Raw genomic sequence first — 57,671 nt, forward strand, 5'->3', positions numbered from 1 at the left:
AATCCTCCTCTATCCGTTAAGCCGAATTTGTCTCATTGGCGCTGAACCCGGACACCCGAACAAACGAGCCGTCCTTCAACGAAACCGTCTGGCCATCGGCCAGCAGCTGATCGAATTCCAGTTCATTCGCGAGCCAGTCCTGTTCCACGTCGCCGAGCAGGTATTTTCGGGATTTCGGACTGACGAGACTTGCAGCGCCCACCGCGGCAACGCCTGTCAAAAAGGTGCCAAGCAGCATTATTGTGCGACCTTCTTTTTTGTGATTTTGAGCGGGTAGCCAGCGACCAGTCGGCGAAACTTCTTTGCCTGAAAGAACGTTGCCGGATGCAGCAGTAGAGATTCACAGTGCGGCTCACGCCTGCGCAGAAGAATGATCCAGCCAATGGCGGGTGGCGTTGTCAGAACGGCAAGCGCAAAGCCCACAGCATTCCCGGCCAGGATCCCACCAGTGGTCGCAAGCAGGAGTTCGCCGATCATCACCAGGGCAGCGTGGAGCGGTGGCATGCCAAGGATTTTTAACGGCTCTTGAATGTGGAGAGCGATGGGACTTTGCGCTTTCATGGCTTGCCGCCTCCTCAAGCTGTCGAAAGGAGGGCGCGAAGCGCGGTCGGCCCGAAGATCACCAGAGCCCCGGCGCCAACCAGCTGAGCCAGCCGCATGATGTCGATGCGACCCGTGACCATGGCCCAGATGCCATAGATGATGACGCCGACGCCGATCACCGGCGCGGCAACGCTGACCAGACCACTTTCCAGGGATTCCAACATGCTTGTCGCTGGTGCGGACCAGTCCTGCGCCATCGCGCGCGCTGGAAACAGCATCGACGCGGCGAGAAACGTTTTGATAGCAGTCTTGCTAAAATCAACTTTAGCGGGAGGCGTCAGGCGGAGTCCGAGTCTCTTGGTCGTAGGCATTTTCAAAAAACCTTTTATTTCAGGATGAGATAGAAGGCCGCGACGGCCATCCAGTTGGTGAAGGCAAGGGCGCTGAAACCGTAGAAGGCTTTGCGGATCGTCCGGGTGATTTTGTCGGACTCAACGGCATGCTGTGCGACCGCCGAGACGACTGTCTGGATATTGTCGTTGCCGAGGTTCTGCGCGAATTTCTGAATGGTGTTCGCGACATCGTCGACCTTGTGGTCGATCGCCTCGTTGACCCCAGAAACGTCATTCTGGAACTGATCGGAAACCCGTTTCCGCTCGACTTCAAGAAGGCCCTGGAGACGATCTCCGAAGGCATTCAGGATTGAGACGACGGCCAGAACCGGATCATCCTTCTGATAGGAAATCCCGGTTTCCCGGTGGGCAATCTCGATAGCCTCTTCAAGCGACATCTGTGTCCATTGTTCGGAAGCGGTGGGCTCGATGTGTTGGACAGCGGCGGCACTCATTCAGCTGCTTCCGCAGAATGTCCGTCAAGGAATGCGGCACCGTCCAGGCGTTCAATCGCCTTGGACCAATAGATTTTCAGGCGCTGGCGGGCCATGACGTTGAAGTCGTTCGACCGGATGGCTTCATCGAAGGTCAGTTTGGCTCCCATCATCGCCCGGATGTCTTCGCCGAACGTGCCGGCCTGGACCTTCGGATGGCACATGACCGCCGCAATACGGTCCTTGTTGTCCTGGTAGATCTTACTGTCTTCAAAGCCCCGCCCTTCGCTTGCAACAGGGCCGAAGAATTCGTTCAACCAGACAACCACCGGTACGGCCGGGAAATGACTGAGAATTGCAAGCAGGCTGTTGAATGTGTCGTCGAGTGCAGCTCCGCCACAGACCGGACAATGAATGAAAACCCGGACATCGAAGCTCTGCAGGAGATCGAAGGCGTTGTTTTCAGCGAGATACGAACAGGTCGCAATGAACGAGGAAGTACCGGTGTCGATAACAGTGTGGGTCTTTTCCTGGCTCTCGAAAATCCGCGTCATGACATGGTCGAAAAGACGTGGATTGATATCGTCACCGCCCATGATTTGGATCGGTAGCGCATTCAAAGCCCTGATTGCAGAAAGCGTTGGTGTGGTTGGGTCCAGATCGATTGCCTGCACAGTGTGATCAGTGTAGCGGAGATATTGGACGAGCATGGAGGATGTTAGGCTTTTGCCGGCACCGCCTTTGCCCTGCATGACAATGTGGACAGTTTTCACCATTGATCCCTCACTCCGTCGGAGCCGGTTGGAACTGTGAATTTGTTGATCTCAGGAAGGGGCTTTCGGCCTTTGGGTTGTGTGTCCGAAGTTTCCTGATTTCCTACGGGCTTCTCCACGACCGTGTTCGTTGAAGCCTTTTTGGCCTTGTTCGCCTGCACCTTCTTCCAGGACTTGGCGAATGCGTCATATTTAACGGTGATCAGTCCCTCCGCCTTCAACCGGCTGAAAGCGGATCGGAGCGATGGGGATTGTTCGACGACGGTCTTGATCTGGGCATAGTTGGTGACAAGCTCCATCGGAGCCTGCCCCCATGGTGCCCGTCCCACACCAGAAGATGTAGACGTCATGGGTCGTTAACGTTCTCAAAGAAGAACGCCCTCAATGTTGTTGATGATTGTTGAAAGTTGGTCGTGTTGGCCGCATTTTCGGCGCGATTCAGCTAAAAACGCATCAGCCTGCCGAAAGCTGATACGGCCAATACAGACACAAATTGGAGTTTGTAGGGGTCTCCTTATGCGGACATCAAAGGACGAGTTTGGTGTTCGCTAGGCTCGGACGGTCCTGACTTCCACATAAGGGCCGTCCGAGCTGCTAACAGGACCTGTTTTACGATCCGAAGACTTGGTTGTACATCTTTTATTCTGTCTATCTAGGCGGGTTTTCCACAAGCATAAATTGATGCTTAAAGCCGGGTTAAACCTCCCGCGACGGAGGTTTTTGCGTTGAGCCAGAGGCGAATAAGTCTGCAAAATGAATGTGTTCTACGAGTTTTCCATCCAGAAAGTGCCTCACTTTCTCTATCTTGCCGTCTTACCTATTTCCCAAAAAGTACGTGAAATTCCTCAGTTATTCTCAAGTATATCCAAAGTTATCGCCGAATATCAAATCTCATCCGCTTTTGTACAAGGTTGTGACCATACATCCAAACAAGCCATTGAATTGTATTTGTTTTGATAAGAAGTTTTGGCAGATCCCCGAATTTTTCCAGAATTCAGTGCGATCAACGAGGATGGCTTAAGACAGCGCCAAAAAGTAGAAGATAATCATACTATTCAAAATTGGTCCGAATTTATCAAAATTCATCTGCGTAGTCTGTTTTTTGAGCGACGGTGAAAAAGAGGGTTTTAGGAGTGTTCGCGAGCTATTTTACTGGCGCTGACCTGCCCCTTTGGTCCAAGCTTTGGAATGGCTGAAAAGGGGCCGCTAACGGACAGTCGGCTTACGGCAGTTGGATCAGCGTTGCGGACGATCAAATCGACTGACTTCATCGTCCTTCTCACAGATTAGTTTTACCGATTTCCGAAACCTCAAGACACTAAAATCGCCCTGAAATCATTTACATTTGTAAGGGTCGGTCCGGTTCGGACGAGGGTGTCGAGCCTGTCGAAAAAACTGTAGCTGTCGTTCGAATCCAGAAAACTGCGTGCGTCATGTCCCAAGGCATCTGCTCGTGCAAGTGTATCAGGCCCGATGATTGCTCCCGCTGCTTCTTCGGTGCCGTCGATGCCGTCGGTATCGGCTGCAAGGGCATGAATGCTCTTGTCACCCTTCAACGCCAAGGCAAGTGACAGCAGATATTCGGTGTTTCGCCCACCTCTGCCAGGAGTGCTCTTTCCGATGGTCACGGTCGTTTCCCCTCCGGACAGGAGCACAGCGGGTTTTTTGACCGGCGTTCCATGCCTGGCGCAGGACAGAGCGATGCCGCCCATGACGGTTCCGGCATGCCTTGCCTCTCCCTCGATCGCATCTCCGAGCAGCAATGGTGTCACTCCGGCCGCGAGGGCCACTTCCGCGGCAGCACTCAGCGACATTCTCGGGGTCGCTATCAGGCGAAAGTCCGGTTCGGTCCCGGTTTGAGGCTCCGATGGCTCCAGAAGAATTTGACGTGCCGCCTGTGGCAATTCTGGTCCAAGCCACTCGACAAGATGTGACAGATCCTCGTGGGCGGTCGGATCAGGCAGGGTTGGCCCGGAGGCAATCGCTGCAGGATCATCTCCCGGAATATCCGAAATTGCCAATGTCACCACACGGGCTGGCTTGGCCGCTCTTGCCAGTCCGCCGCCTTTCAGTAGCGAGAGCCGCCTGCGGATCCGGTTCATGTCTTCAATTGCCAGTCCGGATTGCAGGAGCAGGCGGTGGACCAGGATCTTGTTTTCAAGCGTCAGCGGTGGTTTGGGAAGCGGCATCAGCGCCGATCCACCTCCGGACAATAACGCCAGAACGAGATCATCGGGCCCAGCCTCGCATGCGGTCTTGAGGATCTCGCGCGCGGCGGCCGCACCGGCGTCGTCAGGCACGGGATGCGATGCCTCCAGGACCTTCACGCGTTCGGTCGGTACGGAGTGGCCGTAGCGCGTCACGACGACACCGGAAATGTCGACGTCCGGCCAGGCAAGTTCCACGGCTCGCGCCATCGACGCTGCAGACTTTCCGGCCCCGACGACAACACACTTTCCTTCCGGTTTCTCTGGCAGTTTCTTTGCCAGAACTCTTGCCGGGTCTGCCGCTGTGATAGCCGCCTCAAGCAATTGGCGCAAAAATGCGTGCGCTTCCGGACTGTTCATGGTGATCAGGCGTTCTCGATGCGGATGGCTTCACACACCGCGTCCGTCACGTCCTGGGTTGAGGCCTTTCCGCCGACATCCGGCGTCAAGACCCCGTCGGCACACACTTTCTCGACGGCGCGCATCAGGCGGCTCGCCGCGTCCGGTTCGCCAAGGTGGTCCAGCATCTGGGAGGCCGTCCAAAACGTTGCAACCGGATTGGCGATCCCCTTGCCGGTTATGTCGAAAGCGGATCCGTGGATCGGCTCAAACATGGAGGGGAAACGGCGTTCCGGATCGATATTGCCGGTTGGGGCAACGCCGAGGCTGCCCGCCAGGGCGCCAGCGAGGTCCGAAAGAATGTCGGCATGGAGGTTGGTCGCAACGATCGTGTCGAGGCTTCTGGGTTTTTTCACCATGCGTACGGTCATCGCATCGACGAGCATCTTGTCCCAAGTCACATCAGGAAACTCCCTTGAGACTTCGGCTGCTATCTCGTCCCACATGACCATGCCGTGGCGCTGCGCATTGGATTTGGTCACGACTGTTAGGTGCTTACGCGGACGAGACTGGGCAAGCCGGAAGGCGTACCGCATGATCCGGGTCACTCCGACCCGGGTGAATATGGCGACTTCCGTTCCGACTTCCTCGGGGAGCCCCTTGTGAGCCCGGCCACCGTGGCCGGAATATTCCCCTTCCGAATTCTCGCGAACGATCACCCAGTCCAGATCGCCGGGACCAACGCCTTCCAATGGAGAGGAAATGCCTGGAAGGATCTTTGTCGGCCTCACGTTCGCGTATTGATCGAACCCCTGGCAGATCGGCAATCTCAGGCCCCACAAGGTAACATGATCCGGCACGTCCGGTGCGCCGACCGCACCGAAAAAGATCGCATCGAAACCCTTCAGCTGCTGTGTGCCGTCGTCCGGCATCAGCGCCCCGGTTTTCTTGTAGCGATCCGAGCCCCAGTCAAAATGGGTCACATCCAGCGCGAAACCGCCATCGCGACGTGCCAGCACATCCAAAGCCTGCAACCCCGCATCAATGACCTCCGGCCCAATACCGTCCGCTGGGATGGCTGCGATCTTGTAGTGTTTCATGGTTTCTTTCTGATCCTCGGAGGATGTTCGGAACCGGTTGGGTTGCCGGATTTGCTGGAGCGCCGCCCGGATAACCTACTGGACGGACGCATTTAAAATTCGACCCGACGTTAGGAGGTATTTGCTGGACGGCTCAACGCGCACAAGATTATATACAAAGTCGCAATAATTGGGGTTCATGAGTCCGCAGTGAATATCTATCAGCTCAGATGTTTTCTCAGCGTCGCGGATACATTGCATTTTGGCCGGGCCGCCCAGTCGATGGACATGCTGCCTGCGTCCCTGGGACGGCAGATCAAGATCCTTGAGAACCAGCTCGATACCAAACTCTTTTTCAGAACAACCCGCAATGTCTCGCTGACGGCGGCAGGGAGCGCTATCCTGGAAGATGCCAGGTCACTGGTCGCGCAGGCGGATCAGCTGGAAGAAAAGATCAGAGCCATCCGGAAAAATGAAAAGCCCCTACTCCGGGTCGGGGCGATCGACTCCGCGTCTGCGGGACTGATGCCTCAGCTCTTACAGTTTTTCCGCGCCGAGCACCCGCACATTGAAGTGCAACTCTTTGAGCAGAAGACCATCCATCTGTTGCCAAAATTGTTGAGCGGAAGTCTTGATATCGCCTTCTGTCGTCCGCCGGACATTCGCGATCCCCGAATTAATTTCCGGACACTTTTCTACGAAACGGCCGTGGTTGCTTTGCCAGCAGACCATCCCTTGTCGAAGCAGAGTGAAATCGTCATCGAGGATCTGGCCGATATTCCCCTTATCGTTCCGGACCGCAGGTCCAGGCCGCATTCGCATGACCTCACGATCAAATTGTTCATGGACGCCGGATTGACGGCCCGCATCGCCCAGATTGCGGAAGAAAAGCACACGATTGTCAATCTTGTTGCCACGGGCACCGGTCTGGCGATTGTTCCTCGCTGGACAGCACGCATCGCCATACCTGGCGTTCGTTTTCTGCCTCTTTCGATCCCACCCGGGGCAACGCGGTCAAAGCTCATTCTGGCCGCCGCCTGGACCCGGGGAACACGGGATCCGCAGAGAGACGCCTTGCTGGACGTTCTGGACAGGAACCTGCAAGCCATTGAAGACAGTGCCTGATAATAACGAAAAATAATATAATCTTCAGAGCGTTCTCTGCCGCCCCGTTCTTCTTCATGCTGCATCCAGTGGCATCGCGCAGATCGACAGCAATGCCGGAGGAAAACATGGGAGGAAACATGTCTATCAGGATTTCATCAGTGGCGGCCCTGCTTGCAGGCGCACTTTGCGTTTTGCCTGCCAATGCACAGGACAAGGAAGACTGGCCAAGCAGTGTCACGATCGGAACCGGCAGCCAGGGTGGCACCTATTTCGGATACGGAAGCGGGTTCGGAGCCATGATCAGCGAGGCATTGGGTATCAATGCCGGCGCGGAAATCACAGGCGGCCCGGTTCAGAACGTGACGCTTGTCGAAACCGGTGAACATCAGCTGGGCTTTGTTACGCTCGGCCCAGCCGATGAAGCCCGCAAGGGTGAGAGCCCGCTTATGCCGGGCGTGCCGCATGAAAATGTTCGTGCGCTGTTCCCGATGTATCAGACCCCCCTTCAGGCCGCGGTTCTTGCAAGTTCGGACATTGAAGGCTTTGCAGACCTGAAGGATGGTGTGCGTGTTGGCGTCGGTCCGGCTGGCGGCACGTCGGCGACTTATTGGACACGCTTCTTCGAAAATACAGACAGCGGCGTCGTCATCAGCAATGCCGGCGGTGCTGACACGGCGGGACAGCTCAAGGACGGCCTGATCGATGCGTTCGTCTATGCCGCGGGATTACCGACCGGAGCCTACGCCCAGTTGGCAGTCGAAAATGACGTGCGGTTCCTGTCGATGGATGACGAAACGCTGGCCAAGATGATGGAAATCGTGCCCGCGATGCAGCCGTTCCTCATTCCGGCGGACACCTACGAAGATCAGCCGGAAGGCCTGCAGACGGTGTCACTTTGGAACTTCGCGATCGCGCACAAGGACATGCCGGAAAGCCTGGCCTATGAGATTACCAAGCTGGCAATGGAAAACCATGAGCGCATGGTCCAGAACCACGCGGCCGCCAAGGAAACGCTCCCGGAAAACGTGGTCAAGAACACGGTCATTCCGTTCCACCCGGGTGCGATCCGCTGGTTCCAGGAAAACGGCTACGACTTTCCCGGTTTCAATCAGTAGATCTTTCCTTATTCGCTAGAGTGCACGGGCGGTCGAACCTGCTTCTCCGCCCGTGTTGCGTTTCCAATCCCTCTCCAGAGCAGCCCGAACATGACCGCATCGCCAAATACACCGACGCAGAATGAAGAAAAAAATCACGCGGCGTCTTTGATCGAAGAGCAGACCGCACGCGCACTGGTGGATGAAGGTCCCAGGTCGGGCAACCAGCGTGATTTTACCGGCCCGCGCAACGCAATCATCGCCTGTATGTGTGTCGCCTATACGGTCTTCCATCTTCTGGTGATGAATGTCTATCCGCTGGAAACCTGGACCTATCGCCTAACCCATGTTGGCGGAGGGCTTTTCCTGGGCTTTCTGCTCTTCGGTGCAACCTCGATGGACGCGAAGGGACGCACTTCCGGCTCACTCCTTGCCAACGCAATTCTTGCGATTGCCGGTGCTGCGGTCCTTTATGGCGCTGTCGGCGTCGCAGCTATCTGGATAAATGGCGAGGTGCTGGGAAAGGCACTTCCGCCAGCCTGGGCCATGACCAGCTTCGGGCTGCCTCTCGCCGCCGGGACAGCGCTCGCAATCGTTCACAGCTGGGTTTTTCCGCACACGAACCGGTCAAAATTTGCACCGTCGGATGTTCTCCTCGCGGTCGCCGCGGTTGCCTGCACTGCCTACCTGATCTTTTTTGCGCGTCAACTCCAGCTGCGCGCCGGCATGCCCATGGCTCTCCCGGGGGACATGTGGGCCGCCGTCACGGGTGTGCTCTTGATCATCGAGCTGACGCGCCGGTTGGCGGGATTGGCTCTTGTCTTTATCGCCGGTGTCTTCGTCGCCTATGCGTTCCTTGGTCCGTGGCTGCCAGGCATTTTTGAACACCGCGGCTATGATGCGAAGCGCTTCTTCTCCTACATCTTCACTGACAACGGCATCCTTGGCGCCCCGATCGCCATTTCCTCGACCTATATCGTCCTGTTTGTTGTTTTTGCCGCATTCCTTCAAACGACGCGCGTCGGCGAGTATTTCGTGAACCTCGCTTTTGCAGCTGCCGGGCATCGTCGGGGGGGGCCGGCAAAGGTGGCCATCTTCGCCTCGGGCCTGATGGGTATGATCAACGGTACGTCCGCAGGTAATGTCGTCGCCACTGGGTCATTGACGATCCCGATGATGAAGCGGGTAGGCTACAGGCCCCAGACAGCGGCTTCGGTCGAAGCCGCTGCTTCAACCGGTGGCCAGATCATGCCGCCGATCATGGGCGCAGGCGCGTTCATCATGGCCGAAATCACGGGCATCTCCTACATGGAGATTGTCTGGGCGGCGATCATTCCGGCAATTCTCTACTTCATTTCCATCTACTTCATGGTCGACCTTGCTGCGCAGAAGGCGAACATGAAAGGATTGCCCCGCGATCAGCTGCCTAAGCTTGGCATGCTCATCCGCCAGATTTACCTCTTCACGCCGATCGTGGTTCTCATCTACGCGCTGTTTGCGGGCTATTCCGTGATCCGCTGCGGGACGCTTGCGATGATCACCGCGGCCGTGGTCTCATGGCTGACGCCACACAGGATGGGGCCGCGCCAGCTGTTCCACGCACTCGACATCGGCGCCCGGATGGTCCTTCAGCTCGTGGCTGTCTGTGCCACCGCGGGCATAATCGTCGGTGTCATTGCACTGACCGGTATCGGCTCCCGCTTTTCAACCGTGTTGCTTGCTCTGGCCGATCAGAGCCAGATCCTGGCGCTTTTCTTCGCCATGATCGTGTCGATCGTACTGGGCATGGGCATGCCGACGACGGCGGCCTATGCAGTGGCGGCAAGTGTCATCGCGCCCGGAGTGGTGAACCTGGGCGTGGAGCCGCTCGTCGCGCATCTCTTCATCTTCTATTTCGCGGTCATGTCCGCGATCACACCACCAGTGGCCCTCGCCGCTTATGCAGGCTCCGCCCTGGCCGGGTCTGACCCGGTGAAGACAAGTGTCGAGAGTTTCCGAATTGGACTGGCTGCATTTGTGGTGCCCTACATGTTCTTCTTTTCACCCGCCATGCTTCTCGATGGAAACTGGTTCGAAATTGCGCATGTGGCCATCACTGCAATCGCGGGCGTCTACCTGTTGTCGTGCGCGGTCCAGGGCTGGTTCCTAGGACATGCCGGAAGGGCCGTTCGAGCAGGGCTTCTGGTCGGCGGACTGACAATGATCGCGGGAGGATGGGTCACCGATGCAATCGGCCTCGGAATCGCGATAATCCTTGCGGTCACCCAGAAGAAGATTGTTGAAGCCAGAGATCTTGCGCACGGGGCGGACTAGTACAAATGAGGGCGGCATCGGCCGCCCCCATTTGCTCTCAATGCGGGTATCAAGAACAACTGCGCATGATGGCAAATTCAAACGTGATGCCGGTAAAGGTCCTGAGACCTGTTCAAATGTGAGCGCATTGCACTTTCGGCCTCTTCAGCGACACCGCCTTCGATGCACTCGATGATCTTCGAATGCTCGGCAAGTGTGACCTTTTCTCGTCCCGACCAGATCAGCAGGTCCGTATGATAATTGAACAGCCAGTTGAGCATGGCGTCACTCACCGCTGCAAAAATCGGATTGCCCGAGATGGACGCGATCTTGCTGTGAAACGCGATATCGGCCTTGATGAAATCGGACGGATTGCCGAGCAGATCGTTTTGATCGATGACAAGCTGCTTGAGCTCGGAAAGGTCTTCTGGCGAGGCCTTTTCGGTCGCGATCCGGACCATGCCGACCTCGAACAGTCTGCGCGCCTCCTTGAGGTGTTCAAGATTGTCCGAAGAAGCGGACAACAGCATGCGCGCCACCATGTCCATCTGCCGGAACGCGAGATCCGCTGAGAGCTCGCTGACCCGGGAGCGCTCTCCTTGCGAAATCGAAATGAGCCCCTGGGTATGCATCGTTTGCATGGCCTCGCGTACGGCAGGCCTGCCGACGCCGAAACGTTGCATCAATTCACGCTCGGACGGCATGGGATCGCCGGGAGCAAGCTCTCCCCGCACAATCATTTCACGCAATCGATCGAAAACCTGATCGGAGAGTTTTCGCCGGACAATCTTGTCGTCACCGGCTCCCGTGCCGTTCCAGTTTTCCATGACCCGCCAATCTGATCCTTTCATCGTTGGGTTTTCTGCATATTGCGGCAACTCAACGTCACAAATGATTGCAGATTCATCACCCTTCGGAGGACTTATAGCCGGAGAACTTCGAATGGACCAAGCGTCGTCGGATCGTCACAGGCAATTTCCAACTCCTGGTCTGTCAGGTTAGAGGCAATCTTCAGAACCTCACCATCTTTCTCCACACAAAGAGAAGCTATTTTATCCGCTCCTACACAGTCGCATTTTATAACCTTTGCATCGCTCAGTGCAGCAAGGGTCGAGACCACCTCACCGACAGGCCAAAGAGATCCGTTTGCTTCGTCAACGATTCCTCTTGGGCCGGTGAAACTGGCCGGAACCCATTGGTAAATGTCAGCCTGTGCAATCGCGGAAGCATAGCCCATGGTCCAGGCTGCGGCGAAAAGGCCACGTTGGCGCGGATCGTCATGGGTCATGCAAAGTCGATTTTTGCCGGGATTGGCAAAAGTCCGGGAACCGTAAGGATTTTGGCGCATGCCGATGCTCGACGGTCCAAGCCTGTATTCCTTGTCCTTGCCGATGAGTGCCCGGGCAGAGCGCGTGATGTGCGGCAAGGTTTCAAGTGTTTCGATGACACTGTCGTCATCGGCCGCGTGAACGATCGGATTGGTTGAATGGTTGACAAAATCCAGCAATGACACTGGAGGCCGTTTGCGGTTCAACTCAGTGAAATAGCTGAACATTCCGCCGCCGAGCTTTGTCGTGGGAAAAGCTTGTCTTGCAGCTGCATAGATTATCGACAATGGAGGGCACTCGGGCCATTCACTTCCCGGTGGTGTCGACCGACGATCTACAGAAGGACAAACCGCGATTGAACTCAACTCAAGCCCGCTTCGTTTTACCATGCTGGCCAGGTTCTGAAATTCTGCCTCAAGGTCTCCATCACAGGCGACTACATATTCTAGATCGTAGGACGCCTGGAAAAGGTCTTGCAAGGACCGGAAATTCTCAAGTTCCTTCAATCCGTGCGATAGTGTTGGATCCAAATGACACAAGAGTGCGGCAGGGTTTACCTCTTCCAGAAGCCCGACGTGTTCGATGGCGGATCTGGTGTCTTCAGGGCTGATCAACAGTCCTATTTGCGGCAGATGGCTCTTTGTTGCTTCGCCTGCAACAATCTCAACAGCTCCGGTTGCATTGCCATGCCGTGCCGGGAAGACCGATTCACCTTCGATTTCACTCATCTCAATTTCGAGTGTTACCGACTGATTGACCTCTTGTCCCGCGTCCATGACATACGGCCAGGGTAGCGCCAACGGTCTCACATAGGTCTTGTAGGAGGCGTCGGACCAGTTGCGCTGGTCCTCCATTTCGAACTCGTCGCCGTCCATCCGGCATCGGGCCTTCAAGTGCGGCGCAGGTGCGTGGGTCAGCGACCGGATTGACTTGAAGGGTTGCCAGGGGTCTATGAGGTCGGGAAACCTGGTTCGATCGACCGCGCCGTTGCAATGCTCGACCTCGAGGGGTTCGCCGGCCACTCCATTGATCGGATGCAAAACGGTGAAACCGCAGCGGTTGGTTTCGAAGACGCCGTCGGCGACAGCCGAGGAGGCAAAACTCAAAGACCCGGTTTCCGTTCCGGTGATTTGTGCCTTGACGCTGAGATCCGCCCCCTGGTTCCGGTAACTGGAAACGTAGGATATCTCAAACTTCCCGGGCTCTTCCAGGATAACGAGATCGGAAATGGTCGCGGCAAGCGTGCCCCAGTCCCTGTCGCGTACAACGTAGGATATGGCCCGCAAAACTTCATGGCCTTCGAAACGGATGTACCGCAGATTTCCGTTTTCCAGCCGCACTTCCAGCGGCCCTGCGCGCAATATCCGGAATGGCTCCGGGGCCGTTTCCGTTCCGTACAGGCGAATGCGTCTCTCTTCGCTCATGTCAGGCGGTGTCCAGCTTGATTGTCCGGCTGTTCTCGGCAGCGGAAAGATACGCAGCCTCGACCAGTTCCAACGTATTGAGGTTGTCCAGTCCCGATGTCTCGGGCGCGCTGGAAGCATTCAGGCAATCGATGAAATGGCGCTGGATGTTGTAGACGCTTTCCTGAATGTTGTGCCAGGGGCGCGCCGCCCAAGAAAGCAGCGGGGGCGATACGTCCAGTTCCCGGGTGCCGGACGCGTTGTGCAGCACCAGCCTGTAACCGGGCATCAGCCTCAGCGTTCCCTCGCTGCCATCCACCTCGAGAAGGCTTTCGGGAAAGCTCTCCCGGGGGAGCCGTGATGCATAGCTGCAGTCGACAACACTGGTGACGCCGCTTTCGTGTACTAGCATCATGGTCGCGACATCTTCCGCCCGAATGGCCGGATTGACGCGTTTCGTGCTTGCGGAGATCGTGTGCGCGTCGCCGAACAGGAAGCGTGCAATGTCCAGGATGTGGATTCCCAGATCCTGAATGATGAAACGGTCATCCGTCGCAAGATAGGGCTGGCCGGAATAGACATCATAGGCCGAACGGAAACTGACCCGTCCCCAGAACGGCATTCCGATGCTTCCCTTGTCGAGTTCGGCCTTTGCAGCCCGGATTGCCGACTGCCAGCGAAAGTTCTCGTGCACCATCAAGGTCACGCCGGCGGAGGCCGCCGCATCGATCATTGCCTTGCCATCTTCCATCGCGTCAGCAAAGGGCTTCTGGCAGATGATGTGCACTCTCGATCCGGCCGCGAGTTCGACCAATGGCCGGTGGGTCTGAACCGTCGTGGCAATATCGACAAAGTCGAGCTCTTCCGATTTCAATAGATCGGCCGCATCGGTATAGGTCCGCTCGACGCCAAAGCGGTCCGCCGTCTCCTTCAGGCGGTTCTCGTCGCGGTCGCACAACGCGGTGATGGCTGCTCCCTCGACATCGGCCCATGCGTGCATGTGGTTCCGGGCAAAAAAACCGCAGCCGATCAGTGCGCCTTTCTTCATGAAATCCTCCTCATGCTGCGGCGGCCTGCTGCTGCAGTGCTACGCGGGCCTGCAACCTTTGCTGCGCCTGGTCGACAACAACCGCGGCGATGATCACCAGGCCCTTGATGACGGTCTGCCAGAAGGAACTGACACCCATCATCACGAGTCCGTCGGACAGCACGCCTATCACGAATGCGCCGATGATCGTTCCGCCAATCCGTCCGCGGCCGCCCGACATGGACGTGCCGCCGAGGACAGCCGCGGCAATCGCGTTGAGTTCGAAGGTCTCGCCCGTCGCCGGATGCGAGGCCACCAGCTGTGACGAGATGACAAGGCCGACGATGGCGGCGCAGAAACCCGAGAACATGTAAACGAACATCTTGACGCGGTTGACCTTCACGCCGGAGAGGGCGGCCGCCTTCTCGTTGCCGCCGACCGCATAGATATGCCGTCCCAGCGGTGTGCGCCCGGCGATATAGGCAGCGGCCAGCCCGACGGCAATCAGCAGCCAGATGGAAACCGGAATGCCGAGAAAGCTTCCCGTCCCGAGCAGGTGAAAACCCGTCGATCCGTAGGCCTCGTTGCCGACGAGGTTGGGGAAAGTCGCCCCGTCAGAGGAAAGCAGCGCCAGGCCGCGTGCCACGTAAAGCGTCCCCAGCGTCGCGATGAAGGGTGCCACATTGAGGCGCGTTATCAGCACGCCGTTTATCGCTCCGACAAGAACACCGACCGCAAGCGTGATGAGAATGATCTCAAAGATGTTGAAATAGAGCGAATACCCGATCCCCAGATCGATACCGTTGAGGATGAGAAAGCCCGCCACCATTCCGCACAGGCCGACAATCGACCCAACCGAGAGATCGATCCCCCCCGTGATAATGACGAAGGTCATGCCGATCGCCAGAAACGCGTTTAGTGCCACATGCTTGGACATGATGACGAAATTCGCGGTGCTGAGGAAATTCGGAGCCGCAAACGAAAAGAAGGCAAACACCGCGATCAAGGCGATGAAGGTCCTGAGCTTCAGCAGCAGCAGGATCATCGGTTGTCCGCCGGAGGTGCCCGAAGGCTGCAAGGTGGTGACTGATGTCATCCGTTACTACTCCCAATGACATGACCTGCCTCGGAGGCAGGAGCGTGACCGATCGCGGAAGCCGCGATTATCTGTTCTTCCCTGACGCTGGCACCATCGAACTCGCCCGTGATGCTGCCGTTCGACATCACGATGATCCGGTCGGACAGGGACATGACTTCTTCGAGATCCGAAGTGACGAACAGGATCCCCAACCCCTCCGCCGCCAGCCGTCGCATGGTGCGGAAGACTTCGGCCTTGGCACCGATGTCGATGCCGCGGCTCGGCTCGTCCATCAAAAGGACCTTGGGCGAGGTCATCAACGCCTTGCCGATCACGACCTTCTGCTGGTTGCCACCCGAAAGCGAACTGACCGGGTTCTCCATGCTGGCGATCTTGATGGCGAGGTCCTTGACGAACCGCTTCACCGTCTCCCGTTCCGCGCCAAGGCTGAGGTGTATGCCCTTTACGAAACTACCCAGGCTCGACAGGGACATGTTCTCCCGGATCGGCAGGATCTGGATCAGGCCCTCCGACTTCCGGTCTTCGGGGATAAGCGCCAGTCCCCGCCCGATACGGCCTGCTACATCGGGTTCGTTCAGGTGCCGGCCCTCTACGTAGAAATCGCCCGTGGAATGGGGGTGCTGAGCCATGATGCATTCGAACAGCTCGGAACGCCCCGCGCCCATGAGGCCGTAGATCCCGACAATTTCGCCCGCCCGCAAGGACAGCGACACATCATCGACAACGCGCTTTCCCGTCCGGCCCATCAGGCTGATGTTCTCGCAGCGGAACACCTCGTCGCCGAAGTCGTGTTCGACCGTCTTGGCGAAGTCCTTCGAGGCCGCACCAATCATGTTCTGCACGATCCAGGGCACGTCGACGCCGTCCATGCTTCTGGCACCGGTCCGCGCACCGTCCCTCAGCACCGTGATGTAGTCGCCGATCCGGATCAGCTCCTCCAGACGGTGCGAAATGTAAACGATGCCGACACCACGCTTCTTCAGGTCCGCGATGACCCGGAAGAGGATTTCGACTTCCGCCGCGCTCAGGGCGGAGGTCGGCTCGTCCATGATCAGGATCCGCGCATCCTGGGCAAGCGCCTTGGCGATCTCGACGATCTGCTGCTCGCCGATGCGCAGGTCGGACACCATCGCATCCGGTGATATGTCGTGCTCGAGGCGCTGCATGAGCGCCGCGGCTTCCGCCCTCTGGTCTCTTGCGGCGATATCGATTCCGGCGCGGGTCTTTTCCCGTGCGATGAAGATATTGTCGGCAACCGTCATGTTTGGAAACAGGTTGAGTTCCTGGAAGACGATGCCGATCCCGTGTGCCGCTGCCGTGCGCGTGTCGGGGAAGGTGACCTTTTCCCCCTGCATCAGGATTTCTCCCGAGGTCAGCTGCTCAACGCCGGCAATCACTTTCATCAAGGTGGATTTGCCGGCGCCGTTTTCACCGACGAGCACATTCACCGCGCCAAGCCGGACATCGAAGTCCACGTCCTTCAGCGCGTGCGTCCCTGGATAGACCTTGTTTGCGGCACGCACAGACAAGCCGATTTGGTGCTTTGCTTCTGTCATGATCCACCAAACTTCGTCGTCACCGGCGTGATCAGGTATGGCGGACCATCACCGCGCACCGTGAAGGCACCGAGCACATCAACAGTCTTGCCCACGAGATCGTCGCGGGGCAGATCTTTCAGAGCGCTTTCGTAGGCCTGTGTATTCAGGGAGCGGGAGAGCTGAGCGAACTCTATCTGATCCGTGAATGAAGAAAAATCGACAAAGGGAAGGATATCCCGAAGCGCCGTTCCACGGATCACCGGACCAAGTTGCAGGATGACATCCGCCTTGCCATCTGCGGTAACGTCCACATCCGCGGTTGCGGCACGTGTATCGGTTTTGGCCGCCAGGATTGTACCCTGTACCCGCGCGGCGAAGTTCCAGGGACTTCCCTCGCTGGACGGACGATAGCCGTACGCTTCACCGGCCGAACCTAAATCCGCTGCAATCGCGTCGCCGAGAACGGCCATGTCGGTCGCCGTTTGCTGAAGGTGTGGCAGAACCTGTTTGGTCCAGATGTCCGTAACCAGGGCATCCATGTCGCCGCCCGGACCGCTCGAAACGACTTGCTGGGCCTGACCGCCACTGTCATTCGTGGCAACATGCTTTTCGAGTTTGCAACCGCCCAGGCTGGCGACAGCCGCAAGGACTAACAACAGGGAAGGAACTGCGCCGCGATCCACTGTGCAACCTCCATGAACAGAATCCTTCCGGCAAAGTCCGGCAGGATTTTCAGGTTTTTCGTGGGAAAGATCACACCGCGGCGGAACAACCACTGCGGTGTGATATCGGGCCTAGTTCAGCGCGAACGTTTCGAGGTCACCGGCATTCGAGCTGTTGATCAGGACACAATCCATCAATTGCTTTTCGTCCTGACCGGTCGAACCCGTCCTCAGGTACTGGTCGGCCTGCTCCACCGCGATCTGAGCCTGGCGGTAGGCGGGTTGCAGCACGGTGGCCTTGATGCCTCCTTCCAGGATGGAGTCGCGCACATCGTTGCTGCCATCAAAACCGACAACGATCACGTCCGTCCGACCGGCAGCCTTGAGTGCCGCCCAGGCCCCCATGGCCATGGTGTCATTGCCTGAAATGACACCCTTTATCTCGGGGTTGGCCTGGAGGATGGTCTCCATCTTCTCGTAGGCTTCCGTCTGGCTCCAGTTCGCCGACTGCTGGGCGACCATCTCCAGATCCGGGTACTGGTCAATTACATCGTGATAGCCCGCCGAGCGAATACCGGCGTTGGTGTCTGCTTCGCGGCCAAGAAGCTCGGCATATTTGCCTTCCTCGCCCATCAGCCTGACAAACTCTTCCGCACCCAGCTGCGCTCCCTGGTAGTTGTTGGAGACGATCTGGGAAACGGCAATGCCTGTTTCCTTGATCTCGCGGTCAATGAGGAAGGACGGGATGCCGGCTTCCTTGGCCCGGCGTACGGGAGCGACGGTCGCGTCCGCACCCGCATTGTCGAGGATGATCGCCTTCGCACCACGGGCAATTGCCGTATCGAAGAGCTGGTTCTGCTTGTTCGGGTCGTCATCGTGGACGAGAACGAGTGTCTCATAGCCGAGTTCTTCGGCACGTTTCTGTGCGCCTTCAGCTTCCGCCTTGAAAAATGGGTTGTCATGCGACGGCGTGATGATCGCGATAAGGTCGGCTGCGGACGCGTAAGCGGGCGCAAGCAGGGTGGCTGCAACAGCAGCGCTGGCAAGCAGGATTCTTCTCGTGAAATTCATGTTGTCCTCCCAACAATAGGTTCAATTTCGTGGCTGATCCCGCGGAACTCCTCCAAGCCCCCCGGCACCAGTCTGAACGCCCGCCACACATCGTGGCGGCCGCTCAATCAGGTGATCTGCCGGATGCTTTCCCTGATTTCGTCCGGCTTGAACACGCCGATCCAGTCGTCCCGCATGAGACGTTTTTTGCCGTTGGTGATGGCCTTGTTGCAGGCGTCGGAGAAGACGCCGTCGACTTCTTCCATGACGACCGCGCCAAGAATGTTCATGTGCCCCAGAAGAAAGTCCCGGGCCGCCACGGGGTCGACACCTTGTCGAACAACTTCGTCCATGGCTTCCTTCATCACCACGAGAAGGGTCGCGCAGACGGTTTCGGAAAGGCCCGGTTCCAGAAGCGCCATCTGTTCGACCGAGACCCGGTGCGAGCGCAGGATTGGCTGGAAAATGGTTTTTGCAATCTCCTCGCCGATTGCATAGTCCTCTTCCGGCCCCTGCATGAGGGCGTTCACGATTGCCTGTTTGGCGGCGATACCACCGAAATAGTCGCGTTTCGCAGGCAATTGCGTTTCATCATTGAAAATCGGCGGATGGCAGGGATGGGTGACGAAATAGGTCACGTCCTTGCGTTCCGGAAAGTGCCCTGCGAAAGGGGCTGCCGCATCCAGCGCGATTAGCATCGTTCCCGGTGCAAGCTTGTCGATGATACCTTGCGCAACCTTCCTGATCGCGGTGTCCGGCACGGCGAGAATGACCGCACGTGCGTCTTCAAGCGCGGCGTCGGTGTCAACACATTCGACGCCGACCTCTGCCTTCAGCCGGTCTCTGCCTGCATCGCTGACTTCCACATGAGCAACGTTGAACCGGGAGCCTTTCAGGTTCTGGGAGAGTCGCACTCCCATTTTTCCTCCCGCACCGATGAGCGCGATTTTCATGTTTCCTCCAAATTTGTTGCCTGAATAAATTCACATACAAATCATATTGTCAACTGGTATGATAAGTTGATAATTATACGCTCAGTCAGTAACACGAAACAGGACAGAGGACAGGAATGGGGAGGCTCTTTGCAACATATGATCTTGAAACGCCGACTACCCTGGAGCAGGCCGCCAAGGTCATCGCAGGCGAACAATCCTCGGGAACGTTCCTGAAACTGCCGGGCGAAACAGACCGGCTGAGAGAGCGCTCAGGGGCAAGGGTCGAGCAAATCACGGCAACATCGACCAGCAGAACCCCCTCGCTGCCGTGCCGTATCAGCGCGGAGAGCTATACGCGTGGCGAGATCACTCTTTCCTGGCCGCTCGACAACATGGGCACATCCCTTCCCAACGTCTTGGCGACGGTAGCGGGCAACCTTTTCGAGCTGGCGGATGTATCCGCGCTTCGCCTGACGGACATTTCCTTTCCCAAAGAATTCGCCATGTCGTATCCGGGACCGACCTATGGCCGGCTGGGCACTCTTGCGCTCGCCGGTGTCAAGGACCGGCCGATGATCGGCACGATTGTCAAACCAAGCGTCGGTCTCTCACCCGTGGAAACCGCGTCGCTTGTCGAAAAACTCGTCGAAGGAGGTATCGATTTCATCAAGGATGATGAACTTCAGGCAAACGGCCCTCACTGCCCGTTCGAGGAACGCCTGCACGAAGTCATGAAGGTCATCAACTCGCATGCGGACCGTACCGGCAAGAAGGTCATGTATGCCTTCAACATCACTGACGAACTGGACACGATGCGCCGAAATGCAGACCTGTTGCAGCGGGCCGGCGGGACCTGTGCGATGGTAAGCCTGTTTCCACTCGGTCTCACGGGCCTGACCGCAATCAGGCGGCATGTCGACCTGCCGTTACATTGCCATAGGAACGGCTGGGGCATTTATTCAAGATCTCCGGATATTGGTATCTCGTTCCGGGTCTGGCAGAAGTTCTGGCGGCTCGCCGGGGCAGATCATCTGCATGTCAACGGGATCGCGAACAAGTTTACTGAAGCGGACGAAACGGTCATCGAAAACGCCCGCTCTCTAGGCAATCCATTGTCGGGCGAGCACGGATATCAGGCGATGCCTGTGTTCTCATCAGGGCAGACCGCCGTCCAGATGGAGGAAACCTGCCAGGCCGTCGGGCACACCGACTTCATTTATTGCGCCGGGGGTGGGATCATGGGACATCCCGGCGGTGTCGCCGGCGGTGTCGCGAGCCTGATACAGGCCGCGGAGGCGGCCGTAGGCGGAATTCCGGCACATGTTTTCGCGAAAGACCACAAAGAGCTCTCCCAGGCCCTTGAGCTCTTCGGGCGAAAAAACGGCGCCGGAGATGGAAAATGACCGGGGACCTCTTCATTTCCTACTACGGTGACGATTTCACCGGATCGACGGATGTGATGGAAGCCCTGACAACGGGCGGCGTCGAAACCGTCCTGTTCACGTCCATCCCCAGCGAAAAACAGCTCGAAAAGTTCAAGCGTTGCCAAGCAGTCGGCTTGGCAGGCATCAGCCGTAGCCAGACACCCGAATGGATGTCGGAGCACCTCCCGGCGATATTCTCCTGGCTGTGGACGCTCGATGCGCGTTTCTGCCACTACAAGACCTGTTCGACCTTCGACAGTTCGCCGGAAAAGGGCTCCATCGGCCGCGCCCTGGAAATCGGGCTGGCAACATTCAGCCAGAAACGGACCGCAATTGTCGTCGGAGCCCCGCAGCTTCGGCGCTACACCTATTTCGGCAACCTGTTCGCAGCCTACCGGGGCGAGGTCCACAGGATCGACAGACATCCCGTGATGAGCAAGCACCCGGCAACACCAATGCACGAGGCAGACCTTGTCAAACACCTGTCAGGACAGACGGATCTGCCCTTTGATTGCCTGACACCGCTGGACGGCTCCATCGCCGCCCAAAACGGCACAGCCCCGGATTCCGGTGAGGTGCACAATGCCAATCTGCTGATTGATGTCTACGACACGCTGTCCCAGGTGGCCGCGGGAGGCTATCTCGAGAGAAACAGGCAGGACCTCGGGCCTTTCATCGCCGGCTCGTCCGGCGTCGAATATGCGCTTTTGCACAACTGGCGTGAAGTTGGCTTGCTGCAGCCACCGGCAACTACTCTACCCCTGGCTGCCAAATCTCATATCGCAGTTGTCTCGGGAAGCTGTTCGCCGACAACCGCGCGCCAGATCGAAACCGCGGAAGACTTGGGCTTCAGGGGCATCAAAGTCGATTTCACCACACTGGCAACAGGTGACGGCCTGAAACAGGAAATCGAGCGCGTGTTGCAACGGGCATCCTCTGCATTCGAAACCGGACTAAGCCCGATCCTTTACACCGCCAAAGGTGAAACCGTCCAACCGGCTGCACGGTCTCTGAACCTCGACCGGGTCGGTAAAACCCTCGGGCGCCTACTGGCAACGCTCAAGGACCGGCATCACCTGGACCGCGTTGCCGTGGCCGGGGGCGACACGTCGAGCCACGCGTTGGCGGAACTTGATGTATTCGCTCTGACACTCCGCCAAGCCATCCCGACTACCCCCGGTTCACCGGTGTGCACCGCGCATACCCGCGGCGGTTCCGAATTCGAAATTGCGCTGAAAGGCGGTCAGATTGGAACCGATACGTATTTCGCAGATCTTCGTGACGGTGCTTTCTAAAGCTGATTAACGAAACCATTTAAGCAACCAAAGAGTGGCTTTTAGCGACTTGCCGAACACGCGCCATAAACTCCATCGATAGACCAATCCAGTAGTTGCCAAGTCCGCTTTTGACAGCGCAGAGCTTCCATTAGCCGACCGAATTGGGGCCGCGAAGCGGCAAGGCAGATCACGGCCCTGAGCGGACATTCGCCATCCAACCTAATTGCAGCAATTGCAGCTCGCATAGCGGAGGTTGGTGCGCAGCCGCAGACTCCTAGGCAATGCAAATTCCGAAAGAGCGAAATGGCAACGTCGGCAACGGCACAGTGGCCCCAGGCCGGGTACGATGCTTGTGGGATCGTGCGGAAGCCTGTTTGTGTTGCGGTCTAGGCACTCTTGCGAACGATCAGTTGCCCCTGGAATGCGTTCAAAGTGCTCTTGCGCTTCCGGCCCTCAAGGACATCCACCAACGCTTCTGCCATTTCCGTCAGAGGCTGGCGATACGTGGTTAATTCATAGTGCGGACTGGAGGCTTGAGGCGCATTGTCGAAACCAGTAACGGCGATGTCCTCTGACACGCGCAGACCAAGCTCAAACCGGATCGCATCAATCGCTCCCATAGCCAGCGCATCGTTTTCGCAGACCAAAACGTCCGGTAGTTCTGACTTTGGTGTATCCCGGAACCACTCAGCCACAAGATCGTATGCCAATTTGGGATCATACCGTTCGACCGACGCGAATTTGGGACGTGAGCCTGTGGTCTTTTCCCATTGCGAAAGGAAAGTTTCCTTCCGTTGAAGATGTGCCGATTGAGATTGTGGGCCTGCAATAAATACCGGATTGCGATAGCCTGCCGAGAATACATGCTGCGTGATTGCGGTCATCGCGGCCCGGTCATCGCAACAAATCGATATAGTGTTGTCATTGCTGGACATCCGGGCAAAAACGATCAGTTTCTTTACCCTTTTGGCCCCGAGCGCAGTTTCAAGGCTTTGGTCATTGAAACTGACCCCAATGAGAACGGCCGCATCCACCCGCCTTTGGCTTGCATTGAGCAGCGCGGCTGATGCGTCTTCTTCGTCGCTCGTGTTGACGAGCAGGGTGTCGTAGCCGTTTCTTCGCAATATGCGCGTAAGGCGTTCCATCATAATAAGCTTGTGAGGATTGGCAAAGTCATCGACCAGAAGCGCCACCAGATTGGTCCGGTCAGTGGCCAAGCTAGTTGCCAGAAGATCCGGTACATAGCCAAGTTCCTGGGCTGCCTTCATGACTTTTTCGCGTGATTTGGCGGAGATTGACGCGTCCTTCTTGAAGGCACGATTCACTGTCCAGCGGGACACGCCAGCAAGCGCTGCCACGTCATCTGCCGTTATGGAGCCGCCCTGATCGTTCATCTTTTTCGCCGACCTCCCTGTCTTCGAAACTCATGGAATCACAAACGATCCATGTCCGGTGGACAACGCAAGGCTAGCAGAAATTTGCACGCGGGTGCAAAAAAATATTGCACGCGGGTGCAGAGTGTGTATTTTAACTTTCTGTTGATGATTGGGAGGCCTCAAGATGCGGGTTGGTTTGCTTGGCGCAGGGCGCATTGGGAATGTTCATGCACAGGCGATTTCGTCGCATCCGGAGAGCGAACTGGCCGCTGTTTCCGATGCGTTTGAGACGAACGCTCAGGCTCTGGCAAAGAGTTATGGATGCGAGGTGCGTTCCTCGGATGAGATCATCGTGGACAGTTCCATCGATGCTGTTCTTATCGCAACATCCACGGACACGCACTCCGATCTGATCGAGGCCGCCGCGGCAGCTGGCAAGGCGGTCCTGTGCGAGAAGCCTGTGGACCTGAGCCTCGAGCGTGCGTCGGCCTGTCTTGGCAATGTTGGCGACAAGGCGTCCGGCATCATGATCGGTTTCAACCGCCGGTTCGATCCGAGCTTCGGCGCGCTCAAGGCCGCCATCGACGCGGGTGAGATTGGCAAGGCAGAGCTGCTGTCGATCACGTCCTTCGACCCCGCTCCGCCGCCGGTTGAGTACATCAAGGTTTCCGGCGGACTCTTCCGCGACATGATGATCCACGACTTCGATATGGCGAATTTCATCATGGGCGAAGCGCCGGTTTCGGTGTCCGCCGTCGGGACATCGGTGGTCGATCCCGCCATCGGAGCGGCCGGTGACGTTGACACCGCGGCGGTGACACTGATCTACGCGGACGGTCGCCTCGCGGTAATCAAGAACTCGCGACGCGCGGTCTATGGCTACGACCAGCGGGTCGAGGTGTTGGGTTCCGAAGGCTTGCTCCAGGCACAGAACGTGCTGGAAAACACGTTGGTAAAATCCACGACGGCCGGCGTGAATAGCGCCAAGCCCACCTACTTTTTCCTCGAACGCTACATGCCGGCCTACAAGGCCGAATGGGCCGCTTTTGTTAATGCGGTCCAGGGCAAGACGGACATGCCGGTCAACTTGCACGATGGCGTGGCAGCCTTGGCCATGGCCGAGGCTGCAACGCGGTCGGCTCAGTCCGGTCAGCCCATTGCGATGGCGGACATTCTGAAGACATCGGGTCGCGGGGAGGCGGCCTGACAAGAGGCACTCGCCCTAACCGGGCGATGCGGAACGCGCGACGATGTCGCGTGAAAGAGTCGCCGGGTGACCGGCGTGCAAGGCAAACCAAGGGAGGATCCCCAAATGAAAGCCATTTTGAAAGGCGCAGTTGCTGCCGCTGCAATCGCTATCGCGGCACCCGCCGTCGCACAGGACATTTCGGTCGTTGTTCACGGCCAGGCCAACGATGCGTTCTGGTCGGTGGTGAAGGCAGGCGTCGACCAGGCCGCTGCCGATACCGGTGCTAATGTGTCCTACAACTCGCCCGAAACCTTCGACATGGTTCTGATGTCGCAGCTGATCGACGCCGCAGTGAACGAAGAGCCCGATGGCCTCATCATTTCGTTCCCCGACCCCGATGCACTCGGGCCGTCAGTCGAACGTGCGATTGCTGCCGGTATTCCGGTCATCACCATCAACGCTGGTGGCGCTCAGGGCAAGGAACTGGGTGCAGCAATGCACGTGGGCCAGGACGAGTACGACGCCGGTGTTGCTGCGGGTAAGGCGCTCGCCGAAATGGGTGGCACCAACGGTTTGTGTGTAAACCAAGAAGTTGGCAACATCTCTCTCGACCAGCGTTGCGCCGGTTTCGAAGAAGGCTTCGGTGGCACCGTGACGGTTCTTCCGACCACCAACGACCCAGCTGAAATCGAGTCGAAAGTTGCCGCTGCTCTGGCATCCGATGAAAGTGTCGATACGGTGATGGCGCTGGGTGCATCCACCGCAGGCGAACCTTCTGTTGCGGCTGCAAAAGCTTCGGGCCGCGATGTGAATGTCGCAACTTTCGACCTGTCGGCAGGTTTCCTGCAGTCGATCGTCGATGGCGATGCCGCTTTCGCTCTGGACCAGCAGCAATATCTGCAAGGCTACCTGTCCGTATCCGTCATGGCGCTTCAGGCCAAGTACGGTCTGATGCCGGGTGGTGACGTGGCGTCTGGCCCGAACCTGATCACCTCCGACAAGGCCGCTCAAGTGATCGAGCTGTCCGCACAGGGCATTCGCTAAGTCTGATGACCCAAAAAGCGGGAGCGGCACAGTTTGGTGCCGCTCCTGGCCAAAACGTGAGAGGGCGCTATGAGTGATACCACACCAAATCCAACTACAGACGAGCGGATCAAGGCCGAGCCTCTGATTTCGCGAATGATGAAAAGGCCCGAGCTGGGTGCCATCGCGGGCGTCGTACTTGTCGCGATCTTCTTTCTGATCTCCGCAGATTCTGCGATGTTCACAACCTCGGGCATTATCAACTTCCTGACTCCGGCGGCTCAACTTGGCATCCTCGCCATCGGCGCTGCAATGCTGATGATCGGCGGCGAGTTCGATCTCTCCATCGGATCGATGGTCGCCTTCGCCGGTCTCTTCTTTGGTATTTGTGTGATGGTTTGGGGCTTGCCTCTGATCGTCGCGATCCCTCTGACGTTTTTGTTCTCCGCTTTCGTCGGCGCCATCAATGGCGTGATCGTGATCCGCTCCGGCCTGCCGTCCTTCATCGTGACCTTGGCATTTCTCTTTATCCTTCGTGGATTGTCACTCGTCGGCCTCAAATGGGCCTCCGGCGGGTCAACCCAGTTGCGCGGTGTACGCGATGCGACCGAAAATGATTGGCTTGCCCCAATCTTTTCTGGTGACGCTTTCCCGGGATTGTTCGCGTGGCTGGCAGAGCGCGGACTGGTCGAGACTTTCAAAAACGGTACACCCAAGGTTACCGGCATCCCGGTCGAAATCCTCTGGTTCATCGTGCTGGCTTTGGTCGCGACTTACATCCTGCTTCGCACGCCTGTGGGAAACTGGATCTTCGCTGCTGGCGGTGACAGCACCGCCGCATCGAACTCTGGCGTGCCGGTTCGGAAGGTGAAGGTATCGCTCTTTATGGTCACCGCGTGCTGTGCCGCTCTCGTAGCCATTATCACGGTGATCGATGCAGGCTCCACCGATGCCCGGCGCGGTTTCCAAAAGGAATTCGAAGCCATCATCGCGGCTGTGATCGGCGGATGCCTGCTGACCGGCGGCTATGGATCGGCCATCGGGGCTTTCTTCGGCTCCATCATCTTCGGGATGGTGGTCATCGGCCTTACATATACCGATTTCGATCAGGATTGGTTCCAGGTCTTCCTGGGTGGAATGCTGCTGATCGCGGTTCTTTTCAACAATGCCATTCGCAAGCGCGTTACGGGGGAGCGTTGATATGACCGATGACAGCAAATTCCACCACGGCGACGTGAAACAAAACGCGGCGCCTATTGTCCAGATGAAGGACATCGAAAAGCACTTTGGCAATATCATCGCTCTGGCCGGTGTCAGCTTCGACATCTGTCCCGGTGAGTGTCACTGCCTTTTGGGCGACAACGGGGCCGGCAAGTCGACCTTCATCAAGACCATGTCAGGGGTGCACCAGCCCACGCATGGAGAAATCCTGTTCGAAGGCAAGCCCTTGAGTTTCGCCACGCCGCGGGATTCCATGGAGGCCGGTATCGCGACCGTGTTTCAGGATCTTGCGATGATCCCGCTGATGTCCGTGTCGCGCAACTTCTTCATGGGGCGCGAACCGACGAAAGGCCGCGGTCTGACGAAGCGTTTTGACGTGGCCAAGGCCAATGACATCACCATGACCGAGATGCGCAAGATGGGGATCAACCTGCGTGGTCCTGATCAGGCGGTTGGCACGTTGTCGGGGGGCGAACGACAGACGGTCGCCATTGCCCGTGCGGTCTACTTTGGGGCCAAGGTCCTCATTCTTGATGAACCTACCTCAGCCCTTGGTGTGCGGCAGACGTCGAATGTTCTGGCCACCATCGACAAGGTGCGCAGCCAAGGCGTCGGTGTGGTCTTCATCAGCCACAACGTCCGCCATGCGCTGGCTGTCGGTGATCGCTTCACCGTGCTCAATCGCGGCAAGACGCTGGGAACCGCCAAGCGCGGAGAGATCAGCCCCGAGGAATTGCAAGACCTCATGGCAGGTGGTCAGGAATTGGCGCAGCTGGAAGGGTCTCTTGAGGGTACGGTCTGATCCTTAAATATCAACGCCATTCGTCCTCCTCCCTGTAGGAGCGAATGGTGGTGGGGTTGGTGGACGGAATTCGGTCAGCCCCAAGTCACGAACATTGAACTTATGGACGCAACTCATGTCTGACCTCGATCTCATCACCATTGGCCGTTCGTCCGTTGACCTCTACGGAGCGCAGATTGGCGGTCGCCTCGAAGACATGGGTTCGTTCGACAAGTATATCGGCGGCTCGCCCACCAACATCGCCTGTGGGACGGCACGGCTGGGGTTGAAATCGGCCGTCATCACGGGTGTTGGCGACGAGCATATGGGCCGCTTCATCCGCGAGCAGTTGGAGCGCGAGGGAGTGAACACCGAGGGCGTCAAGATCGACCCCGACCGGCTGACCGCGCTGGTGCTTCTTGGCATCCGCGACCAGGAGCAATTTCCTCTGATCTTCTACCGCGAGAACTGCGCGGACATGGGGCTGACAGTGGAGGATATCGATGAGGACTTCATTAAGCGCGCCCGCGCCGTGGTGGCGACGGGCACGCATCTGAGCCATCCCCAGGTGGAGGCGGCCACGCTAAAGGCGCTCGAGATCGCGCGGGCGGCGGGCATGCAAACCGCGCTCGACATCGACTACCGCCCGAACCTCTGGGGTGTGGCCGGGCACGGCGACGGCGAGAGCCGGTTCGTCGAAAGCGCCAAGGTCACGGCCAAGCTACAGTCGACGCTCAATCTTTTCGACCTAATCGTCGGCACCGAGGAGGAGTTCCATATCGCGGGCGGCTCCACCGATACCATCGCAGCCCTGCGCGCGGTGCGCGCGGTCACGAAGGCCACGCTGGTCTGCAAGCGCGGCGCAGCAGGGGCGGTGGCCTTCGAGGGCAACGTGCCCGACAGTCTGGATGACGGCCAGACCGGCCCGGGCTTTCCCATTGAGGTCTTCAACGTGCTGGGTGCCGGCGACGGCTTCATGTCCGGCCTCTTGAGAGGTTGGCTCGATGGCGAGGACTGGCCGACAGCGCTGAAATACGCCAATGCCTGCGGGGCCTTCGCGGTCAGCCGCCACGGCTGCGCCCCGGCCTATCCAAGCTGGGAGGAGCTTCAGTTCTTCTTCCAGCGCGGGATCAAACGCCCTGACCTAAGGAACGACGCGGACCTGGAACAGGTGCACTGGGCGACCAATCGTCCGGGCGATTGGCCGTCGCTCAAGACCTTTGCCTTCGACCACCGGCTGCAACTGGAAGAGATGGACGGCTACACCAAAGAGAAGGGCGCGGCCTTCAAGGAACTTTGTCTAGATGCGGCGTTGAAAGTACAGAACGGCCAGCCGGGGTTCGGCATCCTATGTGACAACCGGATCGGGCGCTCTGCGCTGCATCGCGCCACCGGCTCTGGCCTATGGATCGGTCGCCCGACCGAGCTACCGGGTTCTCGGCCCATCGAGTTCGAGCCTGAGTTGGGCAAAGACCTTGGCCGTTTGCGCGAATGGGCGCGGGAGAACGTAGTCAAGCTGCTGGTCTTCTGCCATCCCGATGACGACGAAAAGACCGCGAAGATGCAGGTGGCGCGAGTCAAGCGGCTGTTCACGGCGGCACGGCGCAACGGGCTGGAATTCCTGCTGGAGATCATCCCGTCGAAGGTCGGTCCAATTGATGATCAGACATCGGCAACGCTGATCCAGGCCTTCTACGACACGGGCGTCTTCCCCGACTGGTGGAAACTGGAGCCCTTCAAATCCGAGGCCGCGTGGGCAAATGCCGTTTCCGCGATCGAGCGCAACGACCCCCGGACGCGCGGGATCGTTGTTTTGGGTCTCGACGCGCCTGAGAAAGAGTTGGCGGAAAGCTTTGCGCTGGCCGCCAAACAGCCATTGGTCAAAGGCTTTGCCGTAGGCCGGACAATCTTCGGCAACGCCGCTCGCAACTGGCTGGCTGGGCATATCTCTGACGGCGAAGCTGTGATCGAGATGGCCCAAAACTATCAGCGCCTTTGTGAGATTTGGGACAAGGCCCGCGACCGGGCCACGGAGGATGCCGCATGAGCAAGACAATCCGACTGACCGCTGCGCAGGCCATGGTGCGCTATGTAGCGGCCCAATTGACCGAAGACGGCGAGCCGTTCATCGCGGGTTGCTGGGCCATCTTCGGCCACGGCAATGTCGCAGGTATTGGCGAGGCGCTTTATGCCAGCCGCGACGCTTTGCCGACCTATCGCGGGCAAAATGAACAGACGATGGCGCATGCCGCCATTGCCTGTTCAAAGCAATTGCGTCGTAAGCGGGCGATGATGGTGACGTCCTCCATCGGGCCGGGGGCGTTGAATATGGTGACGGCGGCAGGTCTGGCACACGTCAACCGCCTGCCGGTGCTGCTGGTGCCAGGCGATGTCTTTGCAAACCGAGGCCCGGATCCGGTGCTGCAACAGATCGAGGATTTTGGGGACGGCACGGTGTCGGTGAACGATGCGTTCAAGCCGGTCAGCCGGTATTTCGACCGGATCACCCGCCCCGAGCAGCTCTTGACTGCCTTGCCGCGCGCCTTTCGCACGATGACCGATCCAGCGGATTGCGGCCCTGTGACGCTGTCCTTTTGTCAGGACGTACAGGCTGAGGCCTATGACTACCCTGTCGCTTTCTTTGAGCCAAAGGTCTGGTATCAGCGGCGCATCCGCCCCGACAGGGGCGAAGTCAGTCGCGTGGCTGAGGTGCTGAAAGGTGCCAAGTGGCCAGTTATCGTCGCCGGGGGCGGCGTACATTATTCTGGCGCGACCGAGGCGCTTATGGCGTTTGCCGAAGCTCACAACATTCCCGTGGCCGAAACCCAGGCCGGAAAATCGGCGCTGCCGTGGGATAATCCGCTGAACCTTGGCCCTATCGGAGTGACGGGGGGCGAGCCCGCCAATGATGTCTGCGCAAAGGCCGATGTGGTCTTTGGTGTCGGCACGCGGTTTCAGGATTTTACGACAGGGTCGTGGGGGCTTTTCGCCCACGCGGATCGCAAAATCATCAGTCTCAATGTCGCCGCCTATGATGCCGTCAAACACGGCGCCATGCCGCTGATGGCAGACGCGCGCGTGGGGCTGGAAGAGCTGGGCGAGGCCCTTGGGCAGTTGTGTTTTGACGGAGAAGCGGCCCCTTCAAAATCCGACTGGTTCAGCAAGGTCGATCCGCTCACAGATGCGCCGGGCGAAGGCAATGCCTTGCCGACCGATATGCAGGTGATCGGCGCGGTGCAGCGTGCGGCGAACGACAACACCGTTGCGATGTGTGCCGCGGGCACCATGCCGGGCGAGCTGCACAAGCTCTGGAAGGCCGGGCGGCCGGGCTCTTATCACATGGAATACGGCTTCTCTTGCATGGGCTACGAGATCGCGGGGGCGATGGGCATCAAGATGGCCGAGCCCGAGCGTGACGTGATCTGCTTTACCGGTGACGGCACTTACATGATGGCCAACTCCGAGATGGCGACGGCGGCGATGATGGGCATATCATTTACCGTCGTCGTGACCGACAACCGCGGCTATGGCTGTATCAACCGGTTGCAAATGGCCGCCGGCGGGGCGGAGTTCAACAACCTGCTCGATCACGCGATCGGCGGCGAGAACTCAAATATCGACTTCGCCAAACACGCTGAAGCCATGGGAGCGACCTCCGTCAAGGTCGGATCCATTGCCGAATTGGAAGAGGCGCTGGCCAAGCGAGACAGCATCAAGGGCCCCTACGTGGTCGTCATCGACACAGACCCCAATCCGTCCACCGAACCCGGCGGGACGTGGTGGGATGTCGGTGTGCCGGAAGTCTCTGAGCGTACGCAGGTGAATGCAGCCCATAAGAAATACATCGAGAATAAGCAAACCCAGCGAGCAGATTGATGAGTGTTAAGATCGGCATATCCCTGATTGCCTGGCAGAACGACGATCTGCCGGAACTGACAAAAGATTACACCACCGAAGGTGCGATGGAGGATGCGGCGAAAATCGGCTACTCTGGCGTTGAACGCGGCCGCCGTATGCCTGCTGACACAGAGGGTCTGCGCGCTTATCTGGATCGTTACGGAGTGGCACTCTGCGGGGGGTGGTGTTCGGGTAACCTGATGGTGAACGAAATGGAGGCGGAACAGGCTGCGATCCGAGCCCAAGTTGAGCAGTTCGCCGCGCTCAATGCGCCCTGCATCGTCTATGCGGAATGTTCCAACACTATCCAGGGCAACATCGATCAGCCGGTCAGCCAGCGCCCCAAGCTGACCCGTGAAGAGGTCATCGCCTATGGCGCGAAACTCTCCGAGCTGGCGAAATGGTCGAAAGATCAGGGTGTTGTGCTGAGCTATCACCATCATATGGGCGCGATGGTGCAGGACGCCGAAGACATCGACTGGCTGATGGAAGGCTCCACCGAGGACCTGACGCTGCTTTATGATGCCGGGCATTTGCACTTTGCGGGGGCAGACCCTGTTGCAGTGCTCGACAAATGGGGGCATCGCGTCCACCACGTCCACTTCAAGGATGTGCGCCAGCCGGTGCTGGATTGGGTGCGCGCGGAAGACAAGAGCTTCCTAAATGGGGTCGCGGCTGGCGTCTACTCGGTGCCTGGCGACCCGGAAGGCTGCATCGACTTTCAGGCCATAACCGACCGGCTGAATGCGATGGACTATTCGGGTTGGATCGTCGTCGAGGCCGAACAGGACCCGGCGAAGGCACCGCCGTTCGAGTACTCTAAGCTTGGTTACGACTACATGACCCAAATCTGCGGCCGCTCCGGCTTGCAAATCGAGAGGTAATCGCTATGCCCGACCTCCTCAGAAGACCCTTTGGCACCCGCGGCAAGGTACATCAAATCACACCTGAAAGCGCAGGCTGGCGTTATGTCGGCTTCTCTCTGTATCGCATGAAGGCTGGCGATGCCGCCGCTGAAGCAACCGGCGACAGCGAGGCGATCCTGGTTATGGTCGAGGGCAAGGCGGCCATCACCGGAGCGGATCAGGATTGGGGTGTGCTGGGCGATAGAATGAATGTCTTTGAAAAGATCCCGCCGCATTGCCTTTACCTTCCGAACGGTGCTGATTGGAACGCAACGGCCGAAACCGACTGCATCATCGCGGTTTGCTCGGCACCCGGTATCGGAGGGCATGAGGCGCGACGGATCGGTCCGGACGGCATCTCTCTGACTGAACGAGGTACGGGAACTAACACGCGGTACATCAATAACATCGCGATGGAGAACCAAGACTACGCCGACAGTCTTTTGGTGACAGAGGTCTTCACACCCGCGGGTCACTGGTCTTCATATCCCAGCCACCGGCACGACGAAGACGACTTCCCGCGCATTACCTATCTGGAAGAAACCTACTACCACCGGCTGAACCCGGCATCGGGATTTGGCATCCAACGCGTCTACACGGACAACGGACAGCTTGATGAGACTGTGGCTGTATCGGACGGCGACGTCGTCCTTGTCCCGCGCGGCCACCACCCCTGCGGCGCGCCTTATGGGTTCGAGATGTACTACCTCAACGTTATGGCTGGCCCGATGCGCAAATGGCGCTTCGTGCCTGCACCAGAGGTCGAATGGATAATGGAACGAGACGCCTGAGATGACCGCAAGATTTCAACTCGCTGCCTGTGCAGAGATGCTTTGGCAAGACAAACCGATCGAATGGCGTGCGGCCAAGTTGCACGAGATGGGCTTTGGTGTCGGTCTATGGAACTGGCCAGCCTGGGACATCGAAAAACTCGAGAAAACCGGTGCGAAGTTTACCATCATGAATGGGTATCTGGAGGGGCGCCTAGCGGACGACGAGGGCGCGGACATGCTGCTGAAATCGGCGCGGGAGACGGCGCAGATCGGCAAGAGGTTGGGCGTTGACCGCCTGAACCTACACGGCACCGGGCTTGGTGATGGTGGCATCCCGATCCCGCACCATGGCACGTTTGCGCCTGGGATGGAGTTTCGCGCCCGTGATACGCTCAACCGTATCTGTGACATGGCCGAGGAAGAGGGCGTGACGTTTACGCTGGAGAACCTAAACCCGCTGGACCATCCAGGATGCCCGTTCGGATCGACCGAGGCCGTGCTCTGTCTAGTGTCCGCTGTGAACCGCCCTCAGCTGCGTATCAACCTGGACCTCTACCATACCCAAATTGGTGAAGGTGATTTGATCCGTTGGTGTGAAGCATGCCTGCCATGGGTTGGGGAGATACAAGTGGCGGACAATCCAGGTCGCTGCGAGCCAGGAACGGGCGAAATCAACTATGCTGCGGTTGCACGCGCCCTTTCGGATCTAGGGTATTCCGGTCCTGTCGGCATGGAAGCCTTTGCAAAAGGCGACGAGGAAGCCGCGCTGGAAGCCTTTCGCGACGCCTTTACCGCTATCTGAATGTCAGGTTGTCCAATATGAACTTACCGGCTCGCATCCGCGGCAAATGACCGCTTTCCACCCCTCTCTGCCGTTGCTGCTAGTAGTATCGAACGGCAGCTTCGGGGCGCTGCACCGAAGGGTTTAAACGACCGAAGTGGGGACGCGAAGCAGCCATTCATCAGCAGCGGCTTGACCGTTAGGACACTAATCCTTTCAAAGAACGTGTTTCGAGACGGCCTCATGTCGCAATTCTGCCGGCGGATGAGAACGCTGTATCCACGCGCTGAAAGTATCGCTCTGTTGTTCTTCCATCTTCGTGAAGTCGTCCAGAATTTCAGAAAGCCCGTTTCCCTCAATGAGGCGTGCGGCAAAACGGTCAGCCTCGTACTCCGTGAACCTCGATGTCGAATTAGTGAGCAACTCAGCGACCTTGGCCGGGATGCACAGGACAAGTGTTGTGGCGGTGAACAGCAAACCGACGAAGGGAATCCGGTTGAGCGTCCTGTTGGCAAGACCAGCGCCGAAATTGATGGGAAGATTGAGATAGTGATGCAACATTTGGATTCGAGTATCCCAATTGCGTAAGTGTCCGATTTCATGGGCGATGACACCGCTTAGACGCTCAATACCGGAAGGCGTGTCCTCATACTTGAGCAATAGCCCCTTGGTGAACACAACCCGATTGTGGGCATAGGCAAAAGCATTGAGCTCCCCGCTGTCCTGTATCCGCCAAACCAGCCTGGGAATCCTGACCCCCGTCGCGACAGACCGCTCTTGCAGAAACGCCTCGACTTCGCCAATCAACGTCATTTCCCGTTCAGAAGGACGCCTCGTGGCGAAGTCCAAATCAAAATTGCCTGCGGCGACGGATGGAACCTTGGCGACGAAAACAGCCGGCAGAACCGCCAATCCAAATGCGATTGAAAGGACCTGCCAGTCTTCAAGCGGAATTCGGCCAAAATAGAGGGACAAAGGAAGCGCCAAGATATAGTACGTGAGCATCACCATGCAAAAGGCTGACACTGAAGCCGCAACCAATGAGACGGCGCGAACGAGCTCGATTGCTGCAATTCTCGCGACAATTTTCATCATGAGCATTCCCAATTTCTTCGTCTGCATATTCGCGCAATGAGTGTTCTGTTCGGAGTTTCAATCAGGTTCCGGCTGATGTTTCAACAAGGATTCCAACTCGAGTTTGGGCCAGGTCGATGAAGCTCTTGGTATCTGCAACAATGGCTATTCCGCTGCGGTTATGCTGCCTCCAAATAGGCTGCTTGAGCGGTTTCCTGGTGTGCACTCGCTGGTAGTCTGCTCAGGAAATACGACAGGCAATCCTGCTCTTTGTCGGAGCCACATTCCGGAGGCCATCGCCCTGGAAGCTGGTACCCGGATGAGCCGTTGACGCTGGTTGCGAGATTGAACCTTGCCAGGTCGGGCAGGGTCTTTTCGGCCAGCCAGGCATTCCATTCATCGACCTGCCTGGCCTGAGCCGTTGGAAGGACGACGACGGGAATGGAACGGCGAGAGACGGCCTTGGCGCGCACCTCACGCGCGTTAGGTTTTTTATTTTTTTCTTTCTCTAAGTTTGGTGGACAGATTTGACCGCCTTTGCCGGACACATCTGGCCGCCTTTCGGGACAGACCTGTCCGCCTTCTGATGAGGCAAGGGGGACAGATTTGTCCGTCTTTTCTCGAAGCTCGGAGGCCTTTAGGATCGAGGCGTCGGTAGGGCAATACTCCGTATTGTGCCCGATGCCATTCCCGCGTTGAACGCTGAGCCATCCACCGATTTCCAGATCCCGGATGGCGCGTTGGATGGACTTGACGCTCTTGCCGTTTGCTTCGGCAATGGTCTTGTAGGACGGCCACGCCTTCTCGGTGTGGCCGTTCACATGTGCGGTCACGATATAGAGCGCAACGCACTTGGCATTGTCATTAATATTGGCATCACAGCTCAGCAGGCGCAGCCACTGAAGCTTCACTTCCCGGAATGGACGGCGCTCGCTCATGCGTGCCTCCCTGCCGAAATGCAGGCAAGGCGCGTGCTCATGCCGCCCCAAACTTCAGAAAAGCCCTGTACGGGATTTGTACGAGCACAACTCGAAAATCGACAGAAAATACTCGCAAAAATTTGCAGTGTCAGAGCGTCACTTTTTGAGTTCGTTTTGTAACTTGCTGAAATTATTGATTTTTTTGGCGCACCCGACAGGATTCGAACCTGTGACCTCTGCCTTCGGAGGGCAGCGCTCTATCCAGCTGAGCTACGGGTGCCAGGCCGGCGCGGAAAGACTGCGCGGCGGATAGAGAGGTCTGATACTAGATCCGGCGGCGTCGGGCAATGGGTTTTTGGCGATACTGGACAAGATATCTCGGCGAGCGACCAGCGCCTGGCTGCAGGTCAAGGTCACAAAGGCAGGAAGAAACGGAGCGCAAACGGAAAGAAATATCGCAGCAGGTGATAGGGCTGCCCGTTTCGTGCGTAGACGTCAGTAACAGACAACAGATCCCTGGCACACATGACGCATGAAACCGGTTGCCGAAATCTCGTTCTGATCCTTGGAGATCAGTTGACACCTTCGCTGTCGAGCTTGCGAGCCGCCGACAGGGCAATGGATCGCGTGCTTTTCGTCGAAGCCCATGAGGAAACGACCTATGTCCGCCATCACAAGAAGAAAATTGCCTTTGTTCTGTCCGCCATGCGCCACTTCGCTGAAGAGTTGCGCCGGATCGGCTGGTCTGTCGACTATGTGAAGCTTGAGGACGAGGGCAATACCGGATCTTTTCGCGGTGAGGTCGAGCGTGCCTGCCGTCGCCTGTCGCCGCAGAAAATTGTCGTTACGGAGCCGGGAGAGTGGCGTGTTCTGGAGGACATGAAAACCTGGCAGGCGGCGTCCGGGTTGCCGGTCGACATTCTGGACGACACGCGATTCCTCTGTTCGCGTGCCGAATTCCGGGCCTGGGCGTCAGGTCGCAAGCAGCTGCGCATGGAGCATTTTTATCGGGACATGCGCCAAAAAACCGGGTTGCTGATGGACGACGGCAAGCCTGCCGGTGGCAGGTGGAACTATGACGCGGACAATCGCAAGCCTGCACGCGCAGATCTGTTCATGCCGGAGCCACCTCGATTTTCACCGGATCCGGTCACCGTCGAAGTTCTGACGCTGGTCGAGCGTCGTTTCACCGATCACATCGGCACCCTGCGGCCCTTCTGGTTCGCGGTCACCCGGGCGGAAGCCGAAAAGGCGTTCGACGCGTTTCTGGATCACGCCCTTGCGGATTTCGGCACATATCAGGACGCGATGCTGAAGGGAGAGAAATTTCTCTATCATGCGGTCGTCTCCGCTTACCTGAATGCCGGTCTGCTCGACCCGCTCGATCTTTGCCGCAAAGCCGTGGCCGCGTATCAAAAGGGCGCGGCACCGCTGAATGCGGTGGAAGGCTTCATCCGGCAGATCATCGGTTGGCGGGAATATGTGCGCGGCATCTATTGGCTGAAGATGCCGGATTATGCAGCAAGCAACGGCCTTGGAGCTTCCCGCCCGTTGCCGGATTTCTACTGGACCGGCGACACGGACATGCTCTGCATGGCCGAAGCGATCGGTCAAACCATCGGGGACGCCTATGCGCACCACATCCAGCGTCTGATGGTTACGGGAAATTTTGCCCTTCTCGCCGGCATCGATCCACAAGAGGTCCACGAATGGTACCTGGCGGTCTATGCGGATGCATACGAATGGGTCGAACTCCCCAATACCCTCGGCATGAGCCAGTTTGCCGATGGCGGTCTTCTGGCGTCCAAGCCATACATGTCGAGCGGCAACTACATCAACAAGATGTCCGATTACTGCGGGAGCTGTCCTTACGAGGTAAAGGCCAGGAATGGAGCCGACGCGTGTCCCTTCAACGCTCTTTACTGGGACTTTCTCGCCCGGCACAAGCAATCAATGAAAAACAACCCACGGTTAGGTCAGGCCTATGCGGTCTGGAACAAAATGGACGGAGAGAAACGAGAGGCGCTTCGCGAGAGCGCGGCAATCTTCCTGAAACGGCTCGATGAAAAGCAGAAGGTTTGACGGATAAGTACCAGTTCGCCGGCAACGTTCAGATGCGTGTTCTGACCACAACTCCGGGACAGTGAAGACGGACATAAACGGTCAACAAAAAAAACGCGCAGCCCGAAGACTGCGCGAATAAAGTTACTGTGCACGTGGCCCCATCGACCACGGCGGCAACTCTAGCGGCATCTCCTGTGAATGTCATTACCGTAAAATATTTTATTTTTTGATTCACTGTAATGCGACTGATCGTTATTCATACTGAGTCAATCGTGAAACTAACGTGCGCGAAAATTACATATGTAAAATCAGTGAATTGACTGTCACAGGATTTGATTGACTGTTTCTGTGCGCTGACAGCTTCCCGGTAGTCTTGTAAAAAACTATCGGCATTTCTGCGTATGTTTGGCGATTTTCTTTGCATCGGCACTGGTGACACGCACCTTGGTGATGCCCTTGTTGACAAATCCGAGCTGTTTCGCGGCGGCCAAGGTTACATCGATGACACGTCCTTTGGCAAAGGGTCCCCGGTCATTGATGCGAACAGTCACGGTCTTGCCGTTTGCCAGGTTCGTCACGTCGACGAGAGTGCCAAAGGGCAGGGAGCGGTGTGCTGCGGTCAAGCCTTGCGGGTTGGCGCGTTCGCCGTTCGCCGTTGTGCCACCCAGCTTGTACCAGGACGCTTTCCCGCACTGTTGAAAAGCCTCTTTCGAGGTGGCTGTGCCTACACCTAAAAAGAGCACCGGGACAGCACAAAGTGCCAGTGTGCGGAAGGCTGGAATAACAAGACTGGTATACATGACGGAACTCATAACAAACGTCAGCGAGGAGATTTCTCACATGAAGGAACTGTGGCACTTCAGGGGAAGTACGAGCTGCCTCTACGTCAGTGAAATGATCAAATTAAGGCAAGTCCTTGAATTTAAGAGAATAATAGTAGAGAAAGGCACTAATTAGAATTAAATTTGAAAATGATTAGTAAATTTAATATTAACCATAATATTTTTAAGAGTTGTGAGTTGTTTTGCTTCGGCGATTTTAGTGGTTAAACTATGGTAATAATTTTCAAGGGGCGGCGCACATGTATTTGAGTTGGCGCCAATCATACAGACTATTTTGAAAGGGCTGTCTGGTGCAAATCAGCCATCGGTTGATGCGCGACCGGCGGGAAGATCTCGCTCGCGCGCAGAGCAATACATTGTCGGCATTTCATGCGTCTCTTTTGGACGCACTACCCTTTGCCGCTGCCTATGTGGCAAGGGATGGAAGCCTTCTGGTTCGCAACAAGCAGTTCGCTGCGACTTGTGACCGCCTCGCGGTGCAGTCTGCTCCCGAGGGGCTCCAATCATTACTTTCCGCTGAGAGCTGGAAGCGCTGCGAATTGATTTTGTCGGCGGCTTTCAGCGGATTACCGGCGGAGGTCAGCGGGGAAGTGCGTTTGGGCTCCGGCGCAATTTTCTGCCACCACCTTACCTGTACATCGCATGTCTTCTTGAAACACGACATCGAGGCCGTGCTTGTCCAGTTTGAAGCTGAGCCGGCTGACTGGGACCAGCTGACCTGCGAAGCCGGTAAGGTTGAGGACGGTTCGGTTTCAGAAGAATCCCTGCCGGATACCGCGCGGCAGTTGAACAGCAGGTTCCTTGACTGTTTTCCGGATGAGCTCCTGTTTTTTGATGGTTCGGAAAGCGCCGTTGCAATGGCGCACACCCTCCTGCAGGCAACCGGGGCCAGTTATGATCCGGGCCTGCTGGCCGAAACGCTGGAGTGCGCTGGCGGGAAACTGACCCAATCGGTTTATCTCCCGGAATCCGACCAACCCGATACCGATGACGGGTCGAGCGGGCCGAAAATGTGTGAAGTCCGGTTGGTTCCGATACCGGCCGACCCACGGGCAAACAAGGAGCAGCCAACCTTGATGGCTGTAATCCGGCACAACGTGGACAATCCTGGGGAGATTGCCGAAAACAAGAGGCTGGCCTATCAGGACCCGCTCACCGGGCTGGAAAACCGCAGGGCGTTCACGCGGTCACTGCGGCGCGAATTGGACCGGATGTGCTGCGATCGGGAAACAGGGCTTGCCGTTTACTACATCGATCTGGACGAATTCAAGAAGGTCAACGATCTGGGCGGCCACGATGCCGGGGACGACATGTTGCTGCACGTCGCCAACAGCTTGAAGCTGACCCTGGGAGAATTCGGGACTGTGGCGCGGATTGGAGGCGATGAATTTGCCGCGATGTTGCCGGTGACCAGTGAAGAAACGGCACTTGAATTTGCTGAAAGGATCCTGGAAGGGTTCAGTCGGATCAGGCTTGAGCTCAAGGATCGGGTCTTCACGATCAGCGGCTCGGTCGGAGTGGCGTTCCTGGACCGCTCGATCGAACTGAAAGACGAAGACGCAACGGCTCTTCTGGGACTGGCCGACAGCGCCTGTCTGCGCGGCAAGCGGATTGGCGGCAAGTCCGTCCAGGTTCACCAGGTTACATCCGGAGACTGTCCTTCGGGGAATGGCGAGCAGACCAACGTGCCCGCGCCGGAAAGTTTTTGCGGCAATGAGCTGGTGCTCTATTCCATGCCGATCGTCTCAATGGCGACCAGTCAAGTCTGCGGGATGGAGGTGTTGCTGCGGCTTCAGGGTGACCGTGCAAAGGGCCTTTCGTCGCGCGCCTGGATATCGGCGGCAGAGCGCTCCGGGTTCATTGCACAGGTTGACGCATGGACGCTTAACCGCGTTCTTGATGCGGCCGAACGGACCGCGACGAGAACATTGCTGACAATGAATGTCTCCGCGGAATCGGCGCGCGATCCGAATTTCCGGGACGCGCTTCATCACCGGCTCTCCGTCAATCCCTTGTTGGCGTCCCGGTTGTGTCTGGAGATCGCCGAACGGGACTTTCTGCGCGAACCTGCAACAGTCGAGTCGTTTTTCAGGTTTGTCTCCGAGTTCGGGTGCCAGACTGCAATTGACGATTTCGCCGGTCATTGGCCGGTCCTGTCGCGTCTGACCGGAATGCGGGTTGAGTGGCTCAAGCTTGAAGCGGGCCTAACGCGGCAGGTGATGCGCGATCCCTCAAAAGCGACGATCCTGAACGGCTTGATCGGTGCTGCCCGTGACCTCGGCATGAAGGTGATTGCCAAGCACATCGAAACACCAGCAGAGGCTGCGCTGTTGACCACGCTCGATATCGAGGCGGCGCAGGGCTTCCATTTCGGACGGCCTGCACCGTGGACGGAAACAGTGGCCTGACAAGGGGATCCGGAGCGGGAGAAGTGCGAAAGGAAAGAGGCGCGCCAGCCACTTTCTTGTAGGTGTTGTCTGAGTGGGCATAGTGAAGAGCCCACGCTTTCACGCACTTTATGGGAAAAAAAGGGAATCAAGTAAATTAATGTTCCAATTTACATTTGAGAATATTGTGAAAATAATTTGTCTACATATTAAAAAGAGAAAATACGGCGATTTGTTTCTTGATTTGCTCGTTTGACCAATAAAGTATCGCAGATTAAGCTTCAAATGCATTGCGCAAAAGGGGTGAAATGCACAATGCGCCCTTGCATCTTCATTGATTTTTCCTGAGTAGATTGATGGTCTTGCTTGGTATCTCGCCAAACTCTTGCCGGTAGTGCTTGGCGAAGTTGCTGACGCTTGAGAAACCCGATGCATGGGCAATCTCGGCAACGGTGTTGTATTGATCCAGAAGGATTAGATTGCGGGCGAAGTTCAAGCGCGCCGACCGGATGAACGAGGCGGGCGACTGCCCGCTGGCCTCTTTCAGTCGACGCCCCAGTGTCTTTTGACTGATCGCAAGGGAGGATGCGAGTTTCTCAACGCTGAAATCCTGATCTTTCACGCTGTCGAGCACGCATTCCGTGACACGGTCGAGGAACTGTTGCTTGGCGGACAGGTGCTGCCGCGTCTCCGGATCATCCGCCAGCGCATTCTCCAACGCTTCAAGCCGCGCGGTTGTCGTCTTCTCCGCCGCCCGGTGTTGTTGTTCGATATGTTGCATCTGCTGCCCCAATGAGGCGAGCTCAACGGCAGCGACATGCCGTTCGCTCTGCATGGAGCGCACCATTGTTGAGATGGCCAACATCATGAACAGCGTTTCACCGGTGATCGCGAGATAGTATCCCCAGGACAGGGGTCGCAGCAGCACCAGTTCATAAGCGTGGGTCGCACCGGTGATGTTCAGCGGGAACATGAACGCGAAGACTGCAATTGAGAGCCCTAAACTCAGCGACAGCAGCGCGCAGGCAATGGGTCTGGCCTGTGGCAGCCCCGTTATGATCTTGCGGATAGCAACCGTCAGCAGGATCAGTGGGCTGATGAAGTAGATCAGATGCAGCGGTCCGGACAGGCGCCAGGGGTCAACCACCGCCAGCCCGATCACGACGACCACCACAGCCGACAGCAGCGTGAACAGGTGGCGCCAGGCCCATGGATCGTCGTGGGCATTCAGCAGGATCCGGCAGTACTGCACGATGGCGAGGGTACTCAGCCCGGCGAATAACTCGGTGATCGGGGCGAGTGTGGTAATCGGCAGCGTGACGCCGAAGAATTTGCTTAGCCAGCCATCATAGATGAACGAATAGACAAACAGGCACAGGATGTAGAGCGTGTAGTACTGATAGAAGCGCACGTCGATCTGCCGGAAGAGGATCAGGCTGAACAGCGCGATTGTCGCGACATACCCCAGAAACAGGGCGGTCATGATCAATCTCAGCGTGCTCCAGCCGAAGAACAGGTCCGCCGACATGATCACGGCGGTCATGGTGGGCGCGAAGGTGCCTGCGAGACGCAGGTAAAACACCCGCTCATCTCCTGGCTGCATGGTAACTTCAATGCCTGTCCGGATAGCGGTGTTGTCCTTGTCCATCCAGGGCACCACGCGGCCCGTGCGTCCGACTTCGACCAGCCTGGCATCCCTCTCTTCGAACAGGGTCACCTCGTCGAAGATTGTCTCCATCAGGCCAATCACCCAGCGGTGGGTTTTGCCATGCGGGTTGGAGAGCGCAAACCGCAGCCATGCGGACTGGCCCGGCAAGGGCGCTTTGAAAATCCCGTTGCAGGCGGCGGGGGTGAAGGCCTCGGTGACAATGCGGTCGGGCCCGGCGTCTCCGGCAGGATCGAGATAGTATTCGGCTCCAAGAGGGCGCAGTTGGTCGGTCGGCCCGTCCGAGAGCGAAAAGGCCATTGGAGCCGTCTGCTCCGGCTGCTGGCATGCCGGATTCCGCGCGTCCTCAGCCCAGACGGTACCGCTGCCGCAAGTCAGCAAAAACAGCACGCAGGCGATCACAAATTTTCTGATCATCGTCCCCAATCAAGACTGTGCGTTTCGAAGGTTCTATGCGAATTCGCAGCATCCGACTGCACTCGTTTGGGACAAAATTGGCCACGTTTCGGTCAAAAGTCAGTCGCGCGGTTTTCTTCACACAGCAAAATTGACATTGATGATGCACGCAATCGCCGCCCACTTCAACCGAGGCGAGAACTCCCGTGAGGCGGGTGCACACCATGCCTTCGACGTAGCGCGCGCCCTCGTACCGAGCGGTCAAGGGGCCGGCGTCCTGCTGCGCCCGAACGTTCCAAAGGCCTGTCAATCAGGACCTTTCACAAGGAGACATAGAAATGACCATCAGGTCACTTGCCATAGCCGCCGCTCTGGTTGCACTGACAGCCACATCGGGCCTCGCGGCCACCGTGCAGTTGAACGTCGCCGGCGGCCAGCTGCTGGGCGCTAGAAACGTCGATGTCAACGGCACGTTCTACGATGTGGAATTTGTCGATGGCACCTGCGTGGCGCTGTTTAACGGGTGCACCAGCGCATCCGACTTTGATTTCTCGACACGCACTCTGGCCATTGCAGCGGCCACAAGTCTCATGAACACGGTTTTCCTCGATGGACCCCTGGGAGATTTCGACAGTGATCCCGCACTGACTGCCGGCATTGAACCAAGCACTTTGGACTTTGGCTTTATCAGTGTTCCGTATGAGTTCCTGCCGGGATCTGTGAGTGCAGGAACAATCAGCTTTTGGAATGAGCCTGGCGACACCGACAATCTTTCAACGACCTCACGCATAAAACTCACTACTGATACGTCCAATATCGACGAAATTGTCTTTGCCCGTTTCACCCCGTCGCAGATCACCGCCGTTCCCCTTCCTGCAAGTGGGCTTTTGTTGTTTGCCGGGCTCGCCGGGCTTGGATTGGTTCAAGCGCGGCGCAAGACAGACGAGGCTCGCTGATATCCGGCTAATCTCAGAAGGACGGCATCTTTGATGCCCGCAATCGCCACCCACTTCAACTGGGACGAGAACTACCGTGAGGCGGGCGCAGCCCATTTCTCGGACACCGTCGCGCGCCCTCGTACCGAGCGGTCAAGAGGTCGCTGTCTGGGTCCAAACGTCCCAAAGGCCTGTCAATCAGGACCACTCGCAAGGAGACATAGATATGACCATCAGGTCACTTGCCATAGCCGCCGCTCTGGTTGCACTGACAGCCACATCGGGCCTTGCGGCCACCGTGCAGTTGAACGTTGTCGGTGGCCAATTGTTTGGCGCCAGAAACGTCGATGTCAATGGCACGTTCTACGATGTGGAGTTTGTCGATGGCACCTGTGCGATCGTTTTCAATGGTTGCGATAGTGTGTCTGATTTCGAATTTTCGACATTGGACCTGGCTGAAGCGGCAGCTATAAGTCTTGGCGACACCGTCTTCGTAGATGGACCCTTGGGTGATTTTGACAGCGACCCCACACTGACAGTTGGCATCGACACGTTTGCCGGATCTGGCCGTGGAACGATCACAGTTCCATATGATTTTACTTCAGAATTCGGGATCGAGAGGATCGTAGCACGCAGCTTTGTGAATCGTGAAACGAGTGACCTGTTGTCGTTCAGCTTAGTTCCAATAGGGGCTGATCTTTCCGATGATGACACTCGGACCTTTGCCCGTTTCACCCCGTCGCAACTCACCCCCGTTCCTTTGCCTGCCGGCGGGTTTCTCTTGCTTGCTGGTCTCGCTGGGCTGGGTGCGCTGCGAGCACGGCGTAACAAAGACACCGCTCACTGATACCTTACTGAAATCCAAAGGACGGCATTTTTGATGCCGTATCGCGCCCCATGGACGATCACGCCCACGCGGAGGCTTTCGCAGAGGAGACCAGCAGCCCCTCAGTCGCTGGCGCACACTGGCTGACCGACCTGCTGGCCATCCTCTCCGCCGGGCTGATCTGCGGTGTGCTCACCGCGATGTTTGCCATCTCTGCGGCGGCGCTGCTGTTTGCTTCGGTGCTGAGCGCGCACATCACGCTGGCCATCGGCATTTGCCTTCTTGGCACCATCGTGCTGAGCGTGGTAATCGCACTCTTCAGTTCGTGCCCGGGAATGCTGTCGGTGACGCAAGAGGTGACGGTCGTCACGCTGGCTGTCATCGCGGCTTCAATCCACGGCACCATGTTCGCGGCACACAGCGAAGCCGAAATCCTGGCCACCATCATCGTAATGATCGGACTGGCAACAACCGTCACCGGCGCAGCGCTCCTTGCGATGGGAGTGTTTCGCCTGGGCAGGCTGATCCGCTTCATTCCCTATCCGGTGCTGGCCGGGTTTCTGGCTGGTATGGGCTGGCTGATCGTCTCCGGAGCCATGGCGGTCATCCTTGGCACCCCTCTCTCGGCACAGACCCTGCCCACGCTGTTTGAGACCGCAAACCTGATCAAATGGCTCCCCGCTGTCGCCTTCGCGCTTGTCGTGGATCTTGCCGCGCGGCGCAGCGGAAGCCCGATGGTCCTGCCGCTTGCCATTGCAGCCTTCCTGGTGGTGTTCCATGTGGCGGTCTGGATGCTCGGCCTGCCAATGGCCGAACTGCAAGGCCAAGGCTGGTTCTTTGCACCTGCGCAGGGCGGCAGCATCACCCTGCCATTTCACGGCAACCCGCTGGCGCAGGCCGATTGGACGGCGATCTGGTCGGAGCTTCCGAAAATCAGCGCCCTGCTGGCGATCAGCGGCGCGGCGCTGCTCTTTGCATCCAGCGGCATCGAATTGTCTGTGCGGCGCGACGTTGATCTGGACCGCGAGTTGCGCGCCGCTGGCCTTGCGAATGTGCTCGCTGGTGCGGGGGGAGGGGCCGCAGGCTTTCAGGGGTTGGGCCTGACGATATTGGCACATCATCTCGGCGCGTCCTATCGCATCACGGGTCTGCTGGTGGCGGCCGTTTGTATAGCCATTCTGCTTTACGGGGCGACGCTGCTCAGCTTCATTCCAATCCCGCTCTTTGGCGGCCTTCTGCTCTGGATCGGTGGCGGCTTGCTGTATCAATGGCTGATCGGCATCTACGCCAAAATATCGCGCCGCGAGTACCTCATCGTCTTGCTTATCGTCGCGCTGATTATCAATGTCGGGCTTTTGGAGGGTGTGTTGGTGGGCGTTTTCGCGGCAGCGGCGCTCTTTGTGCTGGAATATGCACGCGTTGAGGTTGTGAAATACGCCATCAGCGGCGAAACCTGTCAAAGTCGCGTGGAGCATCATCCCGATGACCAGGCCTATCTGCGGAAAAATGGCTCGAAAATACAAGTGTTGAGGCTTCAGGGGTTCATCTTTTTTGGAAGTGGGCAGCAGGTGTATCATCGTGCGCGACGGTGTTTCGAGACTTCGGACGTTCGGTTCCTGGTTCTGGATTGCCGGGATGTTACGGGCTTTGACTCCTCCGCCATTCAGAGCTTGACCAGGATTTGCGGGATGGTTCGGGAAAAAGACGGAAGGCTGATCGTCAGTGGGCTCAAACCGGCCCTGTCCCAAAGGCTGAACAGGCTGAATTTGGGAGGCATGCATGCTTCAGCCGTTTTGCATTTCGATGAGACAGACCAAGCCGTTGCATGGTGCGAAGACTGTCTGCTGCATGAATGGAAGAACCGTCCCTGCACGCAGCACACCCAGCGCTTTGCTGATCGACTCGCGCACGATCTGGACGATCCGCACGCGTTCGGAGCCATGCGGCCATACCTGGAAAAAATCACGTACAAGACGCAAAACCGCATTATCAACCAGGGCGAAGGGGGGACAGATATCTATTTTATCGAAAGTGGTTTTGTCAGAGTTCAGCTCGAGACCCGGAATGAACAGCCAGTGCACTTGCGCACGCTGGGTCCAGGCACGACTGTTGGTGAGATGTCATTCTTCTTGCAGCGCGCCCGAACAGCTTCTGCAATAGCAGAAACCGACGCGGTTCTCTGGCGGCTCAGTCACCACGATTTATTGCAGATTGCCCGCTCGCAGCCGGAACTGGCCCATGCACTTAACAGCCACTTCATTCGCACGATCGCCGAACGTCTCGATCAGTCGAACGCACTTGTCCGGTCCCTGATCGATTGATGGCATTTGCAGCAGACGGATTTTTGGATCGATTTCGAAATCGAAAACCCGTTTCAAGGCGAAGTGAGACTCATGTCCCAGGAACTCGGACAGAGTGTTGGTTACTGCCTAAGGTGTTGTAATTTGTGAATGCAGATTGATGCCGGCCCGCCGCTTCGCAAATTTCATGCGCTCGGCGGCACCGTCCTAAGGTTCATCTGACCGGATAGACTTCGACCAAAACCATATTCGCAAAATCAGCCCGGAAATATGCGGTCGTGGCAATGCGCAGAATTTTCAGGTGAGCGAAAGATCGACCCATGTCCGGAAGGTTTCATCCCGATCATCGCATCGGCGATGATCCAGTGACTGTACCGCGAAAAGGCACCATATGAAGCAATTCTGGACAGGCTGGTGTTCATCGAATGCTCCTACAATTGGAACAGAGACCAGGTTTGATAGGTCAAGTTGGCGTCGTCACAGGGCTGGAGGGACAAAGGGCGCATCACATGGATGGGAGAGCCACCGCGTCCTTCCCGTTTTTCCGTACTGTTGACCGTTACGCACAGCTTCGGGTCGGCCTGGGTGACCAGATGTCCATTGTCTTTCAGGGTGAATTTCTGTGTGTCTGTCCCGGTACATGAGCCAAGCACAATCGGCGCTCCTGCTTCAACGGATGGAACTGTCATACAGACATCAAAATAGGGAATTCGGAACTCTCCCTTGCCGATGAGATCCGCGTCAAAGCCCTGATCTTCAAGGATGCCGCCCGTGTAGTTGTAGCAGGTGTGTGCCTGTAGTCCGCTGTCAAGCGGCGCATTCTTGCCCCGTCCACCAGCTATGTCCAGACAGTAGCCGCGCGCGTCGTCCAGCCTGTCAGTCAGTTGAACTTCAACAAGGTTTCCTGCTGCTTGAGCCGGTAAGGCGGGCGCTCCCAAGCCGAGGGTTGCTAGTGCGATCCCGATAAGCGGTTTCATGGTGTTACTCCTTGGGAAATCAGTAAAGGTGGGAGTTGCATGCCAATGTTTGTTCTTATCCAAACTATTTACATCAGAACATTATGACTGTTAAGTGTCGTGACCACCTTTTTGCAACGCGGTCAGGCCATGAAACGAACAGCAGTAGACCTCCACCCTGTTTTGCATTCAGCCACCTTGCTGGAAAAGCGGGTTGAAATGCTGCTGAGACCAACGGGGATCCGTCACCGACAGGCTCTTATCCTGGATGCCTTGTCCAAGATCGGACCGACCTCACAGCGGCATCTGGCAAAACAGTTCGATGTTTCGGCGGGCAGTATGAGTTCCATGACAGAACGGTTGGTGGCGCTGGGTTTCATCACGCAAAGCACAAATCCTGTAAACCGCCGCAGCGATATTCTCGACCTGACGCCGGACGGCCGGGCAGTGTTGGAAAAAGTATTGATCGTCTGGCAGGAGGCGGCTGCCCTGATCACCTTGGCACTTGGTGACAATCAGGCCGAGACACTCACTGCCCTTTCCACGAAGCTCCGGAATACCTTGGGTGGCACGCAGCCTGAAAAAGAGCAACGCGGGGCCTAGAGCGGTTCAAGCTTAGCTGGAATCATTTGATGGCGATTGCCGGATACACTTGGTCCCGATTACGTCGAAATCAGATACCGCTTCATCGATCCGCGATAACTGGCTCGGTGAAACGTTATACGCTTCCCTGTAAGGGATGAAGGGAAACGCGTAAAGTTTCGTTTGCCCTCTTGGAAAGTCAAATAGTTAGGAGAGTTTTGTACGCATAATTCTTCGCGGACTTAGCGCAAATAATTTGGCCTACGCAGCGCTAAACGCCAATCCTGGGAATTGATTCTTGATTCTCTAAACGTCGAGCACTGAATAAATGGCAAAAAGTCACGTACAAAAGGGGCTAATTGTGTAATGCACCGAATTCACAAACGGGCGGGAAAGGGGTCGTTCGCTGCGGTCACTTCAAATAGCTGCTTCTCGCCGCTTTTGTAATACTAGTTTTCGTGTTGTCGATAAAGGATCGACAGCCGAGTGAATTGTGGGCTTTCAATGAGGGCCGGATTAGACAGCTGTATCGCATCCAACAGTGGCTTCAGATTACCGTGCAAATACTTGACGTCTTGTGGAATAGTGGCGTCCAAAATGTGCAAGACTTCACTAGGATGGTTCGAGGCGACACCCCTTTCGGATAGTAGGCGAAGGAGGTGTCCGAAGTGATCTGTTTGACCCAAGTGGTCTTTAAAGCATTCAAACGCTGAAGGTAACTCACCTGCGGAAATTGCGCATATTTGTGCAAAATACCGGAAGGTTTCAGGTGTCCGAGCTTCAGGTTTATTCGGCCAAAACCTTTTCATAAATGGAATGATCCGATTTTTCAGGTACTCAGCTTGTTGATCTCCTGCACCCTGCAAGGCTTGGAACAAAGTCTCTGCGACAGTATTGATGTATTCGGCAGGAAGCTTGGAAAATACGTCCTTAAGTTCCGTGGAGCTAAAAACCGAAGCTTCGCCTAGGGCAATATAGGTTAAGAACCTCGTGTATTGCTTCAGGCACTGTTCTTCCAGAACATCAATGTGGTCGGGAACTGCTAGAAATGGCACTTCAAGTAGTTCAAGCAGTGGTAGATAGACTCTTGGAGCATGCAAAAAACTGTCCCACATCGCAGCGGCTTTTATGACGTCTGCGTCCCAATTAAACGCCGGTATCAAATACTGTTTGGTCCAATCCTGATCCACACGCAGCAACGGGATGATTTGTTGCGCAAGAATAACCGAGCCTATCCAAAGGGGTTGATCTTCGGCATTGCACATCTCCGCAAATCGATCCTTCAGCTCATCAGGAAGCCCTTGGTCATCTTCCAGTTCTATTGAGGACCACCAGTTCAAGAGTGAGCTTGTAGCATGGCCAACCGGATGGTTTATGGCGTGATTGAGCGAAAAATCGTCGGAAGCTTCGACTGTTATGGTGCCGGTTTCTATTATTCGATCAACAAGCGTGAAGAACGCCTCTTCATGCCCTCGAACGTTTTTTGATGCCCGACTTACCCACCAAGCAATCGCACGCAGAGCACCCTTGAAGCATTCGTCAGGCATGCCCACAATAACGGAGGAAGCATGTTTCCATGAACTGTCTACAAGCTCGTCACTAGACCACGCGTACAAAGCCTCAGCCCATCGTTGAGGGAGCCACACTTCTTCGCTTGCCAGTTTCCTTAACGCAAAGAATGAACGCCTAAAGTCGTCGCGACACCTTTCAGACCAGTTGTCTCCAGAAAAAGCACTTTCAGATGAAGGATTGTTGCGAAGCCATTCAACCAGCTTCTTTATGTTCTTGGGTGATTGTTCGACCGGTTGCTCTTCACCATTGGAACTCCACATTGGGAATTCATCGCGGTCATCAGGCGCTAATTGCCATTCAGGATAGCGTTTCTCTACCGAAGCGATGAACGCGTCCGCGGCTCCTGTTGCGGTTCCTCCATTTGAAAGAAGTTTTTTCAATCTCAACCAGCGCATTCGATTTGAAGAACTTTCAAGCTCATCATCGCCAATGTCATCTCGGAACCGCGTCCTGGGAGGTCCCTCGACTAATGCACCTTGGAGCTTCTGCATATGACCAGCAGCCAAAATCGGACCGAATGAAACCAGCAAACGCATTACCTCTCGCATTGTCGAGGGCAACCAAAGCCAATGTCCGTCGTCTGCCAAGAGCCACGAAATCGATGTGTCAAACGAAACGAGGTTAGGTTTCTGCGCCAACGCGAAGAAGACCAGTCTACGAAATACGGGGTGCTTGGAACTCGCCCAGATCGTTAGCATCGCTTTTGCATTTTCACTATTGTTATCTGCGGTCGCCAACCAAGCGTCGCGACACAGGGTCACCAAGAGTGTCCAGTCGTTGTAATCCTTGTTTTGATCATGGTCTGAAATCGACGGGCGTTATATGTAGCTGTAGTCCTCAAGCTCGGATGAAATCTCGGCTTCGCACATAAGCCCGAGTGTTTCCGACAACAACTCCGACATATCGGTCAGAATATGTGCCAGAAAGGCTTCGAATTGTTCGATTTTCCGAATGCGTTCATATGCTGAATGAACAAATCCGGATGCCAGCGCCACCTCAACGTTGGCAATCGATGAAATCCTTTTGCTTTTATCGCTGGAACTATTTGTTCTAAAAGAATAGGGGCGAGAAATCTTAAGTGAGGGGCGCAGTGCGTCCTTGAACTCCTGCCTTACTACCGATGTGTTTCCGTATTTCTTGAAACGGTCTTCCCAACGATGGAGACCGCCATTGTCCTGACGAGATCGGGCGTACCCTGAAACTACAAATTCCCAAAGCTTTCGCATGTTCGGACTAAGTTGGGTCGCATCCTCCAAAGCTTTCTTGAGATGCCGCTCAAAACGGGGAATTAGATTGCTGCCTTGCCCAACAACCCAGAAAAGGGTTTCGGTTCGTTCCAGGTGTTTTGCTAGCCACTTCGCCAGCGCATTCATTACGTTGTCCCAATCGGAATCATGCCTATCTTTGAGGTCTACAAGCGACATTTGAGGAGCCAGATGGGATGGTGCAGGTCTGGACAAAAGGCTGAATTTGAACTCCCGGTTATCACTTGTACTGAAGAAATTACTCTTGGGCACACCAAATCGAGGGAGATCAGCAATGCCAAATCTCCTTTTGGAAAACTCCGCCAACCATTCGATTGGTGGAACAGGGTCGAGTTGAGAGAAGTGCTTCGCGGGCAGTCCTGTTGGATCGCTCAGTGCCCAAACCATCCGCTTCACGAAATCATCCTGTATCGTGCTTCTATTTGGTTTGTGGTATGCATGGCGTGCTACGATAGCCGATTTGCCATTTACGCCATCTCGGTAGCTGTTGGCCCAAGCATGAAGTGTTTCGTGTAGATAATAGTGATGGCTATGATTTTTATAGAGGATGGGAACGACATTCTTAGTGGCCCATTCCGTTTCGGTCTGGTCCTTTTTGCCTCTTGAATAGTTTCCGAACGCGTATGCAGCCGGAGTATTCTCTCCCATCATGCTATCGGCAGCCAACGCGTCCATCATGTAGCGTAGAATTGGGTCGTTGATGCTATATCCAACAAAACAGACCGTATAATTGCGAAACAGTTCAGACACAAAGCGCGCAGCCCATCTCTCTATAAGGTAAGCCAAACCAAAGTCGCCGCTTGTGGCAACGAGGCTATTTAGGTTCGTTTCTGAGCCTGTGCCGTCTAGAAGGCCATGCAGGTAAATCAACCCATCCCACCTGTTCTTTGGGACCGGTAGCAAAGGAGCCGCATGGGTTGGTGTATCGAACTTTTGCTTCTCTATGACTTCTTCAAATACCCGATCAAAGTTTGTTGTAATGAGCCGCGTGGCACCTGAGCGTGTCTTGCTAAGTCGAAGGAGTGCCTCATGCGTCTGCGTCGATTTCTTCCCAGCTAGATTTGGGCGAAGCGTTTTGGCAATAGCTTCACGCACTCTCAGACGCCCATTAGCAAGCCTTTGTTCTAGCAAGCCAAGGGTCGTGTCGTACTTGTAAGACTTGAATGCTTCGGCTTCGGCGTCGCTGCGTTCTAAACCGTGTTCCTTGTAGACTGCTTGTACCAAACCGGAGAAGGTTGGCAATTTAGCGGGGTAAGATATCCCGGCACCACAAAAGAAAACTACATTCCCGTCTTCGTGAGCTTCTAGCAGGGCTTCAGGGATATCGGGACCATTGGCAATGTATTGCATCCAAAACCCATGAAACTAAGGTAAGGTCGCATTAGTGATAATCTCGTTATGGTTGTATAGCAAGAGCCTGTAAGAGATGCGGAAATCTGGAAGCGGACATTGCTTGGCAGAGCGTTCAACGACGGCATTGGGCCGAAATAGGTCCTTGATCGGCGAATGATGGGCAATGGCGGGGGCATGACTTTCCGGATCGACGCGAATCCGAAAACCCGTTTTGGGACGAGGTGAGGCTCATGTCCCAACAACTTAGACAGAGTGTTGGTTTTCGTCTAAGCTATTGAAAATTATGAAGACTGGTGAATATCAACCAGCCGCTTCGCGAAGCATCATACACCCCGCGAAACGCTATGCGCTTCCCTGCAAAGGTGTAGGGATGCGCGTAATGTTTCGCGCCCCATCCAGCAAAATCAAACGATTAGCGTAGCAATTGTCCGCATATAACTACGCGGATTGAGCGCATAAAATTTCGTTTTCGGACTACTTCGATCAAACTGGCCGAATTCGTTAGTCCAGACGATTATATTCAACGCAAAAAGTCTATAGTAAAGTCTAAATGAGGATAGGATTGTCGGCCCACACAGTCAATTGAAACAATCAATACTGTTTGAATCAATGTAGGGGCGTTTGGATTGGCTCGCTTGCTCTCAACGAAAATCAACTTTCTAGATATGAGTCTGAGCGCCCAACTTGTCGCGTACCTGCGCGAAGCAAATTTTGGCCAAAGCAAAACTCATAAGGCTTGGCTCAGTCCGACAACTCTTCCAGTGTTGCTATAAAAGAGCCAAGCAAGCATGAGAACTGCGCTTGGGACCAATCGCTTAAGGCTAACACTTTTTGCAAATGAAAACTGAGACAAAGTAAATAAAGGAAAACTATATTTTCTTGATTTAATTTGGGGTTATTAAATAAAAATTCTCTTCTTATAATGTCCACTGGATTGTTACTCGAAAATTTATTCGTATCCACGAGCTTAAATTTCGAAATACGTTCTCTCTCATATTTGATTGCATCTTCTAATTTAGTTACTTCTGCAAATTCATGTGCGTAACATCTAGCGCTCACCTCAAGAGAAATATAGTCTTTGAAGATGTGGTCTACGCCCGTGTATTCAAAATCAATCAACGATATTTTTGTAAGTTTTTCTCGTGTAATAATATTGTTCGTATTTAAATCACCATGACAAACACACATCTTTAATCTATCACCGTGCCACTTGTCTATTAAGTTACGTGGAACCTGGTAAATCTGCCCGCTATGAACTAATTTCTCGCTGTCAATCGAGAAATTGTTTTCAAATGACAAATTCGAATAATTTCTATTAATCGACGAATATCGACGATTGTCCTTTTCTGGCGCATATTCTGTGCGGTTCGAGAAATACAAACCCACAGGTAGTTCATCACTCTCTGGAAAACTCTCGTACCAACCAATATTTTCAAGTCCGAATATTCTCTTACAAATTGCTTCAAAGACCGCAGCGCTACTTCCTTCATCTTTCTCGCTAATTATTTTTGTCAATGTCGTGGCGTTTCCTTGACGGCCTAAGGCAAATGCGTACAGTGCGCCACCTGTTTCACCACAATACCCTTCGCCAAGTAGTTCAACACGAGAATTATGTGGCATCTGCAACCAGGCATATTGCTTATAGTTCGCAACTTCTTCTTCTATATCTTGTTTCGCAGTTAAGCGAAAAACGCAGGGGACGTTTTTCCTTTGATCAATGCCTGAAACATTTGCCAGGTAAACGCTGGCACCTGATTTTCCACCGTGCAACACAGAAAGTGATACATCATCAATTAATTTCTTCCCATATCGAGTTGCGGAGAAAAGGCATTGCTCCAAAATCACTCTAATTGTGTCTACGCTTATTGACTGGTCTCTTCTTTCATCTGCGTGAGAGAAATGTACGTTTTCAATCGGCATTCTCTTTAGTAATTGCTTTATTCTTGGCGCAATGTACTTTTCTCTATATTTTTCGTTTAAAATATGCGTTTTAGGGATTAATATGTCGGGGTTGGGGTAAATGTTCCCAAGTGTTTTTATTGAGAATGATGCTTGGGTAAACAATATAAATACAATTTCTGGGTATTTATCTTTGTATTTTGCTATGAAGTTCGCGCCTACGTCCACATTTTCGTGGTAGATATCTTCAGACACCACGTTGTCGACAATTACGATGTGAGGTTTGTGCTTTTCTATTTCTTCTGCGTCAAACTTCGACGTGAGCACTACATCAGATTTTTCACTTATTCGCCCTAGGGTTTCTTCCCAGATATCCCGCCAGTTGCCGGAAACATTTACCTCATCATCAAAATAGACTGCTCTTAGACAATTGTTCATCAATTCGTCCCTCTACAGCACATGAGAACCCGTCGCTAAACGTCCAAGTCTGATTCAGGCAAAAGAAAAGACAATCCAAACGGACAAAGGTTGTACTTATCACTAGGCCCTTCATTCGCAGAAAGCGCCAGACCGCCTATCATTCGTATTTGGTTTGCCAGTAAAAACAACCCATAATGGAATGTACCATCAGTTTCACTTATGGGCGATACACAAATTTGATAGGTTTTTCTCTTTGGCTCTTCCCACTGCTCCGGTCGATAGGAAATTAGAATTATTGGATCCGACTTAATCTTGCTTCCAGCAAACACTTCAAAGTGATCTAAAGAAAACTTTGAATGCTTTTCATTCGAAGCTAGTGTTTCAATTATCTCTTGAATTGCATAAAAATTACGAATAGAAATTTTCTTTAGCTTCAACAAAGGAAAAAACTTTAGTGATATTTCATGCTCAGATAAGTTCGGAAATAGTTTACACATTTTTTCAATTAATTCTGTAACACCCTCCACTGTATCCATGCTCGTATCACCGAAATTATCGGGGTCTTCGCTTACAGCTGCGGAACGCAAAATTTTCTGTAGTTCGTCTGCCACCTCAGGTAATGATTGCCGAACTTGATCAAGTATTCTCTCAATTTTGTGGCGGGCGGCGTGTAAAAACTGCATTCTTGTCAGCCACCCGCGATCATTTGCAAGTTCCAACCGCCTAAGCGCATCACCAATAACGCGGGCTATTTTAGTAATGAGTTGAGATGCGAGAGCTAGTGAACCTCTATCTTCGGAAGTGATCTCAAGAACGCCAATTATCACGTCGTGACTGGAAATCTGGTAAGCAAGAATGCTATTTCCCTTCTCACCAAAAGAATTTCGGAGGTAATCAGACTTTTCAACTTGCGCATTAATCTCGTCAGTTAAATCCAGACCTAACATCTTCTTCTTTGATATTTCATTAAAAACTTTCTTTTTGTGCCAAACATCTACAGATGAAGCCTTGTTGAAAGAAACTACAGATGCGTAGTCTTTGTCGGTGACTAAATCGAGACTATCAGCAACATCAGAAGCGGCACTATGGCCGCGACTAGAGTATAGTAAATCTAAACTTCGGCTAAATGGATTGAACAGTCTGACAGTAACGTCCGCGTCCAATTCGTAAATGCTCTGATTTCTGAATATTTGATGCAAAAGTTGTTCGTATTCGTCTATTAGTTCATCTCTCGTATAGACGGGAGTTTCAGAAAGATCGATTTCATACGCCGCGCATACATCATCGATGTCATCAAGTAACTCATCGCGTTCCACCTCGTGTACAGTTGCTATGTAATTCTCAATCAAAGTATCGGAAAAGAAAACCTTTTCAAGAGAAAGTTCTTCTCTAGAACTGTATACGCAAATGATATAAGGAGTTTTATGAAAACCTCTAATTTCTTCTTGATGAAAATGATTGAAATATTGCTTCTGAAAGCTAGAAACTAGATACTTAATTCCACTCCAAGAGCCGAATGATTGGTTGTTTCTTTGTATAGAATTCAACAAATCATTCTTGAATTGATCACTATAGAAAATATTGCTTAGGTCGGGGTTTTTTTCGAAGAATTGGCCTGTATCTTGAGGTCTAAACTCATCATTTATTGTTTCGCATGGTAGCAACACATCCTTAGGTGAGAAATCGCGTTCAAAATATATTTCATCTTTTTGAAGAAATATTTTTACAGAGATGCCGATCTTCTCATAAATATATTTTTGTAAATTGTTCCAAGAGTATACATCAACTTCGTTCCAAAACTCCTTTACAAATCGACTCGAAACACTGCGAAGAAAATGGGATCTATTTCCACAATTATGATAGTAGGTAATAAATATACGTTTTGTTAGGTTGAATAGTTTTTCATGGTCAAATTCTGTCGGGGCATCTGCGAAAAAGTAGCATTTCCTCGACCTAAATGAGTAATATGACTGTGATTTACAATGTTCAATGTGCTTGACGATTTCCTTCCTTCCGCCACTCTTAAAGAAATATGCTTTTTTGTTGCTTATGTAAAAAGAAAGGAATGGGAACAACAAATATTCTTTGTCATCAGAAGAATCACCGAACCATTTTTGCTCTCTGATGCCAAACAGTATACTTATGTCGTCAGGAATTAGGCTTCTATAACTATCAACGAGTTCTTGGAACTCCATCAAGGAATGGGTTTCGAAAACGTCGTCCAACAGTCGGCGTAGCTCAAGAAAAATGGTCGGTTCTGAGCTT

General features: G+C 55.4%; 47 protein-coding genes and 1 tRNA gene (1 of these 48 running past the window's edge). 20 read left to right on the top strand and 28 right to left on the bottom strand.

Annotated elements, in window-relative coordinates:
• Window positions 1-16: 16 nt before the first annotated feature.
• The 8 genes from LA5095_RS30840 to LA5095_RS30875 form a co-directional block, all read right to left on the bottom strand.
• Window positions 17-238 (bottom strand): hypothetical protein, encoded by a 222-nt coding sequence (locus tag LA5095_RS30840; RefSeq protein ID WP_055391817.1) that lies wholly within the window; start codon window positions 236-238, stop codon window positions 17-19.
• The gene (locus LA5095_RS30845; RefSeq protein WP_144436231.1) at window positions 238-561 is read right to left on the bottom strand and encodes a hypothetical protein; all 324 of its coding nucleotides are present in this window, start codon (window positions 559-561) and stop codon (window positions 238-240) included. Before LA5095_RS30845 ends, LA5095_RS30840 begins: the two co-directional genes overlap by 1 nt.
• Window positions 562-575: 14 nt before the next feature.
• Window positions 576-914: a TrbC/VirB2 family protein gene (locus LA5095_RS30850; RefSeq protein WP_082443008.1), complete on the bottom strand. Its 339-nt coding sequence runs from the start codon at window positions 912-914 to the stop codon at window positions 576-578.
• Between the two features lie 14 nt (window positions 915-928).
• Window positions 929-1,390: a hypothetical protein gene (locus LA5095_RS30855; RefSeq protein ID WP_055391820.1), complete on the bottom strand. Its 462-nt coding sequence runs from the start codon at window positions 1,388-1,390 to the stop codon at window positions 929-931.
• Window positions 1,387-2,145: a nucleotide-binding protein gene (locus LA5095_RS30860; protein ID WP_055391821.1), complete on the bottom strand. Its 759-nt coding sequence runs from the start codon at window positions 2,143-2,145 to the stop codon at window positions 1,387-1,389. Before LA5095_RS30860 ends, LA5095_RS30855 begins: the two co-directional genes overlap by 4 nt.
• Window positions 2,139-2,492, bottom strand: coding sequence for a hypothetical protein (locus tag LA5095_RS30865; protein ID WP_144436232.1), 354 nt, complete (start codon window positions 2,490-2,492; stop codon window positions 2,139-2,141). The genes LA5095_RS30860 and LA5095_RS30865 overlap by 7 nt, the downstream gene beginning before the upstream one ends.
• Window positions 2,493-3,452: 960 nt before the next feature.
• Window positions 3,453-4,709, bottom strand: coding sequence for a glycerate kinase type-2 family protein (locus LA5095_RS30870; protein WP_055391823.1), 1,257 nt, complete (start codon window positions 4,707-4,709; stop codon window positions 3,453-3,455).
• A 5-nt stretch (window positions 4,710-4,714) separates the two neighbouring features.
• Entirely contained in the window at window positions 4,715-5,788 is a 1,074-nt protein-coding gene (locus LA5095_RS30875) for a tartrate dehydrogenase (RefSeq protein ID WP_055391824.1), read from the bottom strand.
• 189 nt (window positions 5,789-5,977) lie between these two features.
• On the opposite strand from LA5095_RS30875, the gene LA5095_RS30880 reads away from it, so the two are divergent.
• The 3 genes from LA5095_RS30880 to LA5095_RS30890 all read left to right on the top strand — a co-directional run bounded on the left by LA5095_RS30880 (window position 5,978) and on the right by LA5095_RS30890 (window position 10,281).
• Window positions 5,978-6,892 (top strand): LysR family transcriptional regulator, encoded by a 915-nt coding sequence (locus LA5095_RS30880; RefSeq protein WP_055391825.1) that lies wholly within the window; start codon window positions 5,978-5,980, stop codon window positions 6,890-6,892.
• Window positions 6,893-7,011: 119 nt separating this feature from the next.
• Window positions 7,012-7,989 (top strand): TAXI family TRAP transporter solute-binding subunit, encoded by a 978-nt coding sequence (locus tag LA5095_RS30885; protein ID WP_055391864.1) that lies wholly within the window; start codon window positions 7,012-7,014, stop codon window positions 7,987-7,989.
• Between the two features lie 90 nt (window positions 7,990-8,079).
• Window positions 8,080-10,281: a TRAP transporter permease gene (locus LA5095_RS30890; RefSeq protein ID WP_055391826.1), complete on the top strand. Its 2,202-nt coding sequence runs from the start codon at window positions 8,080-8,082 to the stop codon at window positions 10,279-10,281.
• Between the two features lie 77 nt (window positions 10,282-10,358).
• On the opposite strand, the gene LA5095_RS30895 is transcribed toward LA5095_RS30890, so the two are convergent.
• From LA5095_RS30895 to LA5095_RS30930, 8 genes are all read right to left on the bottom strand, one after another.
• Window positions 10,359-11,111: a transcriptional regulator NanR gene (locus LA5095_RS30895; RefSeq protein WP_235808909.1), complete on the bottom strand. Its 753-nt coding sequence runs from the start codon at window positions 11,109-11,111 to the stop codon at window positions 10,359-10,361.
• Window positions 11,112-11,182: 71 nt separating this feature from the next.
• Window positions 11,183-13,012, bottom strand: coding sequence for a D-apionate lactonase (gene apnL, locus LA5095_RS30900; RefSeq protein ID WP_055391827.1), 1,830 nt, complete (start codon window positions 13,010-13,012; stop codon window positions 11,183-11,185).
• A 1-nt stretch (window position 13,013) separates the two neighbouring features.
• A complete protein-coding gene (locus LA5095_RS30905) occupies window positions 13,014-14,039 on the bottom strand; it encodes a Gfo/Idh/MocA family protein (RefSeq protein ID WP_055391828.1) in 1,026 nt (341 codons plus the stop codon).
• Between the two features lie 10 nt (window positions 14,040-14,049).
• Window positions 14,050-15,114, bottom strand: a complete 1,065-nt coding sequence (locus LA5095_RS30910; protein WP_055391829.1) for an ABC transporter permease — start codon at window positions 15,112-15,114, stop codon at window positions 14,050-14,052.
• The gene (locus LA5095_RS30915) at window positions 15,111-16,673 is read right to left on the bottom strand and encodes a sugar ABC transporter ATP-binding protein (RefSeq protein ID WP_055391830.1); all 1,563 of its coding nucleotides are present in this window, start codon (window positions 16,671-16,673) and stop codon (window positions 15,111-15,113) included. The genes LA5095_RS30910 and LA5095_RS30915 overlap by 4 nt, the downstream gene beginning before the upstream one ends.
• Window positions 16,670-17,338 (bottom strand): DUF2291 family protein, encoded by a 669-nt coding sequence (locus LA5095_RS30920; RefSeq protein ID WP_158510454.1) that lies wholly within the window; start codon window positions 17,336-17,338, stop codon window positions 16,670-16,672. Before LA5095_RS30920 ends, LA5095_RS30915 begins: the two co-directional genes overlap by 4 nt.
• 111 nt (window positions 17,339-17,449) lie before the next feature.
• Window positions 17,450-18,388 carry a D-ribose ABC transporter substrate-binding protein gene (locus tag LA5095_RS30925; RefSeq protein ID WP_055391832.1) on the bottom strand — a complete coding sequence of 313 codons (939 nt, stop codon included), beginning with the start codon at window positions 18,386-18,388 and terminating at the stop codon, window positions 17,450-17,452.
• Between the two features lie 107 nt (window positions 18,389-18,495).
• A complete protein-coding gene (locus tag LA5095_RS30930; protein WP_055391833.1) occupies window positions 18,496-19,320 on the bottom strand; it encodes a phosphogluconate dehydrogenase C-terminal domain-containing protein in 825 nt (274 codons plus the stop codon).
• Window positions 19,321-19,436: 116 nt separating this feature from the next.
• On the opposite strand from LA5095_RS30930, the gene LA5095_RS30935 reads away from it, so the two are divergent.
• Both LA5095_RS30935 and LA5095_RS30940 read left to right on the top strand, forming a co-directional pair.
• Window positions 19,437-20,705 carry a ribulose-bisphosphate carboxylase large subunit family protein gene (locus tag LA5095_RS30935; RefSeq protein WP_055391834.1) on the top strand — a complete coding sequence of 423 codons (1,269 nt, stop codon included), beginning with the start codon at window positions 19,437-19,439 and terminating at the stop codon, window positions 20,703-20,705.
• Window positions 20,702-22,021, top strand: coding sequence for a four-carbon acid sugar kinase family protein (locus LA5095_RS30940; RefSeq protein ID WP_055391835.1), 1,320 nt, complete (start codon window positions 20,702-20,704; stop codon window positions 22,019-22,021). The genes LA5095_RS30935 and LA5095_RS30940 overlap by 4 nt, the downstream gene beginning before the upstream one ends.
• 368 nt (window positions 22,022-22,389) lie before the next feature.
• Here LA5095_RS30940 and LA5095_RS30945 read toward each other — a convergent pair whose 3' ends face one another.
• Window positions 22,390-23,397: a LacI family DNA-binding transcriptional regulator gene (locus LA5095_RS30945; protein WP_055391836.1), complete on the bottom strand. Its 1,008-nt coding sequence runs from the start codon at window positions 23,395-23,397 to the stop codon at window positions 22,390-22,392.
• Between the two features lie 166 nt (window positions 23,398-23,563).
• Here LA5095_RS30945 and iolG point away from each other — a divergent pair, with 166 nt between their 5' ends.
• The 9 genes from iolG (at window position 23,564) to LA5095_RS30990 (ending at window position 33,970) form a co-directional block, all read left to right on the top strand.
• Complete coding sequence (iolG, locus tag LA5095_RS30950) at window positions 23,564-24,586, top strand: inositol 2-dehydrogenase (protein ID WP_055391837.1); 1,023 nt, start codon at window positions 23,564-23,566, stop codon at window positions 24,584-24,586.
• Between the two features lie 105 nt (window positions 24,587-24,691).
• Window positions 24,692-25,612, top strand: a complete 921-nt coding sequence (locus tag LA5095_RS30955) for a sugar ABC transporter substrate-binding protein (RefSeq protein WP_055391838.1) — start codon at window positions 24,692-24,694, stop codon at window positions 25,610-25,612.
• 69 nt (window positions 25,613-25,681) lie between these two features.
• Complete coding sequence (locus LA5095_RS30960; RefSeq protein ID WP_055391839.1) at window positions 25,682-26,791, top strand: ABC transporter permease; 1,110 nt, start codon at window positions 25,682-25,684, stop codon at window positions 26,789-26,791.
• 64 nt (window positions 26,792-26,855) lie between these two features.
• A complete protein-coding gene (locus tag LA5095_RS30965) occupies window positions 26,856-27,614 on the top strand; it encodes an ATP-binding cassette domain-containing protein (protein WP_235808911.1) in 759 nt (252 codons plus the stop codon).
• Window positions 27,615-27,729: 115 nt separating this feature from the next.
• Window positions 27,730-29,640, top strand: coding sequence for a bifunctional 5-dehydro-2-deoxygluconokinase/5-dehydro-2-deoxyphosphogluconate aldolase (locus tag LA5095_RS30970; protein ID WP_055391841.1), 1,911 nt, complete (start codon window positions 27,730-27,732; stop codon window positions 29,638-29,640).
• Entirely contained in the window at window positions 29,637-31,469 is a 1,833-nt protein-coding gene (gene iolD, locus LA5095_RS30975; protein WP_055391842.1) for a 3D-(3,5/4)-trihydroxycyclohexane-1,2-dione acylhydrolase (decyclizing), read from the top strand. Before LA5095_RS30970 ends, iolD begins: the two co-directional genes overlap by 4 nt.
• Window positions 31,469-32,374, top strand: coding sequence for a myo-inosose-2 dehydratase (gene iolE / locus LA5095_RS30980; protein WP_055391843.1), 906 nt, complete (start codon window positions 31,469-31,471; stop codon window positions 32,372-32,374). Before iolD ends, iolE begins: the two co-directional genes overlap by 1 nt.
• Window positions 32,375-32,379: 5 nt before the next feature.
• Complete coding sequence (gene iolB / locus LA5095_RS30985) at window positions 32,380-33,186, top strand: 5-deoxy-glucuronate isomerase (RefSeq protein ID WP_055391844.1); 807 nt, start codon at window positions 32,380-32,382, stop codon at window positions 33,184-33,186.
• A gap of 1 nt (window position 33,187) precedes the next feature.
• Window positions 33,188-33,970 carry a TIM barrel protein gene (locus tag LA5095_RS30990; protein ID WP_055391845.1) on the top strand — a complete coding sequence of 261 codons (783 nt, stop codon included), beginning with the start codon at window positions 33,188-33,190 and terminating at the stop codon, window positions 33,968-33,970.
• A gap of 195 nt (window positions 33,971-34,165) precedes the next feature.
• Here the strand turns inward: LA5095_RS30990 and LA5095_RS30995 are convergent, their stop codons facing one another.
• The 3 genes from LA5095_RS30995 to LA5095_RS31005 form a co-directional block, all read right to left on the bottom strand.
• Window positions 34,166-34,861: a M48 family metalloprotease gene (locus LA5095_RS30995; RefSeq protein WP_158510455.1), complete on the bottom strand. Its 696-nt coding sequence runs from the start codon at window positions 34,859-34,861 to the stop codon at window positions 34,166-34,168.
• Between the two features lie 341 nt (window positions 34,862-35,202).
• Window positions 35,203-35,961, bottom strand: a complete 759-nt coding sequence (locus LA5095_RS31000; RefSeq protein WP_055391847.1) for a helix-turn-helix domain-containing protein — start codon at window positions 35,959-35,961, stop codon at window positions 35,203-35,205.
• Window positions 35,962-36,146: 185 nt separating this feature from the next.
• Window positions 36,147-36,223, bottom strand: a tRNA-Arg gene (locus LA5095_RS31005).
• A 245-nt stretch (window positions 36,224-36,468) separates the two neighbouring features.
• Between LA5095_RS31005 and LA5095_RS31010 the strand changes: the two genes are divergently transcribed.
• Window positions 36,469-38,025 (top strand): cryptochrome/photolyase family protein, encoded by a 1,557-nt coding sequence (locus tag LA5095_RS31010; RefSeq protein ID WP_055391848.1) that lies wholly within the window; start codon window positions 36,469-36,471, stop codon window positions 38,023-38,025.
• A gap of 365 nt (window positions 38,026-38,390) precedes the next feature.
• Here the strand turns inward: LA5095_RS31010 and LA5095_RS31015 are convergent, their stop codons facing one another.
• Window positions 38,391-38,807 carry a septal ring lytic transglycosylase RlpA family protein gene (locus tag LA5095_RS31015; RefSeq protein ID WP_055391849.1) on the bottom strand — a complete coding sequence of 139 codons (417 nt, stop codon included), beginning with the start codon at window positions 38,805-38,807 and terminating at the stop codon, window positions 38,391-38,393.
• A 332-nt stretch (window positions 38,808-39,139) separates the two neighbouring features.
• On the opposite strand from LA5095_RS31015, the gene LA5095_RS31020 reads away from it, so the two are divergent.
• On the top strand, window positions 39,140-41,257 hold the full coding sequence (locus tag LA5095_RS31020; RefSeq protein ID WP_208992928.1) for a GGDEF and EAL domain-containing protein: 2,118 nt from the start codon (window positions 39,140-39,142) through the stop codon (window positions 41,255-41,257).
• Between the two features lie 310 nt (window positions 41,258-41,567).
• On the opposite strand, the gene LA5095_RS31025 is transcribed toward LA5095_RS31020, so the two are convergent.
• Window positions 41,568-43,319, bottom strand: a complete 1,752-nt coding sequence (locus LA5095_RS31025) for a helix-turn-helix domain-containing protein (protein ID WP_055391851.1) — start codon at window positions 43,317-43,319, stop codon at window positions 41,568-41,570.
• Between the two features lie 317 nt (window positions 43,320-43,636).
• On the opposite strand from LA5095_RS31025, the gene LA5095_RS31030 reads away from it, so the two are divergent.
• The 3 genes from LA5095_RS31030 (at window position 43,637) to LA5095_RS31040 (ending at window position 47,380) form a co-directional block, all read left to right on the top strand.
• Window positions 43,637-44,254, top strand: a complete 618-nt coding sequence (locus LA5095_RS31030) for a VPLPA-CTERM sorting domain-containing protein (RefSeq protein WP_055391852.1) — start codon at window positions 43,637-43,639, stop codon at window positions 44,252-44,254.
• A gap of 205 nt (window positions 44,255-44,459) precedes the next feature.
• Window positions 44,460-45,080: a VPLPA-CTERM sorting domain-containing protein gene (locus LA5095_RS31035; RefSeq protein WP_055391853.1), complete on the top strand. Its 621-nt coding sequence runs from the start codon at window positions 44,460-44,462 to the stop codon at window positions 45,078-45,080.
• Window positions 45,081-45,130: 50 nt separating this feature from the next.
• On the top strand, window positions 45,131-47,380 hold the full coding sequence (locus tag LA5095_RS31040; RefSeq protein ID WP_055391854.1) for a SulP family inorganic anion transporter: 2,250 nt from the start codon (window positions 45,131-45,133) through the stop codon (window positions 47,378-47,380).
• Window positions 47,381-47,616: 236 nt separating this feature from the next.
• Here the strand turns inward: LA5095_RS31040 and LA5095_RS32845 are convergent, their stop codons facing one another.
• Together LA5095_RS32845 and LA5095_RS31045 are read right to left on the bottom strand one after the other, a co-directional pair.
• Window positions 47,617-47,781, bottom strand: a complete 165-nt coding sequence (locus LA5095_RS32845; RefSeq protein ID WP_158510456.1) for a hypothetical protein — start codon at window positions 47,779-47,781, stop codon at window positions 47,617-47,619.
• 9 nt (window positions 47,782-47,790) lie between these two features.
• The gene (locus LA5095_RS31045) at window positions 47,791-48,336 is read right to left on the bottom strand and encodes a ricin-type beta-trefoil lectin domain protein (protein WP_055391855.1); all 546 of its coding nucleotides are present in this window, start codon (window positions 48,334-48,336) and stop codon (window positions 47,791-47,793) included.
• Between the two features lie 198 nt (window positions 48,337-48,534).
• Between LA5095_RS31045 and LA5095_RS31050 the strand changes: the two genes are divergently transcribed.
• Entirely contained in the window at window positions 48,535-48,918 is a 384-nt protein-coding gene (locus LA5095_RS31050) for a MarR family winged helix-turn-helix transcriptional regulator (protein ID WP_208992929.1), read from the top strand.
• 428 nt (window positions 48,919-49,346) lie between these two features.
• On the opposite strand, the gene LA5095_RS31055 is transcribed toward LA5095_RS31050, so the two are convergent.
• The 4 genes from LA5095_RS31055 to LA5095_RS31070 all read right to left on the bottom strand — a co-directional run.
• Window positions 49,347-51,005: a hypothetical protein gene (locus LA5095_RS31055; RefSeq protein ID WP_144436233.1), complete on the bottom strand. Its 1,659-nt coding sequence runs from the start codon at window positions 51,003-51,005 to the stop codon at window positions 49,347-49,349.
• Between the two features lie 282 nt (window positions 51,006-51,287).
• Entirely contained in the window at window positions 51,288-53,084 is a 1,797-nt protein-coding gene (locus LA5095_RS31060) for an SIR2 family protein (RefSeq protein WP_055391858.1), read from the bottom strand.
• Between the two features lie 744 nt (window positions 53,085-53,828).
• Window positions 53,829-55,424, bottom strand: coding sequence for a phosphotransferase (locus LA5095_RS31065; protein WP_055391859.1), 1,596 nt, complete (start codon window positions 55,422-55,424; stop codon window positions 53,829-53,831).
• A 35-nt stretch (window positions 55,425-55,459) separates the two neighbouring features.
• A protein-coding gene (locus LA5095_RS31070) for a hypothetical protein (RefSeq protein ID WP_055391860.1) crosses the window boundary here: on the bottom strand, window positions 55,460-57,671 show its 3' portion. Its footprint extends 5 nt past the window's final position; 2,212 of the gene's 2,217 nt are visible here — the last part of the coding sequence; its start codon lies beyond the right edge, outside the window — the gene reads right to left on this strand; its stop codon occupies window positions 55,460-55,462.

Origin of the sequence: Roseibium album, from assembly GCF_001404515.1 — a bacterium.
Classification (GTDB): domain Bacteria; phylum Pseudomonadota; class Alphaproteobacteria; order Rhizobiales; family Stappiaceae; genus Roseibium; species Roseibium album.

Excerpts from the sequence above, each read along its gene's own strand:
- LA5095_RS30840 (WP_055391817.1), bottom strand. The coding sequence starts at position 238 with ATGCTGCTTGGCACCTTTTTGACAGGCGTTGCCGCGGTGGGCGCTGCA.
- LA5095_RS30845 (WP_144436231.1), bottom strand. The coding sequence starts at position 561 with ATGAAAGCGCAAAGTCCCATCGCTCTCCACATTCAAGAGCCGTTAAAA.
- LA5095_RS30850 (WP_082443008.1), bottom strand. The coding sequence starts at position 914 with ATGCCTACGACCAAGAGACTCGGACTCCGCCTGACGCCTCCCGCTAAA.
- LA5095_RS30855 (WP_055391820.1), bottom strand. The coding sequence starts at position 1,390 with ATGAGTGCCGCCGCTGTCCAACACATCGAGCCCACCGCTTCCGAACAA.
- LA5095_RS30860 (WP_055391821.1), bottom strand. The coding sequence starts at position 2,145 with ATGGTGAAAACTGTCCACATTGTCATGCAGGGCAAAGGCGGTGCCGGC.
- LA5095_RS30865 (WP_144436232.1), bottom strand. The coding sequence starts at position 2,492 with ATGACGTCTACATCTTCTGGTGTGGGACGGGCACCATGGGGGCAGGCT.
- LA5095_RS30870 (WP_055391823.1), bottom strand. The coding sequence starts at position 4,709 with ATGAACAGTCCGGAAGCGCACGCATTTTTGCGCCAATTGCTTGAGGCG.
- LA5095_RS30875 (WP_055391824.1), bottom strand. The coding sequence starts at position 5,788 with ATGAAACACTACAAGATCGCAGCCATCCCAGCGGACGGTATTGGGCCG.
- LA5095_RS30885 (WP_055391864.1), top strand. The coding sequence starts at position 7,012 with ATGTCTATCAGGATTTCATCAGTGGCGGCCCTGCTTGCAGGCGCACTT.
- LA5095_RS30890 (WP_055391826.1), top strand. The coding sequence starts at position 8,080 with ATGACCGCATCGCCAAATACACCGACGCAGAATGAAGAAAAAAATCAC.
- LA5095_RS30895 (WP_235808909.1), bottom strand. The coding sequence starts at position 11,111 with ATGAAAGGATCAGATTGGCGGGTCATGGAAAACTGGAACGGCACGGGA.
- apnL (WP_055391827.1), bottom strand. The coding sequence starts at position 13,012 with ATGAGCGAAGAGAGACGCATTCGCCTGTACGGAACGGAAACGGCCCCG.
- LA5095_RS30905 (WP_055391828.1), bottom strand. The coding sequence starts at position 14,039 with ATGAAGAAAGGCGCACTGATCGGCTGCGGTTTTTTTGCCCGGAACCAC.
- LA5095_RS30910 (WP_055391829.1), bottom strand. The coding sequence starts at position 15,114 with ATGACATCAGTCACCACCTTGCAGCCTTCGGGCACCTCCGGCGGACAA.
- LA5095_RS30915 (WP_055391830.1), bottom strand. The coding sequence starts at position 16,673 with ATGACAGAAGCAAAGCACCAAATCGGCTTGTCTGTGCGTGCCGCAAAC.
- LA5095_RS30925 (WP_055391832.1), bottom strand. The coding sequence starts at position 18,388 with ATGAATTTCACGAGAAGAATCCTGCTTGCCAGCGCTGCTGTTGCAGCC.
- LA5095_RS30930 (WP_055391833.1), bottom strand. The coding sequence starts at position 19,320 with ATGAAAATCGCGCTCATCGGTGCGGGAGGAAAAATGGGAGTGCGACTC.
- LA5095_RS30935 (WP_055391834.1), top strand. The coding sequence starts at position 19,437 with ATGGGGAGGCTCTTTGCAACATATGATCTTGAAACGCCGACTACCCTG.
- LA5095_RS30940 (WP_055391835.1), top strand. The coding sequence starts at position 20,702 with ATGACCGGGGACCTCTTCATTTCCTACTACGGTGACGATTTCACCGGA.
- LA5095_RS30945 (WP_055391836.1), bottom strand. The coding sequence starts at position 23,397 with ATGAACGATCAGGGCGGCTCCATAACGGCAGATGACGTGGCAGCGCTT.
- iolG (WP_055391837.1), top strand. The coding sequence starts at position 23,564 with ATGCGGGTTGGTTTGCTTGGCGCAGGGCGCATTGGGAATGTTCATGCA.
- LA5095_RS30955 (WP_055391838.1), top strand. The coding sequence starts at position 24,692 with ATGAAAGCCATTTTGAAAGGCGCAGTTGCTGCCGCTGCAATCGCTATC.
- LA5095_RS30960 (WP_055391839.1), top strand. The coding sequence starts at position 25,682 with ATGAGTGATACCACACCAAATCCAACTACAGACGAGCGGATCAAGGCC.
- LA5095_RS30965 (WP_235808911.1), top strand. The coding sequence starts at position 26,856 with ATGAAGGACATCGAAAAGCACTTTGGCAATATCATCGCTCTGGCCGGT.
- LA5095_RS30970 (WP_055391841.1), top strand. The coding sequence starts at position 27,730 with ATGTCTGACCTCGATCTCATCACCATTGGCCGTTCGTCCGTTGACCTC.
- iolD (WP_055391842.1), top strand. The coding sequence starts at position 29,637 with ATGAGCAAGACAATCCGACTGACCGCTGCGCAGGCCATGGTGCGCTAT.
- iolE (WP_055391843.1), top strand. The coding sequence starts at position 31,469 with ATGAGTGTTAAGATCGGCATATCCCTGATTGCCTGGCAGAACGACGAT.
- iolB (WP_055391844.1), top strand. The coding sequence starts at position 32,380 with ATGCCCGACCTCCTCAGAAGACCCTTTGGCACCCGCGGCAAGGTACAT.
- LA5095_RS30990 (WP_055391845.1), top strand. The coding sequence starts at position 33,188 with ATGACCGCAAGATTTCAACTCGCTGCCTGTGCAGAGATGCTTTGGCAA.
- LA5095_RS31000 (WP_055391847.1), bottom strand. The coding sequence starts at position 35,961 with ATGAGCGAGCGCCGTCCATTCCGGGAAGTGAAGCTTCAGTGGCTGCGC.
- LA5095_RS31010 (WP_055391848.1), top strand. The coding sequence starts at position 36,469 with ATGACGCATGAAACCGGTTGCCGAAATCTCGTTCTGATCCTTGGAGAT.
- LA5095_RS31015 (WP_055391849.1), bottom strand. The coding sequence starts at position 38,807 with ATGTATACCAGTCTTGTTATTCCAGCCTTCCGCACACTGGCACTTTGT.
- LA5095_RS31025 (WP_055391851.1), bottom strand. The coding sequence starts at position 43,319 with ATGATCAGAAAATTTGTGATCGCCTGCGTGCTGTTTTTGCTGACTTGC.
- LA5095_RS31030 (WP_055391852.1), top strand. The coding sequence starts at position 43,637 with ATGACCATCAGGTCACTTGCCATAGCCGCCGCTCTGGTTGCACTGACA.
- LA5095_RS31035 (WP_055391853.1), top strand. The coding sequence starts at position 44,460 with ATGACCATCAGGTCACTTGCCATAGCCGCCGCTCTGGTTGCACTGACA.
- LA5095_RS31040 (WP_055391854.1), top strand. The coding sequence starts at position 45,131 with ATGGACGATCACGCCCACGCGGAGGCTTTCGCAGAGGAGACCAGCAGC.
- LA5095_RS32845 (WP_158510456.1), bottom strand. The coding sequence starts at position 47,781 with ATGAACACCAGCCTGTCCAGAATTGCTTCATATGGTGCCTTTTCGCGG.
- LA5095_RS31045 (WP_055391855.1), bottom strand. The coding sequence starts at position 48,336 with ATGAAACCGCTTATCGGGATCGCACTAGCAACCCTCGGCTTGGGAGCG.
- LA5095_RS31050 (WP_208992929.1), top strand. The coding sequence starts at position 48,535 with ATGCTGCTGAGACCAACGGGGATCCGTCACCGACAGGCTCTTATCCTG.
- LA5095_RS31055 (WP_144436233.1), bottom strand. The coding sequence starts at position 51,005 with ATGCGTTTGCTGGTTTCATTCGGTCCGATTTTGGCTGCTGGTCATATG.
- LA5095_RS31060 (WP_055391858.1), bottom strand. The coding sequence starts at position 53,084 with ATGCAATACATTGCCAATGGTCCCGATATCCCTGAAGCCCTGCTAGAA.
- LA5095_RS31065 (WP_055391859.1), bottom strand. The coding sequence starts at position 55,424 with ATGAACAATTGTCTAAGAGCAGTCTATTTTGATGATGAGGTAAATGTT.